The 57,671-nt window shown below is 44.3% G+C and carries 48 protein-coding genes (1 of these 48 running past the window's edge); 29 read left to right on the top strand and 19 right to left on the bottom strand.

The window, feature by feature from the left end:
* The 12 genes from BM736_RS21450 to BM736_RS21395 all read left to right on the top strand — a co-directional run.
* Positions 1-1,011: the 3' portion of a formimidoylglutamase gene (locus BM736_RS21450; RefSeq protein WP_076416020.1), read on the top strand. Its footprint begins 33 nt before the window's first position; the window shows 1,011 of its 1,044 coding nt (coding positions 34-1,044); its start codon lies beyond the left edge, outside the window; its stop codon occupies positions 1,009-1,011.
* Positions 1,012-1,647: 636 nt separating this feature from the next.
* On the top strand, positions 1,648-2,403 hold the full coding sequence (ubiE, locus tag BM736_RS21445; protein ID WP_076416017.1) for a bifunctional demethylmenaquinone methyltransferase/2-methoxy-6-polyprenyl-1,4-benzoquinol methylase UbiE: 756 nt from the start codon (positions 1,648-1,650) through the stop codon (positions 2,401-2,403).
* Positions 2,404-2,466: 63 nt separating this feature from the next.
* Positions 2,467-3,090, top strand: a complete 624-nt coding sequence (locus tag BM736_RS21440; protein WP_076416014.1) for an SCP2 domain-containing protein — start codon at positions 2,467-2,469, stop codon at positions 3,088-3,090.
* Positions 3,087-4,736 carry a ubiquinone biosynthesis regulatory protein kinase UbiB gene (gene ubiB, locus BM736_RS21435; RefSeq protein WP_076416011.1) on the top strand — a complete coding sequence of 550 codons (1,650 nt, stop codon included), beginning with the start codon at positions 3,087-3,089 and terminating at the stop codon, positions 4,734-4,736. Before BM736_RS21440 ends, ubiB begins: the two co-directional genes overlap by 4 nt.
* A 63-nt stretch (positions 4,737-4,799) precedes the next feature.
* On the top strand, positions 4,800-5,039 hold the full coding sequence (gene tatA / locus BM736_RS21430) for a twin-arginine translocase TatA/TatE family subunit (protein WP_076416008.1): 240 nt from the start codon (positions 4,800-4,802) through the stop codon (positions 5,037-5,039).
* Between the two features lie 6 nt (positions 5,040-5,045).
* Positions 5,046-5,444: a Sec-independent protein translocase protein TatB gene (gene tatB, locus BM736_RS21425; RefSeq protein WP_076416005.1), complete on the top strand. Its 399-nt coding sequence runs from the start codon at positions 5,046-5,048 to the stop codon at positions 5,442-5,444.
* Positions 5,445-5,447: 3 nt separating this feature from the next.
* The gene (gene tatC, locus BM736_RS21420; protein WP_076416003.1) at positions 5,448-6,218 is read left to right on the top strand and encodes a twin-arginine translocase subunit TatC; all 771 of its coding nucleotides are present in this window, start codon (positions 5,448-5,450) and stop codon (positions 6,216-6,218) included.
* Between the two features lie 57 nt (positions 6,219-6,275).
* Positions 6,276-6,830: a hypothetical protein gene (locus BM736_RS21415; RefSeq protein ID WP_076416000.1), complete on the top strand. Its 555-nt coding sequence runs from the start codon at positions 6,276-6,278 to the stop codon at positions 6,828-6,830.
* A complete protein-coding gene (locus BM736_RS21410; protein ID WP_076415998.1) occupies positions 6,830-7,666 on the top strand; it encodes a TatD family hydrolase in 837 nt (278 codons plus the stop codon). The genes BM736_RS21415 and BM736_RS21410 overlap by 1 nt, the downstream gene beginning before the upstream one ends.
* Entirely contained in the window at positions 7,653-9,524 is a 1,872-nt protein-coding gene (locus tag BM736_RS21405) for a diguanylate cyclase (protein WP_076415995.1), read from the top strand. Before BM736_RS21410 ends, BM736_RS21405 begins: the two co-directional genes overlap by 14 nt.
* Positions 9,525-9,604: 80 nt before the next feature.
* Entirely contained in the window at positions 9,605-10,621 is a 1,017-nt protein-coding gene (gene hemB, locus BM736_RS21400; protein ID WP_076415993.1) for a porphobilinogen synthase, read from the top strand.
* Positions 10,622-10,943: 322 nt separating this feature from the next.
* Entirely contained in the window at positions 10,944-11,480 is a 537-nt protein-coding gene (locus BM736_RS21395) for a thioredoxin family protein (protein ID WP_076415991.1), read from the top strand.
* Between the two features lie 72 nt (positions 11,481-11,552).
* Here BM736_RS21395 and BM736_RS21390 read toward each other — a convergent pair whose 3' ends face one another.
* The 4 genes from BM736_RS21390 to rhlB all read right to left on the bottom strand — a co-directional run bounded on the left by BM736_RS21390 (position 11,553) and on the right by rhlB (position 20,442).
* On the bottom strand, positions 11,553-14,243 hold the full coding sequence (locus tag BM736_RS21390) for a TonB-dependent receptor domain-containing protein (protein ID WP_076415989.1): 2,691 nt from the start codon (positions 14,241-14,243) through the stop codon (positions 11,553-11,555).
* Positions 14,244-14,733: 490 nt separating this feature from the next.
* Complete coding sequence (locus BM736_RS21385) at positions 14,734-17,736, bottom strand: TonB-dependent receptor (protein ID WP_076415987.1); 3,003 nt, start codon at positions 17,734-17,736, stop codon at positions 14,734-14,736.
* A 477-nt stretch (positions 17,737-18,213) separates the two neighbouring features.
* Complete coding sequence (locus BM736_RS21380) at positions 18,214-19,125, bottom strand: exopolyphosphatase (protein ID WP_076415984.1); 912 nt, start codon at positions 19,123-19,125, stop codon at positions 18,214-18,216.
* A complete protein-coding gene (gene rhlB, locus BM736_RS21375) occupies positions 19,126-20,442 on the bottom strand; it encodes an ATP-dependent RNA helicase RhlB (protein WP_076415981.1) in 1,317 nt (438 codons plus the stop codon).
* A 174-nt stretch (positions 20,443-20,616) separates the two neighbouring features.
* On the opposite strand from rhlB, the gene trxA reads away from it, so the two are divergent.
* The gene (trxA, locus tag BM736_RS21370) at positions 20,617-20,943 is read left to right on the top strand and encodes a thioredoxin TrxA (protein WP_076415978.1); all 327 of its coding nucleotides are present in this window, start codon (positions 20,617-20,619) and stop codon (positions 20,941-20,943) included.
* A gap of 267 nt (positions 20,944-21,210) precedes the next feature.
* Positions 21,211-22,476 (top strand): transcription termination factor Rho, encoded by a 1,266-nt coding sequence (rho, locus tag BM736_RS21365; protein ID WP_076415975.1) that lies wholly within the window; start codon positions 21,211-21,213, stop codon positions 22,474-22,476.
* A gap of 390 nt (positions 22,477-22,866) precedes the next feature.
* On the opposite strand, the gene BM736_RS21360 is transcribed toward rho, so the two are convergent.
* The 5 genes from BM736_RS21360 to BM736_RS21340 all read right to left on the bottom strand — a co-directional run bounded on the left by BM736_RS21360 (position 22,867) and on the right by BM736_RS21340 (position 28,540).
* Complete coding sequence (locus BM736_RS21360; RefSeq protein ID WP_076415973.1) at positions 22,867-23,763, bottom strand: LysR family transcriptional regulator; 897 nt, start codon at positions 23,761-23,763, stop codon at positions 22,867-22,869.
* Between the two features lie 123 nt (positions 23,764-23,886).
* Complete coding sequence (locus BM736_RS21355; protein ID WP_076415970.1) at positions 23,887-24,630, bottom strand: fumarate reductase iron-sulfur subunit; 744 nt, start codon at positions 24,628-24,630, stop codon at positions 23,887-23,889.
* A complete protein-coding gene (locus tag BM736_RS21350; RefSeq protein WP_076415967.1) occupies positions 24,631-26,640 on the bottom strand; it encodes a fumarate reductase flavoprotein subunit in 2,010 nt (669 codons plus the stop codon).
* A gap of 291 nt (positions 26,641-26,931) precedes the next feature.
* Positions 26,932-27,657 carry a fumarate reductase cytochrome b subunit gene (locus BM736_RS21345; RefSeq protein WP_076415965.1) on the bottom strand — a complete coding sequence of 242 codons (726 nt, stop codon included), beginning with the start codon at positions 27,655-27,657 and terminating at the stop codon, positions 26,932-26,934.
* A 157-nt stretch (positions 27,658-27,814) separates the two neighbouring features.
* A complete protein-coding gene (locus tag BM736_RS21340) occupies positions 27,815-28,540 on the bottom strand; it encodes a fumarate reductase cytochrome b subunit (RefSeq protein ID WP_083700434.1) in 726 nt (241 codons plus the stop codon).
* A 419-nt stretch (positions 28,541-28,959) separates the two neighbouring features.
* Between BM736_RS21340 and prmA the strand changes: the two genes are divergently transcribed.
* The 7 genes from prmA (at position 28,960) to BM736_RS21305 (ending at position 35,814) form a co-directional block, all read left to right on the top strand.
* The gene (prmA, locus tag BM736_RS21335) at positions 28,960-29,841 is read left to right on the top strand and encodes a 50S ribosomal protein L11 methyltransferase (protein ID WP_076415960.1); all 882 of its coding nucleotides are present in this window, start codon (positions 28,960-28,962) and stop codon (positions 29,839-29,841) included.
* Between the two features lie 150 nt (positions 29,842-29,991).
* Positions 29,992-30,960: a tRNA dihydrouridine synthase DusB gene (dusB, locus tag BM736_RS21330; RefSeq protein WP_076415958.1), complete on the top strand. Its 969-nt coding sequence runs from the start codon at positions 29,992-29,994 to the stop codon at positions 30,958-30,960.
* Positions 30,961-30,978: 18 nt separating this feature from the next.
* Entirely contained in the window at positions 30,979-31,284 is a 306-nt protein-coding gene (gene fis / locus BM736_RS21325; protein ID WP_005496187.1) for a DNA-binding transcriptional regulator Fis, read from the top strand.
* 589 nt (positions 31,285-31,873) lie between these two features.
* On the top strand, positions 31,874-32,965 hold the full coding sequence (locus BM736_RS21320; protein WP_076415956.1) for a calcium:proton antiporter: 1,092 nt from the start codon (positions 31,874-31,876) through the stop codon (positions 32,963-32,965).
* Positions 32,966-33,027: 62 nt separating this feature from the next.
* Positions 33,028-33,708 (top strand): DedA family protein, encoded by a 681-nt coding sequence (locus BM736_RS21315; RefSeq protein ID WP_076415954.1) that lies wholly within the window; start codon positions 33,028-33,030, stop codon positions 33,706-33,708.
* Positions 33,709-33,746: 38 nt separating this feature from the next.
* Positions 33,747-35,138 (top strand): magnesium transporter, encoded by a 1,392-nt coding sequence (locus tag BM736_RS21310; protein WP_076415952.1) that lies wholly within the window; start codon positions 33,747-33,749, stop codon positions 35,136-35,138.
* Between the two features lie 25 nt (positions 35,139-35,163).
* Complete coding sequence (locus tag BM736_RS21305; RefSeq protein WP_083700431.1) at positions 35,164-35,814, top strand: MarC family NAAT transporter; 651 nt, start codon at positions 35,164-35,166, stop codon at positions 35,812-35,814.
* A gap of 58 nt (positions 35,815-35,872) precedes the next feature.
* Here the strand turns inward: BM736_RS21305 and BM736_RS21300 are convergent, their stop codons facing one another.
* Positions 35,873-36,106 (bottom strand): hypothetical protein, encoded by a 234-nt coding sequence (locus BM736_RS21300; protein ID WP_143562458.1) that lies wholly within the window; start codon positions 36,104-36,106, stop codon positions 35,873-35,875.
* 392 nt (positions 36,107-36,498) lie between these two features.
* Between BM736_RS21300 and BM736_RS21295 the strand changes: the two genes are divergently transcribed.
* On the top strand, positions 36,499-37,425 hold the full coding sequence (locus BM736_RS21295) for a LysR family transcriptional regulator (protein ID WP_076415947.1): 927 nt from the start codon (positions 36,499-36,501) through the stop codon (positions 37,423-37,425).
* A gap of 8 nt (positions 37,426-37,433) precedes the next feature.
* Here BM736_RS21295 and BM736_RS21290 read toward each other — a convergent pair whose 3' ends face one another.
* Positions 37,434-39,218: a mechanosensitive ion channel family protein gene (locus tag BM736_RS21290; protein ID WP_083700428.1), complete on the bottom strand. Its 1,785-nt coding sequence runs from the start codon at positions 39,216-39,218 to the stop codon at positions 37,434-37,436.
* Between the two features lie 126 nt (positions 39,219-39,344).
* Complete coding sequence (locus BM736_RS21285) at positions 39,345-40,379, bottom strand: alpha/beta hydrolase (protein WP_076415944.1); 1,035 nt, start codon at positions 40,377-40,379, stop codon at positions 39,345-39,347.
* Between the two features lie 766 nt (positions 40,380-41,145).
* On the opposite strand from BM736_RS21285, the gene ric reads away from it, so the two are divergent.
* A complete protein-coding gene (gene ric, locus BM736_RS21280; protein WP_076415941.1) occupies positions 41,146-41,862 on the top strand; it encodes an iron-sulfur cluster repair di-iron protein in 717 nt (238 codons plus the stop codon).
* An 87-nt stretch (positions 41,863-41,949) separates the two neighbouring features.
* Here the strand turns inward: ric and BM736_RS21275 are convergent, their stop codons facing one another.
* The 6 genes from BM736_RS21275 to BM736_RS25245 all read right to left on the bottom strand — a co-directional run bounded on the left by BM736_RS21275 (position 41,950) and on the right by BM736_RS25245 (position 46,616).
* Positions 41,950-42,669: an HAD-IA family hydrolase gene (locus BM736_RS21275; RefSeq protein ID WP_076415939.1), complete on the bottom strand. Its 720-nt coding sequence runs from the start codon at positions 42,667-42,669 to the stop codon at positions 41,950-41,952.
* A gap of 2 nt (positions 42,670-42,671) precedes the next feature.
* Positions 42,672-43,592, bottom strand: coding sequence for a tyrosine recombinase XerC (xerC, locus tag BM736_RS21270; RefSeq protein ID WP_076416112.1), 921 nt, complete (start codon positions 43,590-43,592; stop codon positions 42,672-42,674).
* 40 nt (positions 43,593-43,632) lie between these two features.
* Positions 43,633-44,271, bottom strand: coding sequence for a DUF484 family protein (locus BM736_RS21265; protein WP_076415936.1), 639 nt, complete (start codon positions 44,269-44,271; stop codon positions 43,633-43,635).
* Positions 44,271-45,110, bottom strand: a complete 840-nt coding sequence (dapF, locus tag BM736_RS21260; RefSeq protein WP_076415934.1) for a diaminopimelate epimerase — start codon at positions 45,108-45,110, stop codon at positions 44,271-44,273. Before dapF ends, BM736_RS21265 begins: the two co-directional genes overlap by 1 nt.
* A gap of 101 nt (positions 45,111-45,211) precedes the next feature.
* Complete coding sequence (gene lysA / locus BM736_RS21255) at positions 45,212-46,456, bottom strand: diaminopimelate decarboxylase (RefSeq protein ID WP_076415932.1); 1,245 nt, start codon at positions 46,454-46,456, stop codon at positions 45,212-45,214.
* Between the two features lie 4 nt (positions 46,457-46,460).
* Positions 46,461-46,616 (bottom strand): lipoprotein, encoded by a 156-nt coding sequence (locus tag BM736_RS25245; protein ID WP_256717980.1) that lies wholly within the window; start codon positions 46,614-46,616, stop codon positions 46,461-46,463.
* Positions 46,617-47,005: 389 nt separating this feature from the next.
* Here BM736_RS25245 and cyaY point away from each other — a divergent pair, with 389 nt between their 5' ends.
* On the top strand, positions 47,006-47,335 hold the full coding sequence (gene cyaY / locus BM736_RS21250; protein ID WP_076415929.1) for an iron donor protein CyaY: 330 nt from the start codon (positions 47,006-47,008) through the stop codon (positions 47,333-47,335).
* 48 nt (positions 47,336-47,383) lie between these two features.
* Here the strand turns inward: cyaY and BM736_RS21245 are convergent, their stop codons facing one another.
* Positions 47,384-49,807: a class I adenylate cyclase gene (locus tag BM736_RS21245; protein ID WP_076415927.1), complete on the bottom strand. Its 2,424-nt coding sequence runs from the start codon at positions 49,805-49,807 to the stop codon at positions 47,384-47,386.
* A 190-nt stretch (positions 49,808-49,997) separates the two neighbouring features.
* On the opposite strand from BM736_RS21245, the gene hemC reads away from it, so the two are divergent.
* From hemC to BM736_RS21220, 5 genes are all read left to right on the top strand, one after another.
* The gene (gene hemC / locus BM736_RS21240) at positions 49,998-50,927 is read left to right on the top strand and encodes a hydroxymethylbilane synthase (protein ID WP_076415925.1); all 930 of its coding nucleotides are present in this window, start codon (positions 49,998-50,000) and stop codon (positions 50,925-50,927) included.
* A 27-nt stretch (positions 50,928-50,954) separates the two neighbouring features.
* Positions 50,955-51,683, top strand: a complete 729-nt coding sequence (locus BM736_RS21235) for a uroporphyrinogen-III synthase (RefSeq protein WP_076415923.1) — start codon at positions 50,955-50,957, stop codon at positions 51,681-51,683.
* A 65-nt stretch (positions 51,684-51,748) separates the two neighbouring features.
* Positions 51,749-52,924, top strand: a complete 1,176-nt coding sequence (locus tag BM736_RS21230) for a uroporphyrinogen-III C-methyltransferase (RefSeq protein ID WP_076415920.1) — start codon at positions 51,749-51,751, stop codon at positions 52,922-52,924.
* On the top strand, positions 52,921-54,090 hold the full coding sequence (locus BM736_RS21225) for a heme biosynthesis HemY N-terminal domain-containing protein (RefSeq protein ID WP_076415919.1): 1,170 nt from the start codon (positions 52,921-52,923) through the stop codon (positions 54,088-54,090). Before BM736_RS21230 ends, BM736_RS21225 begins: the two co-directional genes overlap by 4 nt.
* Before the next feature lie 284 nt (positions 54,091-54,374).
* On the top strand, positions 54,375-57,671 hold a 3,297-nt coding region (locus BM736_RS21220), incomplete at its 3' end, for a retention module-containing protein (RefSeq protein WP_179079093.1).

Below are 57,671 nucleotides of genomic sequence, written 5' to 3'. Positions count from 1 at the left end.
TGCCAGCAGCTTATCGCTACACGAGACGGTGAAACTAAGCTCGCGCAAACAGTACTTTTAAATAGCAGTAACGCGCACCTTTCCGATGCGCTTCAATCTGCAAAAAGTGCTCAAGCCAGATTTGCAATTATAGGCATAGGGGAAGATATTGGCCCCAGAGCCAATCTTGGTCGCGGCGGTGCAACTGACGCATTCGAATCTGCCATGTCACAATTTTTAAACCTTCAGTCGAACCGATTTTTCAATGGTAAAGAATGCATAGTCCTTGGGCAGATAAAAACCTCAGATCTGCAACTTGCAGAAAGTGCCAGTACTGAAGAGTTACGCGCAAATGTTGAATTGCTCGATACACGTGTCATTGAAATCGCTAGCCAAGTGATTAAGGCAGGGCTTGAGCCAATTGTAATTGGTGGCGGGCATAACAACGCCTACGGTTTATTGATGTCGGTCAAGCAAGTTCATAGCAAGAAAGTAGCAGCGGTTAACTTAGACCCACACTCAGACTTTCGACCACGCGAAGGTCGTCATAGCGGTAATGGGTTTAGCTATGCCGCAGCCAGTGGCGCTTTGGGTTATTACCATGTGCTTGGCATGCATGAGCTAAAAAACAGTGAAGAGACATTGGAGCAATTAACGGCTTTTGGTGGCCATTGGCACACATTGCAATCGATCTGGATACGCCGTGAGATGAGTCTATCCGATGTACTCAGTGATATCACCACTAAGCTCAATGACAGCCAATTGCCCGTTGCGCTTGAATTAGATCTCGATTCAATCACCAACATGCCAAGCAGCGCATCCACCGCAGCCGGTATTCCCTTGCTCGACGCCTTACATTACGTACATTCAGTCGCTAGCAACACTCCTTGTGCCTACCTTCACTTAGCGGAGGCTGCACCAAGCTGCCACGTTGCAGGCACTAACGCAGGCTATAGAGAAACAGGCCAAAGCATCAGCGAGCTCATTTATGCCTATATACAAGGGCGAATGCAGGCACAGCAGATAGGATAGAGATTTTAGGCTTGGGTGTTAGAAGGTTTTAGGTTTTAGGTTTTAGGTTCTAATACCTAGAGCCTATATTTCCCTGCCACTATTCACCATTGGCTAACGCCCTGTGAAGGTAAATCATGTATGCGCCTGCGCATCTTCGAAAGACACTCGATAAGTTATATTTCTTGGCGACTATTCACCAATGGCTAATGCTTGTGAGAGTAAATTATGTAAAAGCCTGCGCATCTTCGAAGTACACTGGATAAGTTTTATTTCCCTACCACTATTCACCATTGGCTAACGTCCCGTGAAGGTAAATTATGTAAAAGCCTGCGCATCTTCGAAGCACACTCGATAAGTTATATTTCCCTACCACTATTCACCATTGGCTAACGTCCTGTGAAGGTAAATTATGTAAAAGCCTGCGCATCTTCGAAGCACACTGGATAAGTTATATTTCTTGGCGACTATTCACCAATGGCTAATATTGTGATGTAATGCGCAGTCAAATTTGCGAAAGCCTGCGCTAACACGCATTTTCAACAATTCCAAGTCCAGATAACTAACATCGATCACAATGTGCTTGATGAAAGATTCTGCAACTTGAATGAATGGCTTACACTCGCTCGTAACGATTGCAGAGATAGGATTATAGAGATGTCACAGGGCACAGAAAACAGTACCCATTTCGGTTATAAAACAGTTGAAACAGAGCAGAAGGCTGATATGGTCGCTGGTGTATTTCATTCTGTTGCAGCCAAATACGACATTATGAATGATGTCATGTCCTTTGGTATCCACCGCATGTGGAAACGTTTCACTATCGAAAGTGCTGGCGCACGTCCAGGCATGAAAGTGTTAGACCTAGCAGGCGGTACAGGCGACCTTACGGCTAAATTCTCTCACCTTGTCGGTGATAGAGGCCAAGTTACTCTGGCTGATATCAATGATTCAATGTTAAAAGTTGGCCGTGAAAAGCTAAGAGATAAAGGCATTGTAGGCAATGTGAACTATGTGCAAGCTAATGCTGAAGCACTGCCATTTCCAGATAACCACTTCGATATCATCACTATCGCTTTCGGCTTACGTAATGTAACCGATAAAGATGCTGCGATCAGTTCAATGCTTCGCGTGCTTAAGCCTGGTGGAAAGTTACTGGTACTTGAGTTTTCAAAACCAAAGCATGAAGTGATGCGCAAGATTTATGATCTCTATAGCTTCAAAGTGATGCCAAAAATGGGCGCACTGATCACTCAAGACGCTGACAGCTACGAATACCTTGCTGAATCAATCCGTATGCACCCAGACCAAGAAACACTGAAGGGCATGATGCAGACGGCTGGTTTCGAACAAGTTGAATATACCAACATGACAGACGGCGTTGTTGCGCTGCATAAAGGTTATAAGTTTTAACGCTGTTTTGCTGTAAGATCGAATTACACAATAAACGGTACTGATTAAGTTATTGGATTACTTATGAAACGTGAAATGGCATTACTACTCAGCGCAGGGTTAGAGACAGCCTTAAGTAAAGCAGTCTCTCAGTCTCCCGAGGAGTATGCCAAATTACGTACCCTCCACGGAAAGGTGCTCTGCATTCAATTGAGCCAGCTAAGCTGGCCTCTATATCTCGTTTTTGCGCGTGAAATTCAAGTGCTTGGTAAGTATGATGGCGACGTAACCACTAAGGTCAATGCCGATATAACAACCCTTTACCAACTCACCGAAGGGGCGAACCTCACAGAGCTCATCAAACAAGATAAACTGAGTATTGAAGGCGATCTCAACGTCTTGCAAACCTTTAGTCATTATCTGCAGCACCTAGAGTTTGATTTCGCCGAGCCATTATCAAACTATATTGGCGATGCCCCTACTCAGCTCTTATCTCAAGGGGTTAAACAGGCTAAAGCAGACATTACTAAAGTATTGAGCAAAAGCAGCTCACATATAGGTCAATTAACCACCGAAGAGTACAAGTTAGCCCCTCACAAAATCGAATTTATCTATTTAAGTGATAGAATCGAAGAGCTAGTGGCAGATGTTGATGCCATAGAGAATCGGATCCATCAACTATTAAACAGGGTTAGCACTAAAACATGACGGCAACCAGTATCAGAAGAGCTTATCAGGTCATTAAGATCACCCTAAACTATGGGCTCGACGAGTTAATTCCCTCAAAAATGACTCCCTGGTACTTCCAACTGCTTAGATGCTGCTTTTTCTGGATAAGAAATAAGCACAAAGATAAAGTCGGCGGCGAGCGATTAAAGCTTGCGATGCAGGAACTTGGCCCAGTTTATATCAAGTTTGGTCAGATGCTTTCGACCAGACGCGATCTACTCAGTGATGAGTGGGCTGAAGAGTTAGCCATGCTGCAAGATAGGGTTCCGCCCTTCGATTCAGCACTCGCTCGCCAGATGATTGAAGCTGAGCTTGGCACGACCATCGATACCTATTTTGATGATTTTGACGATGTTCCTTTAGCATCGGCCTCTATCTCACAAGTGCATACCGCCACACTCAAATCTAATGGCGAAGCTATTGTACTAAAAGTACTACGCCCAGATGTTGAAAGTCAGGTTCACGCAGATATTCAATTAATGTCCCAAGCTGCAGCCTTCTTAGAAACATTATTAGGCCATGGCAACAGACTTCGTCCAGCTGAAGTCATCGAGGATTACCGCACCACAATCGAAGGTGAGTTGAACCTCAAACTCGAAGCGCTCAACGCAATAAAGCTTAGAAATAACTTTTTAGATTCAGGTTCACTCTACATTCCTTATATGTATGAAGACCTCTGCTTTACTCGCTTGATTGTTATGGAGCGTATCGACGGTATTCCAGTGTCTGATATGGCTGCTTTGAAGGCCCAAGGCACCAACCTTAAAGTACTCGCTGAACGAGGTGTTGAGCTATTCTTCACCCAAGTATTTAGAGATAACTTCTTCCATGCAGATATGCACCCAGGCAATATTTTTGTCAGTCGCGAACATCCTGACGACCCTTACTATATAGGGCTAGACTGCGGCATTATGGGCACGCTCACTGAAGAAGATAAACGCTATTTAGCCGAAAACTTCCTCGCTTTCTTCAACCGTGATTACCGCCGTATCGCTCAGCTCTATATTGAATCAGGCTGGGTATCTCCAGACACAGATATCGGTGCCTTTGAACAAGCAGTTAAAGTCGTCTGTGAGCCTATGTTCAACAAGCCACTTGATGAGATATCTTTCGGCCATGTGCTACTTGAGCTCTTTAGAACGGCAAGGCGTTTTGATATGGTCGTGCAACCGCAACTGGTACTTTTAGAAAAAACCTTACTCTATATTGAGGGATTGGGGCGTCAACTGTACCCACAACTCGATCTGTGGAAGACCGCCAAACCTTTCCTTGAAGAGTGGATGTCAGAACAGGTTGGCCCCAAGGGCATGGCTAAAAAAATCAAAAAAGAGATGCCGTACTGGGCTGACAAGCTGCCTGAGCTACCAGAACTGGTGTATGACAATCTGAAAATGGGCAAGAATTTTGTTAAATCCCAGAATCAGATGCTCGAGCGCTACTTAAAACAGCAACAAAAAGCCCATAAAAGTAACTATCTTTTGCTCACTTCGGCAGTTTTAGTGATCTGTGGCACTATTTTGTTTAATCAAAACGCTACACTATGGCCCTCTTATGGCTGCATCGCCATCGGCGCAGTTCTCTGGCTGGTAGGATGGCGATCTAGACCAAAGAATCGTAAATTTTAGCTAGCACTAATTAACCATAGGTTCATAATAGAACCATACATATATTTTTATGAGGTAATCGTCATGGGTAACATGGGTATTTGGCAACTTCTGATCATCGCAGTCATCGTGATCTTATTATTTGGAACAAAGAAGTTGCGTTCACTTGGTGGTGATTTAGGCGGTGCTGTAAAAGGCTTTAAGAACGCCATGTCTAGCGAAGATGAAAAGAAAGCACTAGAAGAGAATAGCTCTGATGTAGCTAAAACTTCTGCAGCGGCAACTGAAAAGAAGCCAGAGTCTAAGGACAAAGAACAGGCGTAATTCCTTATGTTCGACGGTATCGGCTTTATGGAGCTGTTGTTGATCGGTATTTTAGGGCTGGTAGTACTCGGCCCTGAAAGACTTCCGACAGCGGTACGCTCAATTACAGGTTGGATCCGCGCCATGAAAAACATGGCGAACTCAGTGAAAGATGAACTCGAGCAGGAGCTTAAAATTGAGCAACTGCATTCAGATCTGAAAAAGGCTGAAAGTCAGGGTTTAAAGAATCTTTCTCCAGAGTTACAGGATTCTATCGATCAATTAAAAGATGCAGCTCAATCAGTTAATCGTCCCTATCAGGTAGAAGATACTCCTTCGGCCAGTGCAAACACGCCTTCGGAAACCACACCTTCAAAGACTGTAGCAACTGAGACTAGCGCAAATTCAGAAAAACCTAACGGGTAGTCCATGTCGCAACAGCAGCCCCTAATTAGTCATCTACTTGAACTTCGCACCCGCTTGCTCCATGCAGTTGGTAGTGTTCTTTTGGTTTTTGCCTGTCTAGCCTATTGGTCAAATGATATTTACCATTATATGGCTACGCCCTTGATGCAAGCTCTACCAGAAAGTAGCAGCATGATTGCAACCGATGTGGCGGCTCCGTTCTTCGCGCCATTTAAGCTCACCTTGGTGCTAGCATTTTTCATTGCTATCCCTTACGTGCTTTATCAGGTTTGGTCTTTTATTGCCCCAGGTCTTTACAAGCACGAAAAGCGCTTGATGATGCCACTGCTTGCTAGTAGTACATTCCTATTCTACCTCGGTATCGCATTTACTTACTACGTTGTGTTTCCTGTAGTATTTGGATTCTTTACCAGTGTGGCACCAGAGGGTGTTGAAGTCGCAACAGACATTAGTAGCTATCTCAGCTTTATCCTCAAGCTATTTTTTGCTTTTGGTTTAGCCTTTGAGATCCCTATTGCTGTTGTTTTACTCTGCTGGGCTGGTGTTACTACGCCTGAAGAGTTAAAGGCAAAGCGTCCCTATATCGTTGTTGGCGCATTCGTTATTGGTATGATGCTTACACCTCCAGACATCATCTCACAGACAATGTTAGCAGTACCTATGTTGATATTATTTGAAGGGGGATTGATTGCTGCTCGTTTCTACAGTAAAAAGGATGATGAAGAAGACGATGAGCAAGAAAAACAGGATGAACCTGGCCAGGAAGCTAAATAAGCAGAACAGCTAATTAGTTAAACATGGCGCGCTCAAATATCATAAGGGAAAATATTAATGCGCATTAGTTGGATTACCGCAGCAGCAATACTTGTATCTACACAAGCAAGTGCAGGTCTAGAACAGAGCCTAGCAGAGTGTAGTGCAAAAGCGGATAAGTTAGATCGTTTGATCTGTTATGACTCATTAGCAGCAAGCGTAAAAAGCGCGCCCAAAGCCAGTAGTGCTCAATCGACTAGTTCTGTAGCAGCAACCGCTGTTACAGCAACTAGCGTTGCAGCAGTCACTGAGACTCAAGCAACTTCTGTTACACCCACCACGCTCCCCGCCAATATTGAAAATGAATTTGGCAGTGCCAGCATAAAAAAAGACAAAGAAGCAGCTGACAAAGAGATTAATAAAATCTTTTTAGACGTTGATTCAATTAAGAAAGATGCATATGGGGCTCTAAAAATATACTTCACTAATGGTCAAGTATGGAAACAGAGTGATAGCAAGCGATTTAAGCTAGCGTCAGGACAAACTGTGTATATTGAAAAAGGTGCTTTTGGTGCATTTTACTTAGGAGTAAAAGAGAAGAACTCCACCATTAAGGTTAAACGCCTAAAGTAATGCCAGAGTACATAGATATCGCTGTCAATCTCATTGGCAGCGCCCTTGAGAAAAATATATCTGATGTCATTCAACGAGCGGCGGCCCAAAGGGTATCGCCGCTTATTGTTATTGGCAGTGAGATTAATGAAAGTGCTCAAGCGGTGAAACTGTGCCTAGACTACCCACAGCAACTATATTGCACTGCGGGTGTCCACCCACATCATGCTAGTGAGTGGCAAGGTGATAGTGCAAAGCAGATAAGCGCACTGGCACTTTCCCCTCAAGTGGTTGCCATTGGCGAGTGTGGCCTAGATTACAACCGAGACTTTTCACCAAGGCCGATGCAGAGGCAGGCTTTTGCTGAACAGCTTGCACTGGCTGTAGAGATGCAGATGCCGGTGTTGATGCACGAGCGAGATGCTCACCAAGACTTTTTAGCTATTTTAAAAGAGTATCGCAGCGAGCTTCCTGGTGCCCTACTCCACTGCTTCACTGGTGACAGGCAGAGCATGGAGGCTTATCTGGATATAGACCTTCATCTTGGGATAACAGGCTGGGTTTGCGATGAACGCCGAGGCCTTGAACTCGCGGCCCTTGTCCCTGACATTCCTGATAATCGCATTCTAATAGAGACAGATAGCCCCTATCTTCTCCCTCGTAGCATGAGGCCTAAGCCCAAGTCGAGTAAAAATGAGCCGCAATATCTTCCCTATATTGCTGAATATATCGCTAACCTGAGGGAACAACCGAAAGAGGTATTCGCTCAACAAGCTTATCAAAATAGTGTTGATTTTTTTGGGCTGCAGCAACTCAATAAGACTTGCGAAAAAGAAGGCGCAGATGAAGTATCTTAGCCTGCTATTTTTTTGCCTATCTTTGCTGTTTTGTTCAAATGCCAGCTCAGAGACCTTACTGGCCATTAGCAAAGATGATGAAGGCAGCTTAGCGCTCGCTCAATGGTTGTATTACGCTCCCGCTGACGCACATGACACCATTGGCTCTGTTCAACGCCTTGGCGCTAATCAGTGGCAACGTTTAACCCCAACGTTTAATAATCGAATAGGTATAACGCCTTTCTGGGTAAAGTTCAGTATCTATAATACGAGCCATACGCCAATTGATCGCATTCTGTCACTGGCAAATCCCCATATTGATCTCGCCTCCCTTTATCATGTGGTCAAGGGACAAGCCACCAAGCAGGTCATCATGGGAGATAGCCTCCCCTTTACTGAAAGACCAATCATTAATAACCATTTTCTTTATCCCTTTCAGCTCGAGCCCGATATATTAAATACCTTCTATATCAAAATTGAGACTGAAGGTAGCGCCTCTTTGCCATTAAGCTTAACGTCACCCAATGCCTTTGCAAAAGACATTGAAGCAAGCTCACTAACTAATGGTTTCCAGCTAGGAGCACTGACAGCAATAGGCTTATTCAGCTTATTTATTGCCATAAGCTCTCGCTCTTTTAGCTATAGCTACTACTCTGGCTATGTATTGTCGGTCACGATACTTGTTGCAACCTTACATGGCTTTGCTTTTAGGTTCATATGGCCTGAATGGCCACTTTTGCAAAAATATATGATCCCTTTCTTGGTTCCTATGGCCATTTTCTTTGCGCTGCTATTTACCGAGAAGGTACTCCAGCTTAAATATCATAATTTACGCATGCTCAGAATTTGTCGCTATAGTGCTAGCTTTGCTTTACTCCTCGCTATCGTGACTCCGTTTTTAAACTACTCTCTTGCCATTTATATCAACATTATCACGGTACTGGCAGTCACATTAGTATTGATGGCTATGGCCATGATTCAAGCGCTAAAGGGTCATAAGCTGGCCAAACTGTACACCTTAGCTTGGAGTGGCATGTTAATTGGCTCATTTATTACCAGCGCCATGTACTTAGGTTTACTTGAGCTCCCAGTTTCCCACTTAACTCCGCTAATGCTCGGATTGTTATTTGAAATTATCTTTATGGCAGCGGTTCTCGCTATTCGCTATAACGATGAGCGCAAAGCAAAACTAAAGATCCAACAAGAAGCAGCATTGCAGGCACAAAGGGTGCGAGAGACACGTGAAGAGGCCCTTAAAATTGAAGCCGAGAGTAATGAGAAGCTTGAGCAGATGGTACAAGAGCGCACACTAGAGCTCGAGATAGCACTTAGAGAGCTCAATGAGGCCAATCAGAAACTCACTGAACAAGCTACCATAGACAGTTTAACTGGCGTCAAGAATAGAGCCGCATTTGATAAACGCTTATTGGCAGAGGGGAGGCTGAGCCGCCGCCAGCAAACCCCCATGGCGATATTAATGTTAGATATTGATCGCTTTAAGTCAATCAATGATAACTATGGCCATCTTGCAGGCGATCAGACATTAAGGCTAATCGCGCAGACATTAAAAGAAAAATTAAAACGGCCAGCGGATCTGGTATCACGTTTTGGGGGGGAAGAGTTTGCTATTATACTGCCCAATACAAACGAAGAGGGTGCGGTACAAGTTGCAGAGCTTATTCGTCAGGCAATTTTTGAGCTGCCTATCAGCTGGGAAGATCACTCTATCCCATTGACGATCAGTATCGGTGTCAGCGCTGAAGTAATAAACAGTGAGCAACATCCAACACAGTTACTAGAACAAGCAGATAAAGCACTTTACCGAGCCAAAAACGATGGTAGAAATCGGGTTACGGTTTACACACCGGAACCTGAATAGATTTTACGAGTCAAACACACTCAGAATGCTAAGTCTTATTAGCCGAAATGATTTTCTGAGTACAATGTTAGGAGTTGAATGTGAATATAATTACTAGTGCTTTCCCTCAGCGTAGAATGCGCCGCATGCGTAAGCATGATTTCAGCCGTAGATTAATGGCTGAAAATACACTCTCTGTTAACGATTTAATCTACCCTATGTTCGTACTTGAAGGGAATAATCGCACCGAGAAAGTGGCATCTATGCCGGGTGTAGAGCGCTACTCCATCGACCTACTTTTAAAAGAAGCTGAAGAGCTTGTCGAGCTTGGTATTCCGCTTGTCGCACTTTTCCCTGTGACGCCATCTGAAAAGAAAACCTTATTAGCAGAAGAAGCTTACAATGCAGATGCATTAGCTCAACGTGCTGTACGTGCCCTGAAAGAAGCATTCCCAGAGCTAGGTGTGATGACAGATGTAGCGCTTGATCCGTTTACGACCCATGGTCAAGATGGCATCATCGATGAAGATGGCTATATCCTTAACGATATCACCACTGAAATTCTAGTAAAACAAGCCCTATCTCATGCAGAAGCTGGTGCAGATATCGTCGCACCTTCAGATATGATGGATGGTCGTATTGGCGCAATTCGCCAAGCGTTAGAAGAAGCAGGTCACGTTAATACCCAGATCATGGCTTATTCTGCGAAGTACTCGTCCAACTACTATGGTCCATTTCGTGATGCTGTCGGATCTGCTGGCAACCTTAAAGGTGGCAATAAACATAGCTACCAGATGGATCCAGCAAACAGCGATGAAGCACTACATGAAGTTGCACTCGATATTCAAGAAGGCGCTGACATGGTCATGGTTAAGCCGGGCATGCCTTACCTAGATATCGTTACACGAGTTAAAACTGAACTTGCAGTCCCAACTTTTGCCTATCAAGTGAGTGGTGAATATGCGATGCATATGGCTGCTATTGAAAATGGCTGGTTAGCCGAAAAGGCGATCGTTATGGAGTCTCTACTTTGCTTTAAGCGAGCGGGGGCTAACGGCGTACTTACTTACTTTGCTAAACGTGCAGCTCAGTGGCTTAAAGAAGATCAGGCTAAATAGTCTGCTCACCTTTGCCGATAAAAGACCGCACCTGTTGCGGTTTTTTTATGCCTACAAACTTGTCATGTAAATACTCGCTGTTGCAAAAAGAATCACTTGCTAAAACTATGGTTAATAATGACCTCTGCGTTAATGAGAGGTTTATTTAACAACTGCTCTCCTAGGCAATATGTGACCCATACAAGTAATCCTACAAATAGATAGTGATCTAACCTAGCTTTATCAGCTGTGCAGCTTTTCCCCTTTTGAACGAAGTGATTAAATACAGGTATTGCTACTATACAGCAGCACTAGTCAACATCCCTGAGCCTGAGGTATCATCATGAACAATAGCGTTAAGGCATTACTTGCCACTACAGCCCTCTTTTTTAGCTGCCAATCAATAGCTGACAACGGCTGTGCATTCGATGAAAAGCAAGATGGCTTTATTGCCACCTGCAGCGAGGAGAAACAGGAAGTGATTTTAACTGGTGCGGTAGAAGCTCAAACCTTAGTGACTGAGCTAGATGATTTTACAGAGGGTTATAAAGAGTATCAGGTTGATACTGCTGCGATAACACCACTGAAGTCTTTGAAAGAACCAACAGAGATCATAGTGATCATAGGTACTTGGTGTCCTGATTGTCACCGTGAAACCCCACGGTTCATTCGTATAATTGAAGAGATCAACAATCCAAATATCACAGTAACTTATATTGGTGTTGACCGTCAAAAAGCCGATTCTGAAGGGTTAGCGGCACAATATGAATTCACCCGTATTCCGACCTTTATCGTTAAACAAAAAGGCGAAGAGATAGGCCGAATTATTGAGCGTCCAGAGGTTTCATTAGAAGTTGATCTGGCTAAAATTCTAAAATAACTTAGCTTGTACGCAAAAAGAAAAGGCACTCAATGAGTGCCTTTTTTGTGTCTGGTTATTTAATCTAGCTACTTAGAATGCTTGGCTAAATGATACCCAGTATGAACGACCGATAATGTCGTAAATGCTGCTCTCATAATCACCACCAGCATCAAACCTTGGGTCTTCATCAGTCAAGTTATTGATACCTGCCGAAATCGTATTGTTCCAAGGCATAGTGTATGAGTAACTTAACGTGTGATAGATAACAGAATCAATCTGATAGCTGCTGCCATCATCATTCTCATCTGTGGTTGATTGATGATCGATATAATCTGCCTGATAGAACAAACTATGATCGCCCACTAAGTAGTTAGCGGTAAAGTTAACACGATCATCTGGATAATCCTCTGTACCACTCCAGTTACGTGAGACTGTCTGTACACCACCTACAGGCATTGAATCTGTGTACTTTAAGTAGTGAGACCATGCAAGACCTAGCTTAAAGTCACCCACTTCAGTTTCAAAGGTAGAGGCAAACTTGGTATCAACACCTTGACGCTCACTCAGACCAATGTTTTGCATAACATTATCCATCGCAGTAAGCTTGCCAGCACCATTTTGAGATACTGATGTGCCAGGGTAAACAGTGCTTACATCTGGACGAGGCTCGCCTGCAGCATCCGCAGCTTTCCATAACTCAGCTTGAGTACGGGTGATCTCACTATCATTTAATGAACTAATCAGCCCTTCAGTCTCAAGTGACCAGTAATCAACTGACATGTTGAAGTTGTCGGTAATATCCCATACAACTCCTAAGTTATAGCTCTCAGACTCTTCTGGACCCAAGTTTTCATTGCGACCAATTGAAACAGGCACATTGTCTTCGATATCACAGCCATCGATCCCTAAGCCATCTTCATAGCATTTCAGGTAGTTAGTTACATCGTTATAGCCAACACTTGTAGATTGGTTCAGATCTTCTAACGTCGGTGCTCTAAAGCCTGTTCCCCATGATGCACGAAGTAATAGCGGCTCTAATACGTTATAGCGCACAGAAACTTGTGGGTTGAATGTGCCACCAAAATCAGAGTAGTCATCATAACGCGCAGCAAGGTTAACCTCTAGATTATCAAGTACTGGAAAAGCCATCTCCATGAAGACCGCTTTGACATCACGCTCCCCACTGCCGCCAGCGCCGCCGCTACCACCAGCAATCAAACCCGCTTCATCAAGTGCATCAACCTGCGAGTCTAGCTCTTCTTCACGATATGATGCACCAACATATAGACCAGTTGCACCACCAGCGAGTTCAAACAGTTCGAAGCTAAGGCCACCATCAATCTCTAAAGCACTGCTTGTTAGGCGAGCATCTGAGTTTGCTGTCGCACCACCCGGCATCTCTGAATTTGGATCGCGAGGATCCCAACCTTCAAATGAATTACTATCATCATCCCATGCACCCACTAGGTCGGTTGTTGCACCTTTAAGTTGATAGCCCGTTCCCCATTTGAATACATCATACTTGTTGTATGACACAGAGGCATTCCAATCGAAGCTATCTGTTGTGCCGTCTAGGCCCACTAAGAAATCATAAATATTATCGGTACTTTCACGTACACGGTTACCAGAAGTATCGAAACGGTAAAGCATGGCGCCGCCCTCAGGCACTGCACGAAGATCTAGACCTTCAGCAGTTGTGTAAGCTGGCATCGCCTGTGGGAACGAGATGTAACCAGGAATTGGCGCTGACACATCAGTTGTGGTATTTGACGCCCAATATGCACGTGCAGTTAGCTCAATATCATCACTGATATTGTATGAGTAGTTAAGCAGCGTAGATGTACGCTCTTGATCAACATCATTATATGCAGCCTTAGTGTAATCATAAGCACAAGACGTCTCGCCAGCATACTTGCTGTCATTTAGAGGTCCAGTAAAGTTCTCGCCATAAACGTCAGAGCAGTTTAAATCGGCATTAGTAAATGGAGTTTGATACTCCCAGCCACCATTTGGCCCCATATCGATTGTACGACCTGTTTGACTTAGACCGATCCAGCTTCTGAAATCATTTGGATCTTGACCATCTTTAACGTGTGCAGCTGTATATGGACGCTCACCAAAAGTAATACCTGACTTTCTAAAGTGCTCAATAGTGAACATCAAGTTGCCCATATCAGAGCTAAGACCACCAGTTAATGACGCTGAGTGGTTATCTCCGCCACCTTCTGCATCAGGCTCTTCAGCGCGAACTTTTACTTCAACGCCTTCAAAATCTTTCTTCAAAATGATGTTAATTACACCAGCAATTGCATCTGTACCATAAATCGCAGAAGCACCATCAGACAGTATCTCGATGCGCTCAACGGCAGCTGTAGGAATTGTGTTGATGTTGGTTGCACCACCACCAAGTACAGGCGATTTAGCCATACGCTTGCCATCAAGTAGTGTCAAGGTATGACTTGCATCAGCACCTTTAAGTTGAATCGTTGCTTGAGATGACCAGCTGTTGTTTGATGTGCCGCCGTATGAACCAAATGAGTTCAATGTAGATGCTCTTAACGCATCACCTACAGTGGAGAAACCAGCAGTCGCCATATCTTCTGCAGTGATCGTAGTGACTGGGCTTGCCCCTTCCATATCGACACGTTTAAGGCGTGAGCCCGTCACTTCAATACGTTCAACAGTCTCTTCATCGCCCTCTATCGCATAGACAGGTGCTGATAGTGCTACGACACCACCACAGGCTAAGCTCACCAGCTTAGCAAGGTTATTAAATTTCATACTTCCATCTCCCAAGAATATATTTTTTATAGGTCCTATGCTCAGTTAACCTTGATGGCGACACCAAAAAGAAAACAACAACAAAACATGGCGACAACATATGTATCACATACTTTATTTTGTATGCAATATATTATTGCCACCACCAACCAGGCTTTATGCTGATTATTAGAGTATTTATGCAAGACGGCAGAGGGCTTATTAGCTAGGGCAAAAAAGAGATCGGCAAAAAGAGTGCATCGGCTAAAAGCACTAGTCCTTGTGTGATGTAGCGCGAGAAGATATAAGCAGCAAGGTAGGGTTTAGCGCACGTAGCACTTAAGATAAAAAGAAAAATAGTCACTAGAAATGCAATTAGTATAAAAAGTATCTAAATATATTTAAATGGAATATTAGCTTGTAGGTAAGCTGAAATGTAACAAAACGGATATTAAAAAAGGCCGCTAATGCGGCCTTTTAATCATAATAAAATTATTTGTCCATATTGGTATTAGAACTCATAACGAGCAACTAAAGAGAAGTAACGCTCCTCTTGACGCTCAGTTGTCATACCATAGTTCGGGTTAAGCATTAAGCCATCCTCACCATAGGCAGTACGTTCTTCATTGATGTTTGTTGCAGTGTCAGAGTTGAACACGTTATAAACCGTTCCTTTAATGCTGAAATCACCATTAAATAGCTCTGTACGGTACATTAATGACAAATCTAACTTAGTGACCCAAGGTAATGTACCTGCAGTACCACGAGGTGACGGGTCGCCATTCTCATCATAATGGCTAGCATGGCCATAGTAACGACTGATACACGCATCCCATGGATTACCAGGAGCACAACTATCTACACCATCAGGGTGAACAGAGAACTCATTTTGTGGGCGGCCAGAACTGATGCTAGTTACAAAACCAAGAATCAACTCTTCGGTAATATCGTAGCTACCATTAAACTTAAAGACATGAGTATGATCGTTAGGTAGATCACCATAACCATGATCCATCAAGTCGCCATAATCATAAGATGTTGTCCAACCTGGATCGGCCTGGTCATTATCTGTTTTAACCAGTCCCTCAGTATTACCCCAGTTATGAGATAACGTGTAAGATGAGTTAATACGGAAGTCATCGGTGACATTGCCATCAAGGGTTAGCTCAAGTGCTAAGTAATGACGCTGCATAGCATCAAGTGCCATCTCTTCAGGTGAAAGTGTCACATTATCTACTTGACCATCGCCATCAAAATCATAGCTTAAGTTTACCGCTTCGCCTGGATTATGGAGCACATAATAAGACCCCTGACCAACGTTATCCTCAATACCAAGCTCTTCTAACTTCTTACTCAGTACAGGCCCTACATCAGTATCTTCAATACCACGACCTAGGTCACGCCAGATAACGCGCGCACCAGCAGACATAGTGTCGAACACTTCCTGCTGATAACCGACTGTGACTTCATCCGAGAACATAGAATCGAGTGAAGATGACGCGATTAAGCCAGGCTCAGTAATACCTTGCTGTCTCACACGCGTATCGCGAATATTGACGCCACGGCTTGGAGAACCATCGGCAGTAATAATAGGATGGCCATCACTATCAAGCTGATCAAGCTCATAATAGTCAAATACTTCACGCTGTGAGCCACCCTGCTTGATATTCATGTTGACTGAAACAGGCTGAAAGTAGCGTCCATATGTAGCGAATATTTTTGAAGTGCCATCACCATGAATATCGTAGATAGCCTGGAATCTTGGTGCGATTTGGTTATCTAAATCAACATAAGCTCGGCCATCAGATACTGTATTTTCATAGCTATTAACTCTAACACCCGCATTAATGACTAGATTGTCCGTTGCCTGCCATGAGTCATTAATGTAATAAGCTATTGAGCTTACTTCTGAATCATCCTTAGCAAAGGTAGAACGGCGGCGACGTTCGATATAATCTTCACCTTCTGCAGCGCCAGAGATATCGTTCTCACCAGCAGTTGCAATTGTCCACCAGCCTTGCGCTTCGCCAATACCATTTTGATCTTCTGAGTAGTCAACCGCTACACTGCTATAATCAACACCAAAGCTGATTGCATGATCTTCTAAATCCCAGTTGAAATCGATACGAGCCTGATCGCGTACATAATGCTGCTCAACAACAGTTGAGTTGGTATGTTGACTCAAGGTAACAAATGAGCCATTTCTTTCATCCCATACACCTGGGTTAGTTGATGCCACACGGTTCTCAACATTCTCTTCTACTCGACCTACTACAGCAGATACAGAGAAGTCATCGGTAATATAGCCGTTATAGTTTATGCTGTAGAGCTCACCACCATCTTCACCCGGTGCAGCAACGCCTTGTTGATCGCCAATTTCATTAGTTTCCCAGTCATAAGCATAAGTCGTTGTAGTCCAAGTACGCTTATTGTTCATCGCCATGAAACCGATAGAGTGATCTTCGGTCATATACCAATCTAACTTGGCAAACCAACGGTTTGACTCTCGCTCTTTCTCTTTATAAACGGTTTGAGTTGCCCACTCGAAATCATTTTGGCTTGGCTCATATAAACCATAATAGAACAGCTTATCTTCAATGATTGCACCGCTTGCCCAAATTCTGGCTTGCTTAAAATCTTCTGTGGTTCGTTGAGTGTTAGTATCTATGGTGCCATCGGCTTGGTAGATAGAGTCTTGTGAAGATCTCATCGAGGCTGGATCCCAGCGCCCTTCAACCCCAAAATGAAATTCATTATCACCCGACTTAGATACAGCATTGACGACCCCGCCAATAGCGCTACCAAATTCTGGCGTAATTGCACCAGTCTTAACTTGAGTCTGCGCAATCGCTTCCCAAGGCAAGCTTAGAGAGCCAAGACCGGTTCTAATATTGGTAATATTTAGGCCGTTCAGGTAATAAGCATTCTCTGCCGATGATGAACCACCAAAACTCGATGCGCCATTAAAGCTTTCACCACCAGGAGCTGATGTACCAGGAGCTAGTAGTGCAATGTTTTCGAAGCCTGAATCTACAGGCATAGTGTTTAGCTCATCTTGACTGAAGGTCACGCCAGAAGTAGATGAACCCATATCAACGCGGCGGATCATGCTACCTGTCACTGCGATGCGCTCTACATTATCGCTACCAACAGCTGTGAGTTGTCCGTCTAAAATAACGGGCTGACCAATACTAACCCTTACGCCTGACTCTTGAGTCTTGGTAAAGCCATCTTTAGTAATACTGACATCATAATCACCAACAGGCACATTACGTAAAAAATAGTCGCCCTTATCGTTAGTATCTACAGTATATACCAGACCTTTAGTTTTGTGCTTTAACGTAATGGTCGCATTTGAAACTGTGCCGCCGTCAGCATTAACAATATGGCCCTTGACGATACTAGTATCGGCAGCCATAGCTGCTGGAGCTGACATCATCAACACTGAACCAACAGCGATTGCTGCCAGCGTTCTTCTTGGTGTAAATCGCGTAAGCGCGTTACTTCCAGACATAATTTATTCTCCCTTAAACCTTCTCTGAATACGCGCTTAGCAAAAATATTATTAGTTAGTTTGGGTACAGAACATCCAAGCGCAACAAAACTGTAACATGATCTACATATTTTATACAATGTTCAATATACAAAGAAACCCCATTAAACGAGCCTTCTACAGGCATTCACTAGTCATAGATCAAGGAGAATTACTTTTTAGCAAACAGAAGTTGTTAATAGATTTAACAAATTGGTAGAATATTTTTAATTAGTTTATAAAACTAGTTTTAATCACTATTTTATTGATAATATGAAAATACTTTGAATGTTTGCTAGGCAAGCTGTTAAGACATAGCGGCTAAAAAAGCAGTGCTTAATAGAGTTGTACTCAGTATTGCTAGTACTTATTTAAGGCATAACTTAAAGCGTTGTGATGAGTTTTACGAGGGAGTGAATAAGACGAACAGAAACATAGTGAACCTAAATGATGCAGTGATTATTTAAGCTTATTGGCAAGCAGTTGTAATACTCCCTCACGTAATGCGCCGCCAGAAAGGTTTAGCTTTTCAATATTTAACAGCTCAAATAATGCCAGTAAGATAGACACTCCAGCTGCAAAGGTTGGTGCCCTTTCTTGATTAAGGCCAACTATAGCTGTCATATCAGAATCTGGCTGAGCTAAAATTTCGCTCTTAAGGCTTTTCAACACATCAAGCGTAATGCTTGTTGACTCATTACGATGACTTAGTAGCTCAACCACAGATTGCACACTTCCAGAAGCACCCACAACACAGTGCCAACCAAGAGCTTTAAGCTCACTGAGGTTATCACCGAGTGTTAACTTAACTTGTGATTTAGCATCATCAAAGTCTAAGTCTTGAAGTGGCGCAGAGTTGAAGAAGCGCTCGTTGAACGTTACACAGCCCATAGACAGGCTATTTTTAAGCAAAACTTTATCACCGTCACCGATAATAAACTCAGTACTAGCACCACCGATATCAATCACCAAGCGGCGCCCTTGACCACACGTCGTTGCAACCATGCCTTGATAGATCAACTCAGCTTCACGCATACCAGAGATGATCTCAATAGGGTGCGCTAGGATAGAGAAAGCACGCTGACAAAACTCATCAGAGTTAGCTATTTTTCGCAGTGTCGCAGTCGCTATAACGGCGACATTATCTTCAGCAACGCCCTCTTTTAGGAGCATGTCGGCAAACATAGCTAAGCAATCTAAACCACGTAAGAGTACAGCTTCGCTCAGGGAGCCATCAGCCTGGATCCCCTCTGCAAGGCGCACTTTACGTTTGTATTTAGCAATAATAGTTGGCTGGCCTGCCTTTGTTTCGGCGACCAGCATATTAAAACTATTTGAGCCTAGCGTTATGGCTGCATAGCGAGCTGTCATCTATGAGTGTCTGCGGGTTCTATCATGACGGCGTGGACTGTTAGTACGGTTTCCATTACGGCTACCTTGTGGGCGCCCAGAACCGCTTCGCCCTTGAGGGCGGTTATTGTGCTTTCTATGAACTCTAATCGGTGCTGGAATATCATCGAGCAACGCTGAGCTATCATAGTTAGTCACAGGGATCGAGTGAGTAATATACTCTTCGATTGCAGGTAGATTTAGCGCGTACTCTTCACAGGCAAAACTGACTGATACACCACTTTTACCAGCACGACCAGTACGACCAATACGATGAACGTAATCTTCACAATCATCAGGAAGATCATAGTTATAGACATGCGATACATCAGAGATATGCAAACCACGGGCAGCAACATCGGTAGCCACCAGCAGATCTAATTCACCTGAAGTGAACTGCTCAAGAATACGAATACGCTTCTTCTGCGGTACATCACCGGTCAGCAAGCCAACTCTATGACCATCACCCGATAACCAAGACCAGACATTTTCACAGCTGTGCTTAGTATTAGAGAAAACAATTGCCTTTTCAGGCCAGTCTTCCTCGATCAAAGACAGAAGTAACTTCATCTTCTCATCCATAGAGGGATAGAAGATCTCTTCTCTGATATTCTTAGAGGTTTTTTCGTTTGGCGCGATGACCACTTTTTCAGGCTCATTCATATGATCATAAGCCAGCTCCTGCACCTTCATAGAAAGTGTTGCAGAGAACAGCATATTCAAACGAGACTTAGCATCAGGCATACGTCTGAATAGGAAGCGGATATCTTTAATAAAACCAAGATCGAACATACGATCGGCTTCATCGAGAACAACAGCCTGTATCGCACTTAAGTTAATAATGCCTTGGCGGACGTAATCAATAATACGTCCTGTGGTTCCGATAAGAATATCGATACCTTTATCTAGCACCTTACGCTGAACATCGTAGCTTTCACCGCCATATACGATACCAACCTTCAAACCTGTGTGCTTTGCTAGTAGTGTTGCATCTTTAGCAATCTGAATAGCAAGCTCACGAGTCGGTGCCATAATCATAGCGCGAGGCTGATTTAGTTGGCGACCTTCAGGAATTGGAGTAGATAGCAGGTGATTAAAAGTCGCAACCAGGAAAGCGAGTGTTTTTCCCGTACCGGTCTGTGCTTGACCTGCGATATCTTTTTTCTGCAGTAAAATAGGGAGTGATAGTGCTTGAATAGGCGTACAAAATTCAAAGCCGCTCTCGTTTAGTGCTGTTTTTATCCCTTCATTAAGGGAAAAGTCGGCAAACTTCTGATTAGATAAATGTGTTTCGCTCATAGCGGCAGCATACCAGTTAGGGTTGCAATAAGAAACTCAATCGTTTGAAATAGCGACTAATTATAAAAAGTAGCTTTAAAGGTTATTAAAACTACCTTGAAAAGTTATTTTCAGACCCAATATACAGGTTAAGCCATTAACAAACCAGCAGTGGCAACCCAACTGGAGAACATCATGAGCGATAAGATAGTACAACTTAGTGACGACAGCTTCGAAAACGACGTAATCAACTCTGAATTACCAGTAGTTGTAGATTTTTGGGCAGAGTGGTGTGGCCCTTGTAAGATGATTGCCCCAATTTTAGATGATGTTGCTGAAGAGTATGCAGGCAAAGTCACGATCGCTAAGTTAAATGTTGACCAAAACAACGTTTCACCAGCTAAATACGGTGTTCGTGGTATTCCAACATTACTTATCTTTAAGAACGGTGAACTTGCCGGAACTAAAGTAGGTGCGCTATCAAAAACTCAGCTTAAAGAGTTTATCGAAGCACAGCTTTAATCCCTAACTGCACCCGTTGCAGTCATACCTATCTGTACTAACTTGATATGAGATTGGTATTAATAGTGACTCCCAACACAGCTTCATCAAGAAATTGTGTTGGGATTGACTAAATTTCTAGACGCGCCGCCTCTATAGTGCTACTTTAATAACCAGACTTTTTCTACTAACCCACATCTCGCTATCGATCAACATCCTGATTGTACAAAAACAGTTAATGATCAATTGATCAAAAATAGCATTGTCTCGCATAAAAGACCCGCCAAGATGAATTTATCAGAATTAAAAGACAAGTCGATTTCAGACTTAGTAAAACTCGCCCAAGAGATGAAAGTTGAAAATACTGCCCGTGCTCGTAAGCAGGACATTATTTTTTCAATCCTAAAAGCCCACGCCAAGAGCGGTGAAGATATCTTTGGTGGCGGTGTATTAGAAATTCTACAAGATGGCTTTGGATTCCTACGAAGCGGTGATGCTTCTTACCTTGCTGGCCCTGACGATATATACGTCTCTCCTAGCCAGATCCGTCGCTTCAGCATGCGAACAGGTGATACCATTTTCGGTAAGATTCGACCTCCGAAAGAGGGTGAACGTTATTTTGCCCTACTGAAAGTATCTGAAGTTAACTTCGACAAGCCTGAAAACTCCCGCTCAAAAATCCTCTTTGAAAACCTTACCCCATTACATGCAGAAGATCGCCTTCGTATGGAGCGTGGTAATGGTTCAACTGAAGATATTACTTCAAGAATTCTCGACCTATGTTCACCTATCGGTAAAGGTCAGCGTGGTTTGATTGTTGCGCCGCCAAAAGCCGGTAAAACACTATTACTTCAAAACATGGCACAGAGCATTACCTACAATAACCCTGACGTGGTGTTGATGGTCCTGCTTATTGATGAGCGTCCAGAGGAAGTAACCGAGATGCAGCGCATGGTGAAGGGTGAAGTCATTGCTTCTACTTTCGATGAGCCAGCGAGCCGTCACGTGCAGGTAGCCGAAATGGTTATCGAAAAGGCTAAGCGTCTTGTAGAACATAAGAAAGACGTTGTTATCTTACTTGACTCTATCACTCGTCTTGCTCGTGCATACAACACTGTTATCCCATCATCAGGTAAGGTACTTACCGGTGGTGTCGATGCCAACGCACTACATCGTCCTAAGCGCTTCTTCGGTGCAGCTCGTAATATCGAGCACGGCGGTAGCTTAACCATTATCGCTACAGCGCTGGTTGATACCGGCTCTAAGATGGATGAAGTTATTTACGAAGAGTTTAAAGGTACAGGTAACCAAGAGTTACACCTTTCTCGTAAAGCTGCTGAAAAACGTGTTTTCCCTGCTATCGACTTTAACCGCTCAGGTACGCGTCGTGAAGAGAAGTTAACCACGCCTGATGAGCTTCAGAAGATGTGGATCCTACGTAAGATCCTTAATCCTATGGATGAAGTGACAGGTATGGAGTTCCTTATCGATAAATTGGCAATGACCAAGACTAACGATGAGTTCTTCACAGCGATGAAACGCGCTAAGACTTAAACTATAAGCTATAAGCTATAAGCTATAAGCTATAAGCTATAAGCTATAAGCTATAAGCTATAAGCTATAAGCAGCATAAAGAAAGCCGCACTCGTTGCGGTTTTTTTATGTCAGGAACATTTATGTCTATTTTCCATGGATGGGTAAAAATAGACGTTATGTCAGGCTTTTCTGTAATAAAGAGTTATGTCTATTTTCCATGGTTCGAAGATGTTCCAGACATCATTACGACATTCCCCCCCTCCCTGGGGGTCATGGATAAAAATAGACGTTATGTCAGGCTTTTCTGTAATAAAGAGTTATGTCTATTTTTTAAATGAGCCAATGGGTTGATGGTTTTCCTAGCCACATATCCTCGTGCCTCTCCCCTAGCACCTCTATCCTCGCTCCCTATTTCCCTAGCTTCTGCTTACACCGCTCCCGCAACATCTCTCTTAATAGCAAGATAACGGGTGTCACATGCTCCCTGCCAGGGCAAACGAGATAAAGATCGGCAGCCTCGCCAGTGTGATCGGTCAGCATAGGTACTAGTCTGCCACTGGAGATATCATCGGCTAAATCTAGCGATGACTTATACACTATCCCTCTTCCTGCGACAGCCCATCGCCTTGCGATTTCAGCATCATTGCAGGTGCGGTTTCCCGTTACCCTTACCTTAAACTCACGGCCATTCTTTATAAAACGCCACTGATCATGAGTACGATCATCTAACATAAAGAATAAACAATTATGTTCAGTGAGCTGCTCTAAAGAGGTCACCTCGCCGTGTTTAGCAATATAGTCAGGTGAGGCACACAATACACGATTAGCTTGGCACACCTGAAATGCGACTAAAGAGGAGTCTTTTGGGGTACCTGAACGTAACGCAACATCTATCTTATCGTGATAAAAGTCAGATAACGTATCACCAATATGCAGTCTAATTTTAAGCTCAGGGTATTCATCGAGGAAGTGATCTAACCATGGGAGGATAATATTCCTGCCCACATCAGAAGGAACAGCTAAACTCACGACACCTGAGACCTTCTCCTTAACATCATTGATTGCTTGTACACCTAAGCTCAAATCAGCTAACGCACTACGGCAGTGAATCAAGTAACGCTCACCAGCATCGGTTAACCGTAAACTACGAGTACTACGAATAAACAAACTTGTTTCTAACTGCTTCTCAAGCCGCTTCAGCGCCGCACTTGCTGCAGCTGGAGAGATATCCAACTCAGTTGCTGCTGCGGTAATGCTGCCACAATCCGCGACTCGGACAAAAAGCTTAAGATCGTTTATCTGCATAATATTTAATTATTAAAGGTGGTTTTCACCATGCTATGGCTTCTTTATTAAAAAAGAAAGCCTGCTAAATAGCAGGCTTTTTTCCTCAAGTGCTTAATAACACAATACACATAAGCACTGAGTCTATATCTGAGCTACTGCCATCTTACGGCGAAGGTAAGCTATCTGCTGCATATGCGGCAGGTCTTTAGGGCAGTTATCCTGACAACCGAGCAAGGTCATACAACCAAATACACCATCTTGGTTACCAATCACATGATAGAAATCTTCAACGCTCCGGCCATCTCGAGTATCTAGCTCAAAGCGAGCTAGCTTCATCATGCCTACGGCACCAACAAAGGTATCGCGCATCTGCTTAGTGGCACATGCGGATACACAAACACCGCACTCTACACAGCGCTCCAACTCATACAGCTTGGCAGCTTCCTCTGGTGACATCGGTGCTTCTAGCCTGTGCACATTAGCATCTTCAGCAACGGGGTGAAGCCATAACTTCAAACGCTCGGCAAGTTCACGCATAAATTTGCCCGTATTAACCGATAAATCACCGATCAACTCAAAGCCAGGTAAAGGCATCAAGGTGATCTCACCTTTAGCGTATTTACTGGTTAAGGTACGACATGCAAGCGTAGGGAAACCATTAATCACCATAGCGCAGCTACCGCAAATACCAGCACGACAAACAAAATCAAACTGAAGTGAAGTATCTTGATGCTCGCGAAGCATGTTCAGTGCAATAAACACTGTCATGCCCGGTGTCTCTTCAATCTGATACTTAACCATCTTAGGTTTATCACCCGCCTCTTGCGGATCATAGCGAAAGATATTGAATGTTAGGGTACGCCCCTTAGTCTCTACTTGGCTCATTTAACTATTTCCCTCACTACTCGCACTTTCACTGTCTGCACTCAAGGTGTCACTGAGACGTTCATTTTTAGCCACTAAAGAGGCTGGCACCTCAAAAGGCATAATGGCATTTTGTCTATCATGTCGATCGGCATCATCAGATAACTCGCTAAGAATCTGAGTTATCTCCTGCTCTCGCTTTTCTGTATCGGGATGCGCTATCGCATTATTGATACCATAGCCACGGTATCCTGGCGGTAGCTCCATCTTCATCACATCAAGTTGCTCATAGCTAAGCTCTGGCGACAAAGCATTTTCATCAGGCCAGCATGATAGCGTTCTGTTCAACCAGTCTTTATCATTACGCTGTGGGAAGTCTTCACGTGCATGAGCACCACGGCTCTCTGTGCGGGCAGCCGCACCGCACGCTACCGTTAAGGCAACTTTAATCATTCGCTTAACCCTTAACGCTTCAACAAGCTCTGGGTTTGCATGACGTTTCTTACATTTAAGGGTGATATCACGCGAGCGTTTTAGTAGTGCTTGAAGCTCAGTAACGGCCTTTTCGAGCTCAGGGCCATTACGGAAGATACCAACGTAATCCATCATGATACGTTCCATCTCTTTTCTAAGCACAAATGGACTTTCAGTCCCCTTACCTTCGATGAGTTCATCAATCTCATCTCGTACCTTATCGACAAATGATTCAGCAAGACCGGTATCTATCTCTAATGTGTTTTCCTGACAGAAATCGGCAACATACTTGCCAATAATCATGCCGCCAACAACCGTTTCCGCAAGTGAGTTACCCCCTAAGCGGTTAAAGCCATGCATATCCCAACAAGCCGCTTCACCCACACTAAATAGGCCTTTAAGCTGAGGGTTTTGACCCGTTTTATCGGTACGAATCCCACCCATTGAGTAGTGCTGAGTCGGACGGACTGGGATCCACTCTTTGGCAGGGTCTATGCCTAAGAAGTTTTCACAAATCTCTTTCACTTCACGCAGGTTTGTTTCAACGTGCTTGCGACCAAGCAAGGTGATATCAAGCCAGAGGTGAGGCCCGTATGGACTATCGACCCCTTTGCCTTTACGCATATGCTCTGTCATACGACGAGAAACCACATCACGAGAAGCGAGCTCTTTCTTTTCAGGCTCATAATCTGGCATAAAGCGATGGCCATCTTTATCTCGTAGTAAACCACCATCACCGCGGCAACCTTCAGTCGTTAAGATGCCAACAGGTACAATCGCTGTCGGATGGAACTGAACCGCTTCCATATTACCTAGCTTAGCAACACCGGTATCAAGAGCGAGTGCCTGACCTATCCCTTCACAGATAATGGCATTGGTTGATACTTCATAAAGACGCCCATAACCACCAGTAGCGATTGTTGTCGACTTACCGATATAGGCACGTAACTCACCGGTGACCATGCAGCGAGCAACCACACCATGACAACGTTTACCATCATGAATGAGTGCTAGCGCTTCAACGCGTTCATGAACCGGGATATCCATTGATATCGCTTTATTATCAACCGCATACAGAAGAGAGTGACCAGTACCATCAGCGGTATAACAAGTTCGCCATTTCTTGGTGCCACCAAAGTCACGGGCATTAATTAATCCGTGAGCTTCTTTAGCTTCTTCAATGGTCACCTTCTCAGCATTAACAACGACCTGCCTAGGGCCTTCTGTCACTCGTGTCCAAGGCACGCCCCAGTTGGCTAACTCTCTAACTGCTTTAGGTGCGCAGTGGGCAAACATACGCGCCACATCTTGATCGCAGCCCCAGTCAGAACCTTTTACCGTGTCCTGAAAATGAACGTCTTCATCATCACCCATTCCCTTAACGGTATTCCCCAGACTCGCTTGCATTCCACCTTGTGCCGCAGCCGAATGAGACCGCTTTGCAGGAATAAGAGATAGAACAACAGTATCGAGTCCGCGTTCTTTCGAGGCGATGGCGACTCGTAAGCCCGCCAGTCCAGCGCCAACCACTAAAGAATCGGTATATATCAGTTTCACACGTGCTCCTTATAAAGCGTAAGGTTCTATTTTTAAGTTGTAAGTTTTAAGTCGTAAGTTTTAAGCGATAGGAGTTGAAGCTAAGACGACAGCCTTCGGCCTACCGCTATTCGGACGGCTGCGCCTATATCGACGGGCTATGCCCTAATAGCGCTATCATCTCAACTCTATCAGTTCAGTGTCTTCTGACCGCCATGGATGGCGGAAATGTCGGTTATGTAAGAAACAATAACCGACGCAGCTCTCAGCTTTCCTAGCCTCTAGCCCTAAGAGTCGGACTCTTCTCGTCAATCATGCATAGGGTAAGAAAGCCAGTAACGACGCGACACCAATCACCACAAACACCACACTTACCACTGTTTTAATCTTCTTCATTCGAGCACGGCTATTAAGGTCTCTCGCCGCACCCCATTTTATTGCCACCCGATACACACCAATTGCCGCATGTAGCTCAACACTCAGCAATAAAGGCAGGTAGAGTAACCAAACCCCATCTCCCCATATCCTTTGCGCAGAACCTGATGGACCTATGGTTTCAGGTGCAGAGCCGATGAGCCAAAGATGCACAGGCAGTAGCAAAAAGATGATCACTCCAGTAATGGCCTGCCAAACCCATAGCTGTGTATCACCATGCTTGATTGAGCTCATCTGTTTGCGCAAGGCTATCTGCTGTTTTAAGCTCAGCGGTAGCTTTTGCAGGGCAACCAGTACATGAATGAACGCTAGCGCAGCAACCCCTATGGCAATAACGGATACAACCCAAGGGTAACCATGGCCATCAGCGCTTAAAAAGTTCAGCTCCATCATGCCCGCAACCCAAGTCATTGCATCACCACCGAGTAAAATCGATGAGACCAGCACCAAGTGAGTCCACAAAAATAGCGCTAAAATCACACCTGTAATGCTCTGACTCATATCAAGCCAAGCAGTCCAGCGGTTGATTCTTATCAGTTTATTTGTACTTGTTGTTATTGTATTTTCTGTACTTTTTTCAATTACTGAATCATTAATTGACATAAGCCCTCACTGATTGTTGACTTGCTACATAACCTAAAACCTTATAAAGGTATTGATAATGTCGCTCACAAATCACTCCAATACAGTGAGGTAGATCAAGCTAAGATTAAATAATCAATCATCCTCTAATCTAGCAATAAATGATTAACCCTTAATCTTATTTGGGGCTAAACGGCTCAACAGGTAAAGTCAGTGAGCTGCCGATATAGATATACGAAACGAGGCTCAACACACCTATGGTGATGAGGTAGACAATCATGATCTTAGCCAGCTTACGTAAGCCTGTTCGATTGGCCGTGATCCCCCACTTAACCGCAACACGATAGAGACCAATCATGGCATGAATTACAACAGCAGGAAGCAGTAAAGCGTACAGCAACCAAGCATTAGCATGGTAAACACGCTCAGCAGACAAGTGCGGGCCAATCTCTGGGTTAGTGATCATGGTAAAAATATGTACTGGGGCTAAGAAAAATAGAATAAACCCTGTTACTAACTGCCAAAACCAAGCATGGCTATCTTTATGATTTATCCCATTCATATGTCGGCGTAGTGCTCGCCACTGACCAAGCTGCGCAGGAAAACGCCTAAGCGCTACAGCTGCATGCAACATCACCACTAACATAATGAAGATCGAGAACACTTTTGTGACGACTGGAAAACCATGTCCAGTCTCACTAAACATGCCTCCCTCTAATATTTGTACGACCTGATAAAAGGCCTCTTTACCTAGCAATATGCTGGACTCAAAATGCAGGTGTGCCAGTAAAAAGCATCCTAATAAGATACCTGTAGCACTTTGAATTTTGTCCGCTTTCGCAGACCATGGATGTCCAGCGATTCCAGGTACGCTAGATGCAGGTAGTAGAGTTCTCACAGTTATTTTCTTATAGTGCCAATTATCGGAATTTACACTCTATCAATAACCAGACCTCAGACTATAAGCCCCTTAGCATTCCGTGATAATGCTCACACCATTTAGGGTGACTATTTGAAGCAGGTCACAAACAATGGGGCAGAATAAAAACAAAGGTAATACCATTTAACCACCTTAATTCAAACACTTACAAAGATCTTTCAAACAGAACAGTGACAAGTTAGAATCACTGAAATATCAGCTGTATAACTACAGAAATGACACATCTTGTGTTATCTAAGTGATAAATACAGCTTTACCATATTGCGCAGCAGCTTAGCTATTCTCTTTATGGCGGCACAGAGCCTGTAAACTTGTTGGAATTCGCATTACAGGGTGGCTTGGGTATACAATAGCCACCAATTTACATGTAACGAGATGATTCCATGCCTTGGATCCAACTTAAAATTGATACTGATAGCCAGAATGCAGATGCACTAAGCGACCTGCTGATGGAGGAAGGTTCACTTTCTATTACTTTAGAAGATGGTAAAGATACACCCATTTATGAGCCAACCTTGGGTGAAACACCACTTTGGAATCACACTGTTCTGACTGCATTGTTCGAAGCCGACAGAGACTTGTCTATCATAGTAGAGCAACTGAAGTTACTCCCTTACTTGGGCTGTGATTTTAGCCATAAAATTGAACAAGTCGAAGATAAAGATTGGGAGCGCGAATGGATGGATAACTTCCACCCCATCCAATTTGGTCAGCGCCTATGGATCTGTCCAAGCTGGCGACCAATCCCTGACCCAGAAGCGGTCAATGTCATACTCGATCCAGGTTTAGCCTTCGGTACCGGCACTCATCCAACAACAGCACTCTGCCTTGAGTGGCTTGATAGCCTAGAACTAAGCGATAAAGAGGTCATCGACTTTGGATGTGGCTCAGGCATTCTAGCAGTTGCAGCACTAAAACTAGGCGCTAAGTCTGTTACAGGTATCGATATCGACTATCAGGCTATTGAAGCGTCAAAGGCCAATGCTGAGCGTAATAATGTACTCGATCAGATCAGCCTTTATCTCCCAGAGGATCAACCAGCAGATCTAAAGGCCGATACCTTAGTTGCCAACATTCTTGCAGGGCCTCTACGCGAACTCGCCCCATTAATCGCTGATAAAGTAAAGCCCGGTGGTCAATTAGCACTGTCAGGTTTACTAAAAGAGCAAGCCGACGAGATTGCCGAATTCTATACCGAGTGGTTTGATATGGATGAGCCTGCTCACAAAGAAGATTGGAGTCGCTTGACAGGAATACGTAAATAGCTGTATTGGGCGACACGCCTTGTGTCGCCTCTGTATTCCCCCCTTTTAAAAGTCAAGAAAAAAAGTTGCCCTCAGGTTATTTATTGACCTTTTCACCAGCTCAAAAAAGGCGTACTATAGCGCCCCTTTGAAGCGCAAGGTATGTTGAGAATGCAGATTGGACCCTATCAACTGAAAAACCGGTTGATCGTGGCACCAATGGCAGGTGTCACAGACCAACCTTTTAGAAATCTCTGTATTCGTTATGGCGCAGCCATGGCGGTGTCGGAGATGCTTTCATCAAATCCAGATGTTTGGGATACAGATAAAAGCCGCCAGCGCATGAGTCATGCTGGTGAAAACGGGATACGCTCAGTGCAGATCGCAGGCGCCGATCCTGAATTGATGGCTAACGCCGCTGTTGTCAATGTACAACAGGGAGCACAAATCATCGATATCAATATGGGTTGTCCTGCTAAGAAAGTGAATAGAAAGCTAGCTGGTTCAGCACTGCTGCAAGACCCTGTGCAGGTAAAAGCAATTTTACAAGCCGTGGTAGCAGCTGTAGATGTACCAGTGACCCTGAAAATTCGAACCGGTTGGGCTCCAGAGCACAGGAATGGTGTTCAAATCGCCCAGATAGCCCAAGAGTGTGGTATCGCTTCGCTTGCCGTACACGGCCGAACTAGGCAGTGCATGTATAAAGGCGATGCTGAATACGACACGATTAAGGCTATTAAACAGAATATCTCGATCCCAGTGGTTGCTAATGGAGATATTGTCACCCCAGAGAAGGCACGTTTTGTGCTGGAACATACGGGTGTCGATGCTCTCATGATAGGTCGAGGTGCCCAAGGACGGCCTTGGATTTTCCGAGAGATCCAACATTACCTGGAAACGGGTAACAAGCTAGCGCCTGTTGAGATGGATGAAAAGCGTCAAGTGATGCTGGAACATCTCAGGAACTTATATGAACTTTACGGTGAATATAAGGGCATCCGATTTGCTAGAAAACATGTTGGATGGTATTTGGACCAAGAAGAACAGCGTCCATTCCGCGCCGAATTCAATCGGCTGGAAACTGTTAAAGAGCAGTGTTCCGCGGTGGAACGCTATTTTGATGAAATTGCACAGAATTAATTAAAGAGCAGAATACGAATGTTTGATCAGACTACTAACACAGAAACTCATCAGCTTACAGTTGGCAAAATCGAAACAGCTAACGGTACTATCAAGCCTCAGTTACTACGTGACGCTGTAAAGCGCGCTGTAACAAACTTTTTCGCCCAGATGGACGGTCAAGAAGCTGAAGAAGTATATGAAATGGTGTTGAGCGAAGTTGAAGCTCCTCTGCTTGATATCATCATGCAGCACACACGTGGCAACCAGACTCGTGCAGCTAACATGCTAGGTATCAACCGCGGTACTCTGCGTAAGAAATTAAAAAAGTACGGCATGAACTAAGACTAACGTCTTAACTTGTTGTATTAAAACGGGCTTTCCAGTAGTGGAAAGCCCGTTTTTGTTTATATGTTACTCAGAAATTTCAATTCCTATCTATTCGGTAAAGATCCCTGAACTCTCCCCTATATTAAACAAAGCTCCCTTTCGTATAAAATTCTCAACCTAACTAGGTAAGCACAATCAATATCAAAATCATGACTAAAAAATGACAGTTATGACGATGAGAGAACATCAGGCTCAGTAGGTAAGGCTGCAAAACAACTCTTCAGAAAGAAAACGTGAGCCATTTTAGTAAAACCTACATTTAAATAATTTAATATCCACCTCTTACAGCAGCGCTCAATGAACAACCACTTGAATGTCAAAGATGGAGTGTTGACGCTAAGAATGCTTATACCCTCTAGCGACCAACAGAGTGAAGCAACACACGCCACCAGCGCTAATACAGAGGTTCATATTTGACCATCAAGCCAATGCAAAAATGAATTTGTGGAAACCATAGGCACAGCAACACTGAGTGATTAACCTGTCCCCAAGGCAATCCGGCCAACCTCTAGATCTCTTTGCTGATAAACTTTAGGAAACCACAATGTTTACTGCACTTAAAGGTGAATATCCGCTAATACTCGGCATATTAACCATTATCTTTTTTAAGCTGATTGGTGAGAACCTGCTCGCTACCAATCTGGCAATCGTACCTTACCTGCTCACCACAGCAGTATTATTTTACGTGGTGATGCGGATGATTTTCGCTGTGGTTAGGCACTCTGATGCGCTGGCGATTAAACTCGGCGATCCCTACGGCACGTTGATTTTGACCTTAGCGGTGATTTCCCTAGAAGTGATTATGGTATCATCGGTAATGTTAACTGGCGACGCTAATCCCGTACTGGCTCGTGACACCATGTTTGCGGTGATAATGGCGGTCCTTAATGGTTTTGTCGGTATCACGCTGCTAATAGGCGGAATTAAATATCACACCCAAAGCTACAACTTAGAGGGTATTAAAGCCTACATGGTGGCCATCATTCCGTTGGCCATTTTATGCCTCGTACTGCCTAACTTTACCAGTACCGACGCCCTAGGTAATATGTCTGCTGGGCTAACTTGGACCCTAGTGCTGGTTTCTATCGCGCTCTACGGTGTATTCATATTTATTCAAACTCGCAGCCACACCCACTTTTTCATAGATAACGATAATCTGGATGAGCATGAACATCACGGGCCGCTCAACAGCAACGCTTTCCATGGCATCCTGCTCGTGTGTTACTTACTGGTTGTCATTCTGCTCGCCAAAGGCTTAGCCATCCCCATCAATGACAGTATCACTGTCATGGGCGCACCTGCCGCGCTAGGAGGACTGATTGTCGCGCTAATAATATTGGCACCTGAAGCCGTGGGGGCCATTAAGGCGGCGTTGACCAACCAACTGCAACGGGCAATGAATCTGTTTTTCGGTTCAGTATTGGCTACCATTGCGCTCACCGTTCCTGCTGTGCTGTTTATTTCACACTTTGTCGGTGAACCCATTCAACTTGGATTAGGTCCCGCGGAAATGGTTCTGCTGATGGCAACCTTAATGATGAGTATCGTCAGCTTTAGTAGCGGTAAAACCAATACCTTAAACGGTGCTACCCACCTCGTTCTATTCTTCGCCTACATCATCTTGATGTTTGACTAATTGCCGCTACAAACTTGCCAGCTGGCAGTGCTAGCTGGCAAATCTATCGATTAAGGATAACTATGTCTGACATGTTAACGGCAATCTGGCTGCAAGACTTTGACGCCTTGTTGGCAATGCCTTCTTTCTTACTGTTGCTGTTGTTGCTGACCTTAGTACTGTTTTTGGAGTCGAGTTTTTTCTTTCTGCCCTTACCTGGCGACGGGCTCGTGTTATTTGTTGGCGGCATGATAGGCATGGGGCTTATCGACTTCTACCCAGCGTTTATCCTGCTCACCTTAGCGGCGTTTAGCGGCACCATGTTGGCCTACTTTCAAGGCTACTGGCTGCAAGATGGCCGCATGATGCATAAAGCACAACGCAGCTTACCGAACAACGCTTTACCTAAAGCCAAAAAACTGTTGAATAAGTACGGTTTACTGTCGTTATTTTTCTCACGTTTTGTGCCCTTTGTACGCGTACTGACACCTATGCTCATGGGCATCACTCACATAAACCCTTGGCGTACGCTATTTATCAGCTTGATAAGTGCAGCTTACTGGGTATTGAGTTTATTAATGGTCGGCCACTGGGTGATCAACCACCCACTAGTCAATGAATACCAGCCATTAGCCACTAAGTGGCTGATTATAGGCAGCTTTAGCCTAATGGTAGTTGCCTTTTTTACCGTCATCGTACGGGTATTAAAGCGCAGCTGCAGTGCAAAAACACCATTGCAAGCCAGCGAACAACATGACCGTTAATCGACATTGCATCCACAGCGCAATAATACGGAACTAAGATGACTATACTCACACCTGCATTACATTCAGAGCAAGCTATCACTCTGCGTGAACAACTATTAATGGCAGTGATTAACGCTGATGAAGCTAGCACCCTCGAACTTATCAGTGCTGCAGCACCCATCGATCTCGCGTCAGTGCTTCGCCGGTTTGAGATTAACGAACTCATCGCGCTTTGGCACTTGCTCAATCAAGTCGCACCACAACTAGCGACTAACCTGTTTAATCACCTCTCCACAGAGCAACAGGTGGCTTTGATAGAAGGGCAGCCATTTACTAGCGCTTGCTCGCTATTTCATCACTTGCGTTCGGCTGAGCGGCGTAAGCTGTTGCTACTGCTCCCTAAGGCGCTTAAAAAACAATTACTGCAAGCCCTACCCGCAAGCGGTCAGTATGAGGAATATGCAAGCCTTGCCTACCCAGCTCATTACGCGGGCGGGATTTGCAACAACGACATAATCAAAGTACCAGGGTTAAGCCAGGTTAGTGAGCTGCAGCAGCGGCTACAGGACAAAGGCCAACTGAGCGAAAAGTTTGAATGGCGCTACGTGTATCTTCATGACCAATTTGGCAGTTATCTGGGCGCGGTAAAAATACATGACATATTACTGCTGTCGCCAGAAGAGATGCTGATTGATCATTTGGACCCGAGCATCATCGCCATCGTACCAGAACTAGAGCTACAGGCATTGACCCATGAACTGGACAATAGTGCTCATCCCACTTTGCCAGTGGTAGACAGTAATGGCTTACAAATTGGGGTGGTAGGCCGTAATCAGCTCAACCATGCCTTATTTGAGCAATCACAACAGCAGTTATTGGAAAATTTCGGCGTTTTTGGCGGTGATGAACAGCGCAATATGCCCACCTTAAGCCGTAATATTCGTCGACTCGCATTTCTACTGCCGTCGGTGGTTCTCAGCTATGCCGCCATTTCAATTATTACTCGTTTTGAACCCTTGATTGAGCAGATCACATTACTTGCTGCCATTTTGCCGTTAGTGGCCAACCTATCTGGTGCAGCAGGCAATCAAGCGGTCGCAGTGTCGATACGCGAGCTATCGCTGGGGCACATCAGCTATAAAGATCTGCTATTTGTGGCCTCCAAAGAGCTGCCTATCGGGGCCATCAATGGCTTAATTTTAGGCGCGATTATCGCCATATTGCTGTTCATCACCCAGCAACCTATCGATATAGGGCTGCCTATCGTGATTGCGGTTGCCTACACAATATCCTCCACATTAGCCGCCATTCTCGGTGGCTGCTTACCCCTGTTACTTAAACGCTTCAATCTGGATCCGGCAATGTTATCCAGCCCGATACTCACCACACTGACCGATGCTATCGCTTTTTTCAGCGTGCTGTTTTTGTGCCAAATATTTTTACTCTAACTCTATAAATTCAGAGGACTCATCGATGCATATAGAAACCCTGCTCACCTATTTAACCTTAACCGTTATTGGCCTACTGCCTATAATGAATCCCCCCACTACCGCGTCAATATTTTTGGGGCTTAGCAAAGGCAAAGACAAACAGTACATGACTCAAGTGTCTAAAACTGTGGGGGTCTACCTGTTTTTCGCGCTCACAATTACCTTTTTAATCGGTACTTCAATACTGGAAATATTTAGTATTTCAATTCCAAGCCTGAGACTCGGTGGTGGCATGATCATTATGGTGATTGGCTTTAACATGCTATTCCCCAAACCCACTGTCGATGAGTGCCCTAATAGCAAAGGCTCTATTGCCCTAGTGCCACTGACTATTCCATCATTATGTGGCCCTGGCACCATGGCATTAATCATCAGTTTGGCTGCCGAAATTGCCTCTGACCAGCAGCCTTTGGCTAGCTGGAGCATCTATAGTGGTGTCATTATTGGTTTTGCCATTGTTGCCGCTATCGCCGCATTGACACTGAGCATGGCCTACCCACTGCAAAAATTACTGGGTGAAAGCGGTATCAATGCCTTCACGCGTATTATGGGCTTCTTGCTTATTTGCATGGGTGTGCAGTTCTTTACTGCAGGTATGTCTGAAGTTGTACAAGAGATTGCAGCCACCCTGTAACACTCACCTATAGGTTTCACCGCTGAGTATTGAAAATGAACAGTAGTAAAACCTCATATCAACCCGTATAAGAGATGGTTTTACTCTGCACATTTTGGGTCAGCTCATTCAAGGCGAATGACTGCAACAATGGTTGTTCCCTTGTGAAACGACTCAACACAGGAATAGACAGCCCAAAACGCACCACGATGGAGAGTTTTAGTGGTTCTGCTGCAGTGTTAACTATCTTAAGGGTAAAATAACTATCCTTCTCACTCGCTGCAAACCACATGGCCTTGTATGTTCCTGACATTCATAAGACATTTCCTCCACCCTTGGAGGTCAGATATGAGTGAATGTCATTAGTGCACGACTATATGGATAGGTGGTACGAGACTAGGGATGGTCGAAGCTAGAATTATGCTGGCGTGATTATCGAGAATCACGTAGCCGTTACCGAGGAGCATATATTGACCTTGCCGCAGTAACACTCCCCTCTCACTTAGCGACCAACCCTTATACTGATTAGCGTAATTTGTGCCTGCCTGCCTGCCTGCCTGCTCATTACTCTGCCAGCTAGGGTGCCCCTGAAAACATGAGCGGCAAATTAATTCGTGCTAATGTATATTTCAAACAACATATATTTCCCTTATGCTAAGTCTACTTAGCTAACAAGTTGTCTCTACGAGGATGGGTTATCGTTCAATGAAAGACATTCAAGACTTAGATTTAAACCTGTTAAAACTGCTTAAAGCCGTCGTTGAAACTCGCAATACCCATGCTGCGGCAGATAAATTAGGCATCTCGCAAACCAGTGTCAGCCGTGGGCTGGCAAAATTACGAGAGACTTTCGGTGATCAGTTGTTCATTCGCAAAGCCCACGGTGTCGAGCCATCAGAGCTGGCTGAAAAACTCGCCGAAGCTGCAGATGAAATGTTCACTCCCATCACTAAAGTCGTTGAATCTTATCGCAACTTTGACCCATCCGCATTTACGGGCTGCGTCACGATTGCTATGCATATCTATTTTCTTGAACTCTATGGTGAGCGTATTTTTGATGCGTTGCGTCAACACCTGCCTAAGGCTAAATTCAATTTGGTTTATTGGCAAGAAAACTCACTGGCACAAGTACTCAGTGGTGAGATAGACTATCTGTTGCACTTCTCTGGTTATCCATTGCCACAAGAGATCTACCAACACCGACTAAAAGAAGTCACAATGGGCATCATCGCCCGTAAGCAGCATCCTGTACTCAGTCAAGGTAGTAATTGGGATTTGATAAAAGAACTGCCAATTACCCGTATTATGGTTGATGGCATAAATACCAAGCGCGCCCCCATAGAAGATATTTATCTGAAGAAAGGTCATCAAGCTAATATCGTGCTCGCCACACACAGTGTGCGAGTGCTGATCAACAAATTGAAAAACTCAGATGCCATATTATATGGCAGCAGTTTTGTGGCTGATACCGATGATGATTTGGCTTTCTATCCATTGCCTCCAGTAGAAGCGGCTTATCGCCATATCCATTTTTGTGGCGGCTACCTACAATCTAAACGCGGCTTTCCACTCAACCAGTTGCTACATGAAGTCGTGCAAGGTTATTTCACCGATTTAATTGAACCTGATTAGCCAGTTGATTACTGCCTTGTTGCAGCCGTATTAGCCGGATACATAATAGTATCTTTAATCTCATAGCGATATTCAGCACTAAAGTCAGGAAACGGGAAGTTATGGTTATCGTGCCAATTCTGCACGGTCTCTTTAGCTTTTTGTTTATCTTGCTCATCAATGGCCGCCAGCTTACCCGCAAACTGATACTGATTAGAGAACGCCAACTGTGCACCCACCAGCTCAACTTGGCGCATCACCATAAACAGCACATCCTCTTGCACCGCCATAAACTCTTCATTATCGCGGCATTTGATATAGCATACTACGTTAATAAGAAAAGCAAACTCGCCGACCCCCATAAACCTGACTCGCACCGGATCTTCTTCAAGCATTGGGTGTTGCAGTAATACACGACGAGTATTAACCAGTAATAAGCGCAGTTGATCTTGGCTCAATTCGGCCCGAAAACGAAACACATGCTCCATACGACGTTTATCACGCCGCTCTAGATTATCAACTTCCATATTGGCAAACTCTGAATTGGGAATAGTGATCAGCGAACGCTCTAAGGTGCGAATACGGGTGGAGCGCAAGCCAATACTTTCAATAGTACCTAAATTGTCACCATAGCGGCACATTTCACCAATTTTTATGCCCCCATCGGCATACAAAGTTAGACCATTGATGACATTTTCTAGCACTGGCCGAATCGCGAGGGCCACAGCCAAGCCCCCCACACCAAGACCTGCTAAAATGGGCGAAATAGAGACCCCCATAAACTCAATGACATAAATGCCCAATAGTGCAATAGTCAGTCCCCCCGCTATCCGTGCTATTACGATCAACAAAGACGAGTCTACATGACGACCTTGGTGTTTTTTAAACACAAAAATGGTGGCAAAATAGTTAAATGTAGCCATGATAAGCCATGAAATAAAGAAGAACTGGCCAATCAAAAATAACGACGAGAAAAACTGATAAACTTGACCGGTGATCCAAATGCCATCATCTATCACCCTCCGCGTCACTGCGAGGATGATAACAATACCCACCAGTGCCAGCAGCTTACCCAGTTTCCATTTAATGCTTTTTTGCTGCCAGTGATTATTCCAACGCCGCCCCAACATAAAACAGACCTGAATACATAACTTACAACTAAGTATCACCAACAAGATAGCCAGCCACTGCCAAGCCGGCAGCGGTCCATAAAGTTGGTTGAATGAACTGGGCAAAGACTCAACTAATTGCTTGGAAAACAGTGGTCCAGGGCTGACCAAAAGAATCAGATACAGATCGGCTCGCTCTTCCATCACATAAGGCAGTGCCGACATCTGTCGATACCAGCGTGGCAGTTGCGCTACGGTATTGGCCGAAAAGCGAAATTGACCATTTCTGTCGCTGCTAACCGATTGAGAAATTAACAAGTCGGTTTGCGATAACCGCCAACTTGTTAGCTCGTTGGCATTAACCATGGCAACATCAGGCGCATCAGCAAGGCTTGTGGGATCAATTCTGTCGATGACCTCCCGCAGTAATACAACTCGCTCCATCACCACCACTGTGCGACTTCGGTTGGCGACCAAAGATAAGTCCATGGTACGCAGCGTTTGCTCTAGTGCATGTTGTGCTTCAGGGTGGCTTAATTGCTCGTTGAGCCAATGCTGAATCACAATATCAGAGAAGTGGACAAAACTATTTAGGCTGGCTTGGGGGCTGCGGGTATCGGCCAAGTAGCGATCATTCGCTGCCAGAACATTACCGCTGCATAGCCACAAAACCAAGCTAAAACTTAGCCACCGCGCTGCTACCATGACCACTCCTTTATCTGTGGTTAAATCATAATTTGGACTAAATACTAGCGATACCGTCGACTCTGCACGCTAGTCCTGACGTTGAAATGAACAAGGCTACCGATTGGGTAGCCTTGTTAATAGTGGTTATTTCAGGTGCAGATTAAAAAATGCGTTTAGCTCTCTTATCGCATCATCAGACTCTGGAAATGGTGTCACCATGCCTAACATGTAATCACCATGGGATTGGCCGTCATAGATGTGAAGCTGGGCGTCAACGTCAGCAGCGCGCAGTAGTCTGTGCATGCGAACCGTGTCACTTAGCAGCAAGTCACGGGTGCCCGAAATTAATACAGTCGGCGGAAACTTATCAATATCGGCATTCACTGGTGACAATAACGGGTCGCTCAGTGGTGTGTCACCGGCATAAAGATCCATCGCACCTTGCACTAAACCATCACGCTGTCCGAGAGGATCTAACCCTTTAAAGGTGTACCAACTGTCAGTAGTATGCTCTAAATCTGTGGCTGGTGTACCCGCAAATATTGCCGCTGGTAGCGGAAGATCATGTTGCTGCAACTTCAATGTGGTGGCCAAAGTTAAGTTGCCCCCTGCAGATGTGCCAAATAGTGCCATCGATTGCGGGTCATGATCTTCTAGTAGCGCTTGCCATACCGCAACACTGTCTTCTAGCGCCGCTGGGTACGCATGCAGCGGAGGTTTACGGTAGTCAATCGACACCACTTTAACCCCTAGGCCATTGGCTATCCATACCGCTTCACGCAGTGCTGACTCTTGCCCACCAAACACAAATGCGCCGCCATGGAGGTGCACAAACAAACGCTGCTCGTTCTGTTTAGCAATATTTTTTGGTTTCAGCACAAACGTATCAACACCTGCTATTTTCTGCTGCTTGTAACTCACCTGATGTTTTTCCGCCATGGCTTTACCCTGCGCAATTCCTGGGGCATCAAACTTCTTTTGGAATGCCTTCCATTGCTGCACTGTTTCCGGCGCAGGCACAACCATTGGTGGTGCAACTCGTTCAGATAATATCTGACTAAACTCTGGCGATACGCCGATCGGAGTTGGGGCAGCCACTTGACTGGCAACCGCCATTGAACTGGTTATTGACGCACTCAGCGCTAAAGTAGGTAACAGGTTAAATACGATTGCTTTCATAAGGCCTCCAACAGGCAAGTATATTGTTAGCGTGTTAACGCGATGAAGGCAGTATGTGGCAGAAAATAAACTAAACCCATGAATTAGAGAAATTCAAATTTGCTCAGTTTAAATGACCTGTACCGTCAGTTTTGGGTGCCGTGAACAAGATGCTTCGGATTATGCGTACAAAACTATCATTCAGCGAATAGACTCAGTTTGATCAAATTGGAAGCGTCCAATAAAGGGATGATTATGCCTGCTCACCTGTAACAGGTACTAAGACTTTATCTTTACTATACAAAGCGTTATCTTGGATCGCCCACCTTAGCTAACCAAGAGCGACATTCTTCAGCCATAGCCCTGACCTAGATAAGGGATACATCTGGATAGAATGCTTACCCAGCCTTTAATTGACACCTAATGTCTAACACTTAATCGTCTAAAATCGCAGTGGCTTTAAGCTGGGACTTTACCGCCATTACTCTAAGAGGCACTTCATACAACACTCGCTCATTAGTACTTAAAATACAGCCAAGTCTATGCCCTAACTATCAGCGCTTAAACCACTTAAGAGCAACCTATGACATAAACTAAATCATTCATACTTTGCTATATAAGAAGCAGCTTCGGCTGGTTTTTTATGTCTGTGTTTCAATCAAAACTTAATCTATATCATGAAAAGGTCAATTCCCGACTAAATTAGTCAAGTATCTCTTGTCAGCAATTAGCTTCAACAATTACCATCCACCAAAGGCACAATTTAAATACAGCTTTGGAGCTAAGTATGAGCACGGCATCACAACCAGTAACAGATCTATCTCAGCAGCGTGTCGGCCAATTGGTTGCCGATGATTTTCGTGCCGCTCATATTTTTAGCCAATTTAATATCGATTTTTGCTGTGGTGGTGGTCGCGCACTTTCTGCAGCCTGTGAGAAAGCAGGGGCAAACTTAGCTGAAGTGAAAGCGGCGTTACTGGCATGTTCTGCAGTAGGACAAAAGGAAGACAGCTTAAAGCAACTTCCAGTTGATAAGCTCATTGACTATATCGAAGACACTCACCATACCTATGTCAGAGAAAAAGCCCCTTTACTCGTAGAGTACAGCCAAAAGATGGTACGCGCTCATGGCGAGCATTATGAAGAGATAAAGCCTTTAGCTGGTTGGATTAGAGCGCTCGTTGAAGATCTAGTGCCTCACCTAATGAAAGAGGAGCGGATTTTATTTCCATCCATACGAGCTATGGCTGCAGGGGAGCAAGTAAATAGCTGCTTTGGTCACATAGGAAACCCCATTAATGCCATGGAGCATGAACATAATGATGCAGGCTTGGTATTAGAAAAAATTAGAGAGCTGACAAACAACTATCAAGCTCCAGAGCATGCCTGTACAACATGGCGAGTTTGTTATGCGTCTCTTGCAGAGTTTGAGGCCGATCTGATGCAGCATATTCACATTGAGAACAACATATTGTTTGCTAAGGCATTAGCTTTATCTGAATAAACCAATCGGTATCACGCTCATAAATAATTAAGCCAGTTACATCAGTAAGGTAACTGGCTTTTAACTTATCAAAGCTGTACAGCATCACTAGAAGGCACTCACCAGATCGCCAAGTGAACTAATCTCCATATGAGGCAGTAGTTCATTGCTAAGCGCACTCTTATTACCACCAAATCTAGGATTTAACCAAGCAGACTGACACCCTGCGAGTCTTGAGCCTTGAACATCTGATGCTTGACTATCACCCACGTGCAGTAGGCAGTGTAGAGGTATGTCGAGTTTACGGCATGCACTATAAAACATATCTGGGTAAGGCTTCATTCTTGTCCCTTCCCCGGGGTGAAGAACAAACTGCAAAACATGGCCTAAACCAATTTTCTGAGCATCAACATTACCATTAGTGATCCCAATCAATGGATATTTAGTTGCTAAGAATTCAAGCTGATTAATCACTGAGGGCAAAACTTCAAAATCAGATCGCTTGTGTAAGAAGCACTCCAAACCTGCTACAGCCCCCCTTTCTGACTCCTCTCTAGAATAACCTAATCTCATTAACCCTTGCTCTAACATCACAAGGCGAGCAGCTGTTGTATCGTGGGTCAGCTCAGGATAACAACTCAGCAGCTCCGTTTTTAGTTTGAGCCAATCAGCCCTTTGCCAACTTACACTCAAAGGGTAATTAATCTGTAGAAACTCGAGTAACGCTTGCTCTGCCGCACTAATAATTGGCCCATTGTCATAAAGCGTATCATCAAGATCGAAGCTGATAGCATGAAAAGGTTTAGCTCTTAGGTAACACCTGGTCATGATTAATCCTTATTTTTTTTACTCACCGATTTAGCTCTGCTTGCTCTTGGGTGTGCACCATCATAAACCTTGGCTAAGTGCTGAAAGTCTAAGCTGGTATAGATCTGAGTTGTGGACAAATTTGCATGCCCAAGCAGTTCTTGAACCGCACGTAAATCAGCACTCGACTCTAACATATGCGTTGCAAATGAGTGCCTTAACTTATGTGGATGAACGCGCATATTCAATGCTTGCTCTTGGCCCCATTTGGCAAGCCTAGCTTGAATACTGCGATGCGCTAGCCTTTTACCTTTCATAGTGACAAAAAGTGACTCATCCTCACAGGGAATACCATCTCTCAAAGAGAGCCAAACTTGCAATGCGCTCATCGCACAGCCACCTATTGGTACTAGTCGCTCTTTACTCCCTTTACCTAACACCTTCACCTGGAGATCTGAAAAATTAAGATCTGACACATTAAGTGCTGCAAGTTCTGCGAGTCGCAAACCCGAAGAGTAAAACAGCTCCATAATCGCTTTGTCTCGAACACTTAAGGGATCGCTTGCGTCTATCTCTAATAGGTGAGTTACCGAATCAAGATCCATATTTTTAGGCAGAGGCTTATTTTGCTTTGGTGCACTAAGGCTTGCGGCAGGATTTGACTGAATGACGGCCTCACCGAGTAGGAAGCCACAAAACTGCTTCACCGATGAGAGTGTTAAAGAGAGTGAACGTGGGCTTAAACCTTTTCTATGCAAGTGTGCTAGCACTTGCTGAAGTTGCTCATGACTGACATCTCGCCATGAATCTACTGGTGGGGACTGTAACTCGAGCAGCTTAGTGACTCGCTGCAATTCATACAGGTAATTTCGTACTGTATGGGCTGAAAGCTGTCGCTCAGCACTTAGATAACTTTCAAACTGTTTAAACCAAAGAGTATTCATCGCGCCTTTAATCAATGATGAGCCAGCAAACACTCACTTTCTAAAGCTTAGGTAATAGATGATCTAATAGCTGCTTTAGCTGATCCAGTAGTAAGTGATCCATCTCAGGGTGAAAATGCATAGCATCTTGGCTTGCGATGGCAAAAATAACTTGCCCACACTGCTCAGACAGTCGAGATAATGCAACAGAGCCTACTTCACAGCCAAAGAGACGCTTCGACTCGGCCGAAGTTAACCTGCCAAAGTAATAACCCTGACTAAGACGTTTACTCCAGATCCGCGAAAGTTCACTATCGATGTCATGAACGGTAATTAAGCGCACATGGCTGAAGTGAAACTGCCCTTTAAGGCCTTCTGATAGCTCCTGCCTAAGTTCACCAAGATCTTCACACTGCAACATTTTAAGTGAAAGCAGGGTATTGAACATGTAGATCATCTCATTGCGGGTCGCCATGCCCATTAACGAAGTGATCTCCTCCTCTAATTGCTGCACCCGATTGCGCAGCATCTCTTGTTGACGCTCAACCAGTGAAACAGCACCGCGCTCAGCATGAGGTATCCGCATCGCTAACAAGAGTTCTGGGTAACGACTGAAAAAATCAGGGTTATCCAGCAGAAACTCTCTAATGAGCAGCTCATCGAAAGGCGGTTGTTTTTTCACATTATTACTCTCGGTCATTACTGTATCTGTCCGTCATATACGTGTTCAGCTGGGCCTGTCATCCATAATGGCTTACCCTCGCCCTCCCAATTGATAGTGAGTGTGCCGCCAGGTAAGTCAACACGTACACTTTTATCCAATTTCCCCTGCAGTTGACCCACTACCGCCGCTGCACATGCTCCTGTGCCACAGGCTAATGTTTCCCCTGCACCACGCTCATAAACTCTCAGCTTTATATGCCCTGAGTTAATGACCTGCATAAAGCCGACATTAACCCCTTTTGGAAAACGCTCATGCTGAGTGAGCAATGCACCTAAACCTTCCACATCAGCTGTATCAATGTCTTCAACATCGAGTACACAATGAGGGTTTCCCATGGAGACAGCTCCGCAAAGAAATGTCTGCATTGTTGAATCAGCAGCATTGGCTTGCAGTAAGTAGGTTTTCTCTACTCGTTTGGCTGTAAAAGGGATTTTGCTGGGCTCAAGTACAGGGATCCCCATATTAACAGTGACATTGCCATCTCGCTCTAATCGAAGCGTTATCTTGCCACTAGAGGTACTCACCCGAACTTTTTGCTTATTGGTCAGCCCTTTATTGCGTACAAACCGTGCAAAACAGCGCGCACCGTTACCACATTGCTCAACCTCACTACCATCAGCATTGAAAATACGATAGTGAAAATCAAGTTCTGGATCATATGGTGGCTCTACCAGTAGCAGCTGATCAAAACCGATACCAAAATTTCTATCGGCTAGGCGCTTAATCTGGTCCGGCGAAAAAAACACGTTCTGTGTGACGCCGTCGACGACCATAAAATCATTGCCTAAACCATGCATTTTAGTGAAATGGATCAAGTCTGGTATCCCTTAAATAGCGATGCCCTGCTTTTCATTCAGCAAGCAAGTTACTGGTGAAAAGCAGCACAAAAAGATCATCTGTCATTATTATAAACAGTTTACGGCAACAGTTGCTCACCTTGCCATAGCTGAGCCACTTTTTCTCGCTCACGGATCAGGTAGTCTTTTTCACCATCAACCATGACTTCAGCTGCACGAGGTCGTGAATTATAGTTTGATGACATGGTAAAGCCGTAGGCGCCAGATGAACGCACCGCTAAGTAATCCTCTGCGGCCAAACATAGCGCTCTATCTTTACCTAAAAAGTCGCCCGTTTCACACACAGGTCCAACAACATCATAATTACTGGTGGCACCATCGCGCGGTTTAACAGGAATGATATTCTGCCAAGCGCTGTAGAGTGAAGGACGAATGAGATCATTCATCGCACCGTCGACCAAAGCAAAGTGCTTATCACCATTACCTTTTAGATACAGCACTTGGGTAACAAAAATACCTGCGTTAGCTGCTATGGCACGGCCAGGTTCAAAAATAAGTTTAAGCTCTCTGTCACCTAAACGTTCAAGCAGCGCTGCAGCATAAACAGCAGGTTGAGGTGGCGTTTCATCATCATAAGGAACCCCTAAACCACCACCGACATCAAAATGCTCAATCTTGATCCCTTGCTCTGCCAGGCGATCAATTAACGCTAGCATGCGATCCATTGCATCGAGGAAAGGTTGTATCTCAGTGAGCTGAGAGCCGATATGACAATCCACCCCTTTAACCTGTATATTTGCCAATGATTCAGCACGAGCAAAAATTGCTTCAGCCTCTTCCATAGAGATACCGAACTTGTTCTCTTTTAGACCGGTTGAAATATAGGGATGAGTGCCTGCATCGACATCAGGATTAACACGAAGAGAGACTGGGGCTACTTTGCCAATTCGGCCCGCTACGTTATTAAGCTGCTCAAGCTCGGCTGCCGACTCAACATTAAAGCAGTAGATCCCCAAGTTTAGTGCCATCTCCATTTCTGAGACAGTTTTACCCACACCAGAGAAGACGACCTTAGCGGGATCACCGCCAGCCTCTATGACCCTTTGTAACTCGCCGCCAGAAACAATATCGAAACCACTGCCTAAACGAGCCATCACATTTAATACTGCGATATTTGAGTTTGCTTTTACAGCGTAACAGATGAGATGAGGATGATTGGCTACAGCTTTGTCGAAAGCATGCCAATGACGCTCCAGCGTTGCACGTGAGTATATATAAAGTGGCGTGCCATGCTTGCGTGCCAATTCTGTCACTGAGCAATCTTCAGCAACGAGTTCATTGTTTTTATAGAGAAAATAATCCAAGACTTTATTCCTTTTCGCTTTGTTTTTTTGGCTGTGGCTGTTCTTGTTTTTGGTTGTCTTCTTTGTCTGGCGATTTATATAACGCCCCTTTCTGACCACAAGCGGCCACAAAAAAGCTAACAAGTATTACCACTGAACACAGTCTTATTTTTCTCAACATCAATCATTCCATCTAAATAGGGTGCGGGTACTAGGGCCTGTTTATTTTTCTAGCTTGAATTTTATTCACTATGTTGCTGAGCACAAAGTGAATAAAACAGCCTAAAGTCTACTGATGTTGCAGAGTTCAGCTTTCTACGTCAAGCAGATAAAGACCTAATACATACTAAACTGGCTATTTTTTGCAAATAGCCTCGACCGATTAGAAATTGATAAGCATTCCGTGCTGTTTTTTGCATATTGTTGACCCATACGATGGTTTTAAGAAAATGCTCTCTTGGGTGAGAGGTCGTAGTCGTAGGCATATGCTTTTTCAAAAAACGGTGGAGCATCTCAAGCTCGGTTGCTACTATTGCGACAACTGATGTGAGCCTTTAAGGAATTACGCTAATGGCAATGACTGACACACAATTTCATCTATTAGCCGATGAGATGTTCCAAGCAATAGATGAAGCAATTGAAAACGCTATCGATGAGCAAGATGCCGATATCGATATCGACGCTTCTGGCAATGTTTTACAGCTAGAGTTTGAAGACAGATCTAAAATTGTTATCAATAAACAAGAGCCTCTTCATCAAATCTGGGTCGCGACCAAAGAGGGCGGATACCATTTTTCCTTCGTCGATGGAAAGTGGCTTGATGAGCGAAATGGCGGTGAATTTATGCCTTTTGTTATCGCAGCGATTACCCAGCAAGGTGGGATCGAGCTTTCAATTTAGCTCAAACGCTAACGATGAAGCGATACCTGTTCGCATAAGCAACGGGTATTAAAAGTCCACCTCAGCTTCATCGATTGCTAGCCCAAATGGAATAGCTTGCAGGCGACCGTTGACGCGCATTAAGCGGAAAAATTGTGGCAAGTTAAACCTTTGTGCTGCCACATCTGGTTCTTCAAATGCATGAAAATGGCTGACCTCACTCACCAGTTCATCAACGCTGATCTCCTTTTGAACATAATGGTCTAGTTCATTCTGCTCATTAAGGACAAATACATCTAACCCCTCTTCACTTTGACGTAAAAAGTACTGTATCGCACCACGTGCTGCAAACTCCTGTATGACATCTGGCGCCATCGTTAATGGCTCATTGCCTAAGTTTGGCCTTGGTAGCTCGATTAACATCCTTGCGGTAAGTTGCTGGTAAAAAGCTCTCGCATCTTTTAAATCTTGATACACCATTCCCTTACTATTAAAGAAAAGGCCATACCTGACTTTTGCCACTTTTAATGGGTAAACCAGTGTCGCCGATGAAGATACTCGCCAGCTAAGACGTGCAGCCCTTAATACTAAACTTCTTATAGTCTGCTCTAATTGAGTTTGTAACTTAGCTGAGCCACTAACGACCTCAATCGCCATATCGTCTGATGAGCGTCGAATACCGGGGGCAACAAACGCTAACACATCTAAAATAGCTAACTCGCCCTCATAACGGTAACAATGCCATTCACCCCATGAGTTAAGCGTAAATAACTCTATAGACTCCAACATATTGACTTCACCACGACCAAGAGAGAAAACATTGGCATTCATATAATCGACCATTATCTCCTGCCCCTGCCATTGCGCAGTGGAATCACTATTGAAGTTAAGTAAAAAGACTAACTTTCTATATTGCCATGGCTTATACAGATCCATTTTAGACACGCGAGTATCAGCCAACTCAAATACACTGTCTAACCTTTGAGAAGCTTGACTAAAGCGTTTGGATTTTCGCTCACCTTTTTCAAACTCATACCAAACAGTGTCATTGTTTGAAATGCCATTTAGCACCGCCCAAGCTAATAGCTTTGCCTGACTTTTTGATTGGTAGACAGCCCGCTGACCAATAAAAGACTTTCTATCAGAAGGACAGCAATACAGGCAGTACTCTTGTTGGTTGTGGCTATACACTATGGTAAGCGTAGCCTCAGAGATTGAAGTGCTCCATAATCTATTCAGGCCTATGAGGTGCTCATTGTCACAGCTAAAGTAGGTATGAAGTTTTCGTGTAAGAAGACCCAGCTCTGACAGTTTCAAGCTTTCATTGAGTTTATGAGTCGATGCAAATTGCAGTAACGTCTGATAACTGCCCAGCATTAACTCATTAAGCTGCTCATTAAACCACTGCAGTTGACCACAATGCCAGTTCTCGCAGTTATCCAATGTTTGCAATAAACTTGCAGACCACTGCCAACCTTTGACTAGGCTGTTGAGCTTGTGATAGCGCCAGTCTTGGGCCTGTTCTGGCTCACTTAAGCGGATACCACATTTAAGATAAAAGCAACGTCTTGCTATCTCTAATCGTCTGGGATCTTCTTTGTTTATAAGATACGTTTCTATCGACTCGTAAAGCAAAAAATAGCTGTCATTCGCCGCAGAAAAGTCTCCCTCTATGGTGTGTTGCCATACTTTTTCGCTAATAAATTCGGTTTCTGGATATTGAGCCGCATAAGATTCAAGCAGCAATACCTTCAACAAGGCTTTATGTGGCTTATCTAGCCCCTTATAAAGCTGCCATAACGATGCGCCAAAATACTCATAGGATGGAATGGCACTGACATCACCTAAATACAGTAAGGAGCCACAAGGCGCTGCATTAGGCCACCATGTAACTGGTTTACCCGCTAAGCATATTTGGCTGCGATAAAACTCTTCAAGTAATAACCAATGTTGAGCACTACCACTATGCTCATTACCTATAGACTTAAATTGCTCATTTTTTCGATGCGGGCTATCAATGAACTGTTCTGGATGAACTAAATAGATGTTCACTTCAAGGGAGTGAGTTGCGAACCAGGAGGTCAGCAGCGTAGATTTCTCTTCAAGTAACCGGGTCTCAACCTCACTCAATAGCTTGTCATGCACGAGCCAGACATCAATATCACTTTTAGGATTCTGCCCAAAGCTGGACATACTCCCCATACTATAAACACCTTCAATTGAAGCTTGCTTGACTAAATGAACCATAGGTCTGGCCAAACCTAACGTATCACAGGCGTCTAACTCACGCTCAGAGGGGACATAATCATATATCCCAGAGGGAGTCATAGGACCGTTATAACCAGGATAGCCTGCTCGGTGATAATGAAAAAACAGCGGAATAAGTTTAAGAAGGTCGCGCTTTAGTGGCGAAAGCAGCGCATTAGCTCGAGCGAGCCTTACACGATTAAGTCGCTCGGCAGTTTCAATAATGTGATTTAGTTCTTTATTCAAATAGGTCACGCCACTGCACGAGTTTAAAACTTGTGATCATGCTAACAGCTTTAACTTTAACTGGGAACAAATGAGACAGAGATCACACTTTTGTACAGGCTGACTTCAAAGAATCAATCGCCCTTTGTTACATCTGCTTGCGTGCAATGTTAGCATTACTGCAACTAAGGCCTCTGATGGAATATCGAGCATGTCTCAAAATGTCATTCGAATCGCAACACGTAAAAGCCCACTTGCACTTTGGCAAGCTGAATTTGTAAAAGCTGAACTTGAAAAATTTCATACCGACTTAACTGTCGAGCTTCTCCCGATGAGCACCAAAGGTGACATCATTTTAGACACGCCTTTGGCTAAAGTTGGTGGTAAAGGTCTGTTCGTAAAAGAGCTAGAAGTTGCGATGCTTGAAAACAGAGCCGATATCGCTGTTCACTCTATGAAAGATGTCCCAGTCGACTTTCCTGAAGGTTTGGGCTTAGAGATTATCTGTGAGCGTGAAGATCCACGTGATGCATTTGTTTCAAACAACTATAAATCAATTAGCGAACTGCCTCAGGGCGCTATTGTTGGTACCTCTAGCCTACGTCGTCAGTGTCAAATTCGTGGCCTACGTCCAGATCTTGAAATCAGAGATCTTCGAGGAAACGTTGGCACACGTCTAGGTAAGCTAGATGCTGGTAACTACGATGCGATCATTTTAGCAGCTGCTGGTCTAAAGCGTCTAAAACTAGAGGAACGTATCACTAGCTTTATCTCTGCTGAAGAGTCTTTACCTGCTAATGGTCAAGGCGCTGTAGGTATTGAATGCCGTACTGATGACGCTCGCGTAAAAGCACTACTTGCACCACTTGAGCACACAGAAACCCGTTATCGTGTTATCGCTGAGCGTGCAATGAATACTCACCTAGAAGGTGGTTGTCAGGTGCCAATCGGTGCTTATGCGGTTATCGATGGCGACACACTGACTTTACGTGGTTTAGTCGGCAATCCAGATGGTAGCCAGATCATTGAAGGCACAACTGTTGGCCCTAAAACTGATGCTAAAGCGCTAGGTATTGCCCTTGCTGAAGACCTACTTAGCAAAGGTGCTAAAACCATACTAGATGCTGTCTATATTAAGTAATTAACGTTAATTGACGACACATTTACAATGAAGGTATTACTGACTCGTCCAAATGGACGTAATCAGACCATGATTGAGGCGCTTGATGAAAGAAGCGTCTCATACTTGGTTACGCCTCTACTTCAGGTTGAAGCTACTTTTGTAGAAGCTGATAAGCACAGTATTAAAAATTTCGGTCAAGCTGACATCATCATATTTATCAGCACAAATGCCGTGAAGTACACAGATAAAGCTTTAGCTGGAAACTGGCCGACAACACCTCACTACTATGCAGTCGGAGAAGCAACTTTTCAGTCGCTTGCAGATTTAGGTATCACAGCATACAAAGCCCCTAAAGACTGCCAACAGACTGAAGGATTGTTAACACTTCCTCAGCTTCAAACACTTACAGACAAGAAAATTGTTATCGTACGAGGCGTTGGAGGAAGAGAAAAACTCGCGCTTGAACTGCAAGCTAGAGGTGGCCAAGTAAACTATTGGGAAGTCTATCAAAGGTCCGCCCCACAATTACCCGCTAAAGAGACAACGCAGGCTTGGCAACAGGCTGGAATCGACACGATTATTGTCACGAGTGGCGAAATTCTTGATAACCTATTTAAACTTGTACCAAAAGAGTTATTTGCTTGGCTGCGTGCATGTCATATTATAGTCCCAAGCTCACGAGTACATGAGCAAGCCTTAGCTTACGGATTTTTGCGTGTCACTAACGCAAAAGCTGCAAACTGCAAAGCCGTACTTTCAGCCTTAAGCTTGTAAAGTTAACTAAGTTAACCGCCTAAACTCGTCATAATTGTAGCTGTATCGCTTTCAAGGACTGTTTAATGGACAATAAAAAGTTAGATGAAACGCCTCAAGAATCGCAAACTGAGTCAAACTCTGAAGCCAGTGTTGAGCAACCGAGTCAATCGGTCAGCGCTGATACAACAGGTTTAAACGACGCGTCCCCAAAACAGCAAGTCACCACCGAAACGAGAGTAGAACGCTCAGGAGTTTCTTGGGGCTTCCTATTTAATCTGATCTTTATCTTACTGCTGACATTTACAACAGTAGGTGGCGGTTACTATCTCTATCAAGAGCTTTCTATTCAAAAAGAGAAAGCACAAGCACTCTCTGTAGAGCTAAAGCAAGCGCTCAATGAGCCTAGCCAACAGATAGCTAAGCTTGATAGAGCCCAGCAGCAATTGACTGTCAATACTCAAACTGAGCTTAAACAATTTACAGACAACCAACGTCAATTGACTGAAAGAGTCGCTAAGCTCGCTCAAAGAAACCCAAATCACTGGATGGCTGAAGAGGCAAAGTATTTAGTCAGAATGGCAGGTAACAAGTTGTGGCTAGAGAAAAATCCAAGCACATCAGCAAGTTTGCTCAAAGCTGCTGACGATCGCATTGAATCGATGAAAGATCCTTCGTTAACACCTTTAAGAAAAGCCTTAGCGACAGATATATCAGTAGTGTCATCGATAAAAAGTACTGATATTTCAGGTACGGTATTAATGCTAGACAGCATGATTGAGCACCTTCATACCCTGCCATTGAATCGTGTTGAGGCGGCCAATACTGCTAATAGCCCCGAAACAGAACAGATGACAGCATCTATTGATGATTGGAAAGCAAACTTAGCTAAATCTTGGCAATCAATATTAGATGACTTTGTAGTTGTGCGTAAACGCACAACCGATATCACGCCAATACTTACGCCAGATCAGCAGTGGTACTTGGTTGAAAACATTCGCAACAAGTTACTTCAATCACAACTCGCGCTTTATCGACAAGATCAGGTTAACTACCGTCAATCGATCACTTTAGCAAGCAAGTGGATCTATCAGTATTTTGATCTTAACAGCCCCAAAGTTGAAGAAACGTTATCCGCCCTTGATGCACTAAAGACCCTAGAGGTACAGACTGCAACCATTAATCACTTTCAATCAACGCCCCTGCTTCAGCAGCTCGTTGTGCATGGGAATTTGCTCGTCGTTGAGGAAAACTCCCTATGATAAAAGTGATGATCTACCTAGTCATAATCCTTCTAGGTCTGTGTATTAGCCCTTTCTTTGAGGGTATGAATGGATACCTATATTTTACGATTTGGGATTATGAGGTCGAGACAGGTGTCGTATTCGCGATTATCTCCTTAATCATATTTTATGGTCTACTCCAACTAACTGAGTGGGTGTTTGTATTTTTAATCAATTTGCTGTTAAGCAGCAGATTACTGCCTGAAAAGTGGCGTAAAAAAGCCGCGAGAAAGCACACCTTAGTCGGTGCGTTAGCACTTGCAGAAGAGGATTGGCCATCAGCAGAAAAGGCAATGTTAAAAGGCGCTGATAAAGGAGAACTACCAACCCTTAACTTATTGGCCGCAGCAAGAGCCGCACAACATCAGAGCAACATTGAAGCACGTGACCAATACCTGTTAAAAGCAGAGCAAGAGCCATTAGCTATCAAGGCTGTCAGTACGAGTCGAACCCGCTATCTACTCCAACAGGGCGAATTGGAAAAAGCGAGAACTGAGCTAGATAAGCTGTCCCCTACAAGTAAGAGTAAGCTACCAGTCCTAAGGCTGGCTTTGGAACTCTATCAAGCTCAAGGTGATTGGCATGCACTGAAGCTATTATTGCCAACAATAAAAAAGCGGCTGATGCTCGATGCCGAAGCACTCAAGCAATTAACTCGAGTGACCAATAATGCTTTGCTACTGCAGGCTCAAACTGCCGATGAACAAGAGCTAGAGAAAGTCTGGCATTGGTTAAGTCGCGCAGAGAGAAAAGAGCCAGAACATTTAGCAAGCTACTGTATTGGATTAAGTAAATTCAACCGTGAAAGCGAAGCTAAAAAGCATTTGATGAAACTCATCAAAAGCGGCTTATGCTCAGATAGCTTATCCGCGCTTGCCCAAATACTGACTCCTTCTGATATTGAAGAAAGAAAGCAGATATTTGCACTTGAGAAAAAGTATGGCGAAGACCTCAACTTCCAAGTATTGCTAGCCAAACTTCATCTGCAAAATAAAGAATACCGTCAGGCTATCACCTATTGGAAAAAAGTTTGTCACCAACAGCCCAGTAAACAGAATTGGCTGGCCTTAGCTGAAACCCAAGAGCATTTAGGCGAGCAAAACAGTGCACTACAAAGCTATCGACAAGCCGCCATTACTGATTAGTTTTTATTCGATTATCAACTAAAGAAACCACCTTATAGGTGGTTTTTTTATTTACTAACCCCCAATCTAAGCTATAACAACTGCCAAACGGCTGAATCACAGCTATTTTTCGAGTTGAATTTTATACAACCCCAATATCCATGCGACTTGCAGGCTATGCTCATCAATTTGACTCACAGTCAATTCGAGCCAAACTAAGTTCAAGATGTTTAATAGCAGAAATCTATTGCTAGTCAAAAAAGTTATTACTTGCTTCACAGAAGAAATAACTCAGGGATATGATTATGGGTGTTTCAGTAGCAGAACAAGATGCAGTTGTCACCAACCTTGTAGGGCAATTAAAAGCCAAAGATGAGCAGGGTAATATAAGAGATGTGACCATAGGCGATCTTATTAAAAATGGTGAACAGTTAATTTTTTCACCGAGTTCTCAGTTTATTTTACAGATGGCTGACGGTACGATATTGACAGAAATTAATCTCGCCGAGCCAATACCTGATAGCTCCTTAGGAGCAATACCTGAAATAACTGCGACACCTGAATTCGCTACGGCGCCAGTATCCGCTGATGCTGAAATTGCAGCCTTACAAGCGCAGATTTTAGCCGGGGATGATCCCACTGCAGGCCTTCCTGAAACCGCAGCCGGTACTGCTGCAGGTGGTGGAGGTAATGAAGGTGGAACTGACTTCGTGTCTTTAGGCAGAACGGGAGATGAAACATTAGCGGGGGCAGGACATGATACCGAGGGGTTTGATGCCACTGCAGATCCAGCAGAAGATCCGCTGATTTTAACTGAAGAAGTCGCAAACCTACCAACACTAGGAGCAAGTACTGTTACGTTACTTGAAGCTAACCTTCCTCAAGGTTCTAATCCTATCGCTGCAGCAATATCACAATCAGGTGGCTTAATTGTCGATGCAGAGGCAGGGATTGCCAGCCTCTCAGTTGGTGGTATTGATATATTTTCAGCAGGCCTATTTGTAGGCCCCATAACAATCACAACCGCTAATGGTGTACTCACTTTAACAGGCTTCGATCCTGTGAGTGGGATATTAAGTTATAACTTCACTCTTAACTCTGCACTAGATAACTCAGCTTTAGATACGATATCTCAAACATTTACCGCTCTTGTCACTGATCTAGTGGGTAACACCAGTGCATCAACAATTACAGTAAATATCGTCGATGATAGCCCAACAGGTGTCGATGACACCAACACAGTCTCCGAAAATGGCGAAGTCTCAGTCCCTATTACTGGTAATGTGCTTCTTAATGATACTCAAGGCGCTGACTCAGCAGTTGTGTCACAAATCACTAGCTCAGATGGAACCACATTAGCGGTATCTGGTACTACAAGTATTTCAGGCAGCTTCGGATTTTTAGACATTTCAGCAGATGGTAGCTACAGCTATCTGCTAGATAACTCGTTAGAAAACATACAAGCGTTAGCAGAGGGAGAAGAGGTCACTGAAATATTTACCTATCAGCTAACTGACGCCGACGGTGACTCAGTATTAGTCACCCTTTCAATTACTATTACTGGTACCAATGATGTGCCAATTGTTGTCATTGAAGACCCTGATGGCCCAGATGGACCAATACTCGCTGATGATGAAGGCTTGGTTATTGAAGCGGGTAATGAAGATGACGGAACTGTCGTGCCAGGTGTCACCAATGCAACAGGAACATTGGCACCTGCCGATGTTGATAACGGAGCAGTGCTAACTTGGAGTGGTAACTCCGATGGTCTATTCGGTAGTTTAACCATAGATCCTGTTACAGGCGAATGGAGTTACAACTTAGATAACTCACTGGCAGATAGTTTAGCTGAAGGTACTTCAGCTGAAGATATTTTCATTGTTACTGTTACTGATGAATTTGGTGCTTCGACCACACAACAGATCACTATTACAGTGCAAGGAACCAATGACTCACCAATCATCACCTCTTCTGCAGCTGACGCTACAGGAAGTTTAAGCGAGCTTGAATCTGGTGAGCCTTTCACTACTATTCAAACCGCTACAGGCACTTTAACAGCGACCGATGTCGATACTGGCGCCGTGCTCTCTTGGAGCGGAGATGCTGACTCTTTTTATGGTAGTTTCACAATAGACTCGGACACGGGACAATGGGTTTATACATTAGATAATCTTGCAGCCGATAGTTTAGCTGAGGGGGAGATCGTACAGGAAGAGTTCCTTGTTACTGTAACTGATGAGTTTGGTGCTACCGATACTCAAATAGTGACTATAAATATAGTTGGTACCAATGAAGCTTCGATACTTGTCGATGATTTCAACACCATCGATGAAGATACCGTTGCGACAGGGAATGTACTAGATAATGACAGTGATACGGATGACGTATTAACCGTTGCTACCTTTAACGTTGAGGGAAATACGCACGACGCAGGTAGCACTGTGGAGCTTGAAGACGGTACCTTGACGCTAAATAGTGACGGTACTTATACCTTCACACCAGACGCAAACTTTAACGGTAATGTACCTATCGTTACCTACACCACAAATACAGGTGAGACTGCAACACTAACAATAATTGTTGAACCTGTTAACGATGCTCCTGATGCGCTAAATAACAGCTATGACTTAAGTGAAGGTGGCTTTACCAGTGGTAATATCATCACTGATAACACAGGTTCCGGCATTGATAGCGACATAGACGGCGGCCCACTGAGTATTACCCACATCAATGGCGTAGCAGTAGTCTTTAATAATGGCGTTGCAATCATCCCCATTGGAGATGGCAGTTTAACCATCAATCAAGACGGTAGTTTCACCTACTCTCATAACGGTGAAGAGCCTGCTGCAACGAGTTTCACATATACAATCAATGACGGTCTAGGAGGCACGGACACAGCCACTGTTTTCCTTAATATTAGTAACGTCAATGATGGCCCGTTTGCTGAAGATGATAGCTTTACTGTCGATGAAGGTGCATTGCTCGGTGGTAATGTCATCACCCACATTGATAACAACGATGGACTACAAGACAGTGATGGGGGCGACGGTGGCACACTCACAATCACTCACGTCGATGGCGTACTGCTGGTCTTTGACCAAGATGGCTGGAGTCAGGATTTTTCTGTTGGTAACGGTACCCTACGTATCAAAGCCGATGGTACTTTCGAGTATCAACATGATGGCAGTGACCCAGAACAAACACCACCAACCTTTGATTACACCTTAAGTGATGGCGTTGATTCTGATGATGCCACGGTCACGATCACGATCAATGCCGTTAATGATGGTCCGTTTGCTGAAGATGATAGCTTTACTGTCGATGAAGGTGCATTGCTCGGTGGCAATGTCATCACCCACATTGATAACAACGATGGACTACAAGACAGTGATGGGGGCGACGGTGGCACACTCACAGTCACTCACGTCGATGGCGTACTGCTGGTCTTTGACCAAGATGGCTGGAGTCAGGATTTTTCTGTTGGTAACGGTACCCTACGTATCAAAGCCGATGGTACTTTCGAGTATCAACATGATGGCAGTGACCCAGAACAAACACCACCAACCTTTGATTACACCTTAAGTGATGGCGTTGATTCTGAT

Source organism: Shewanella sp. UCD-KL12 (genome assembly GCF_001957125.1).
Taxonomy (GTDB): Bacteria; Pseudomonadota; Gammaproteobacteria; order Enterobacterales; family Shewanellaceae; genus Shewanella.
The sequence above is the reverse complement of the archived record's forward strand: the minus strand, read 5'-3'. Positions and strand labels throughout refer to the sequence as shown.

Bases quoted from the DNA above. Each gene is read 5' to 3' on its own strand.
- BM736_RS21410 (WP_076415998.1), top strand. From the start codon at position 6,830: ATGCCAGAGTACATAGATATCGCTGTCAATCTCATTGGCAGCGCCCTT.
- BM736_RS21290 (WP_083700428.1), bottom strand. From the start codon at position 39,218: ATGGTAGCAGCGCGGTGGCTAAGTTTTAGCTTGGTTTTGTGGCTATGC.
- BM736_RS21305 (WP_083700431.1), top strand. From the start codon at position 35,164: ATGCATATAGAAACCCTGCTCACCTATTTAACCTTAACCGTTATTGGC.
- BM736_RS21295 (WP_076415947.1), top strand. From the start codon at position 36,499: ATGAAAGACATTCAAGACTTAGATTTAAACCTGTTAAAACTGCTTAAA.
- ubiB (WP_076416011.1), top strand. From the start codon at position 3,087: ATGACGGCAACCAGTATCAGAAGAGCTTATCAGGTCATTAAGATCACC.
- BM736_RS21440 (WP_076416014.1), top strand. From the start codon at position 2,467: ATGAAACGTGAAATGGCATTACTACTCAGCGCAGGGTTAGAGACAGCC.
- BM736_RS21265 (WP_076415936.1), bottom strand. From the start codon at position 44,271: ATGACCGAGAGTAATAATGTGAAAAAACAACCGCCTTTCGATGAGCTG.
- BM736_RS21285 (WP_076415944.1), bottom strand. From the start codon at position 40,379: ATGAAAGCAATCGTATTTAACCTGTTACCTACTTTAGCGCTGAGTGCG.
- BM736_RS21380 (WP_076415984.1), bottom strand. From the start codon at position 19,125: ATGACAGCTCGCTATGCAGCCATAACGCTAGGCTCAAATAGTTTTAAT.
- cyaY (WP_076415929.1), top strand. From the start codon at position 47,006: ATGGCAATGACTGACACACAATTTCATCTATTAGCCGATGAGATGTTC.
- BM736_RS21395 (WP_076415991.1), top strand. From the start codon at position 10,944: ATGAACAATAGCGTTAAGGCATTACTTGCCACTACAGCCCTCTTTTTT.
- hemC (WP_076415925.1), top strand. From the start codon at position 49,998: ATGTCTCAAAATGTCATTCGAATCGCAACACGTAAAAGCCCACTTGCA.
- BM736_RS21390 (WP_076415989.1), bottom strand. From the start codon at position 14,243: ATGAAATTTAATAACCTTGCTAAGCTGGTGAGCTTAGCCTGTGGTGGT.
- rhlB (WP_076415981.1), bottom strand. From the start codon at position 20,442: ATGAGCGAAACACATTTATCTAATCAGAAGTTTGCCGACTTTTCCCTT.
- BM736_RS21235 (WP_076415923.1), top strand. From the start codon at position 50,955: ATGAAGGTATTACTGACTCGTCCAAATGGACGTAATCAGACCATGATT.
- ubiE (WP_076416017.1), top strand. From the start codon at position 1,648: ATGTCACAGGGCACAGAAAACAGTACCCATTTCGGTTATAAAACAGTT.
- BM736_RS25245 (WP_256717980.1), bottom strand. From the start codon at position 46,616: ATGTTGAGAAAAATAAGACTGTGTTCAGTGGTAATACTTGTTAGCTTT.
- BM736_RS21225 (WP_076415919.1), top strand. From the start codon at position 52,921: ATGATAAAAGTGATGATCTACCTAGTCATAATCCTTCTAGGTCTGTGT.
- BM736_RS21415 (WP_076416000.1), top strand. From the start codon at position 6,276: ATGCGCATTAGTTGGATTACCGCAGCAGCAATACTTGTATCTACACAA.
- rho (WP_076415975.1), top strand. From the start codon at position 21,211: ATGAATTTATCAGAATTAAAAGACAAGTCGATTTCAGACTTAGTAAAA.
- prmA (WP_076415960.1), top strand. From the start codon at position 28,960: ATGCCTTGGATCCAACTTAAAATTGATACTGATAGCCAGAATGCAGAT.
- tatB (WP_076416005.1), top strand. From the start codon at position 5,046: ATGTTCGACGGTATCGGCTTTATGGAGCTGTTGTTGATCGGTATTTTA.
- BM736_RS21405 (WP_076415995.1), top strand. From the start codon at position 7,653: ATGAAGTATCTTAGCCTGCTATTTTTTTGCCTATCTTTGCTGTTTTGT.
- fis (WP_005496187.1), top strand. From the start codon at position 30,979: ATGTTTGATCAGACTACTAACACAGAAACTCATCAGCTTACAGTTGGC.
- ric (WP_076415941.1), top strand. From the start codon at position 41,146: ATGAGCACGGCATCACAACCAGTAACAGATCTATCTCAGCAGCGTGTC.
- tatA (WP_076416008.1), top strand. From the start codon at position 4,800: ATGGGTAACATGGGTATTTGGCAACTTCTGATCATCGCAGTCATCGTG.
- BM736_RS21320 (WP_076415956.1), top strand. From the start codon at position 31,874: ATGTTTACTGCACTTAAAGGTGAATATCCGCTAATACTCGGCATATTA.
- BM736_RS21355 (WP_076415970.1), bottom strand. From the start codon at position 24,630: ATGAGCCAAGTAGAGACTAAGGGGCGTACCCTAACATTCAATATCTTT.
- BM736_RS21345 (WP_076415965.1), bottom strand. From the start codon at position 27,657: ATGTCAATTAATGATTCAGTAATTGAAAAAAGTACAGAAAATACAATA.
- BM736_RS21275 (WP_076415939.1), bottom strand. From the start codon at position 42,669: ATGACCAGGTGTTACCTAAGAGCTAAACCTTTTCATGCTATCAGCTTC.
- tatC (WP_076416003.1), top strand. From the start codon at position 5,448: ATGTCGCAACAGCAGCCCCTAATTAGTCATCTACTTGAACTTCGCACC.
- trxA (WP_076415978.1), top strand. From the start codon at position 20,617: ATGAGCGATAAGATAGTACAACTTAGTGACGACAGCTTCGAAAACGAC.
- BM736_RS21230 (WP_076415920.1), top strand. From the start codon at position 51,749: ATGGACAATAAAAAGTTAGATGAAACGCCTCAAGAATCGCAAACTGAG.
- dusB (WP_076415958.1), top strand. From the start codon at position 29,992: ATGCAGATTGGACCCTATCAACTGAAAAACCGGTTGATCGTGGCACCA.
- xerC (WP_076416112.1), bottom strand. From the start codon at position 43,592: ATGAATACTCTTTGGTTTAAACAGTTTGAAAGTTATCTAAGTGCTGAG.
- BM736_RS21315 (WP_076415954.1), top strand. From the start codon at position 33,028: ATGTCTGACATGTTAACGGCAATCTGGCTGCAAGACTTTGACGCCTTG.
- BM736_RS21360 (WP_076415973.1), bottom strand. From the start codon at position 23,763: ATGCAGATAAACGATCTTAAGCTTTTTGTCCGAGTCGCGGATTGTGGC.
- BM736_RS21300 (WP_143562458.1), bottom strand. From the start codon at position 36,106: ATGTCAGGAACATACAAGGCCATGTGGTTTGCAGCGAGTGAGAAGGAT.
- BM736_RS21385 (WP_076415987.1), bottom strand. From the start codon at position 17,736: ATGTCTGGAAGTAACGCGCTTACGCGATTTACACCAAGAAGAACGCTG.
- BM736_RS21310 (WP_076415952.1), top strand. From the start codon at position 33,747: ATGACTATACTCACACCTGCATTACATTCAGAGCAAGCTATCACTCTG.